The organism is Demequina subtropica (genome assembly GCF_000971235.1).
GTDB classification, from domain to species: domain Bacteria; phylum Actinomycetota; class Actinomycetes; order Actinomycetales; family Demequinaceae; genus Demequina; species Demequina subtropica.
In genome coordinates this window covers 123,009-180,679 of sequence record NZ_BBMB01000003.1, presented here as the reverse complement: position 1 = coordinate 180,679, position 57,671 = coordinate 123,009, and the positions used below count along the sequence as shown (strand labels likewise).

At 73.3% G+C, this 57,671-nt stretch carries 39 protein-coding genes and 1 tRNA gene (1 of these 40 only partly in view); 27 read left to right on the top strand and 13 right to left on the bottom strand.

Annotated elements, in window-relative coordinates; all coding sequences use genetic code 11:
* Positions 1 to 1,730, bottom strand: partial view of a multifunctional oxoglutarate decarboxylase/oxoglutarate dehydrogenase thiamine pyrophosphate-binding subunit/dihydrolipoyllysine-residue succinyltransferase subunit gene (locus tag AOM06_RS03255; RefSeq protein WP_082105262.1) — the 5' portion only. The gene continues 2,131 nt to the left of window position 1, outside the view; only the first 1,730 of its 3,861 coding nucleotides appear in the window; its start codon is at positions 1,728 to 1,730; the stop codon falls past the left edge of the window.
* 166 nt (positions 1,731 to 1,896) lie between these two features.
* On the opposite strand from AOM06_RS03255, the gene AOM06_RS03250 reads away from it, so the two are divergent.
* The 5 genes from AOM06_RS03250 (at position 1,897) to AOM06_RS03230 (ending at position 6,851) form a co-directional block, all read left to right on the top strand.
* The gene (locus tag AOM06_RS03250) at positions 1,897 to 3,189 is read left to right on the top strand and encodes a hemolysin family protein (RefSeq protein ID WP_062302686.1); all 1,293 of its coding nucleotides are present in this window, start codon (positions 1,897 to 1,899) and stop codon (positions 3,187 to 3,189) included.
* Positions 3,186 to 4,226: a hemolysin family protein gene (locus AOM06_RS03245; RefSeq protein WP_062302683.1), complete on the top strand. Its 1,041-nt coding sequence runs from the start codon at positions 3,186 to 3,188 to the stop codon at positions 4,224 to 4,226. Before AOM06_RS03250 ends, AOM06_RS03245 begins: the two co-directional genes overlap by 4 nt.
* Positions 4,227 to 4,405: 179 nt before the next feature.
* Positions 4,406 to 5,200, top strand: a complete 795-nt coding sequence (locus AOM06_RS03240; RefSeq protein ID WP_062302680.1) for a M15 family metallopeptidase — start codon at positions 4,406 to 4,408, stop codon at positions 5,198 to 5,200.
* Positions 5,201 to 5,270: 70 nt separating this feature from the next.
* Positions 5,271 to 6,359: an alanine dehydrogenase gene (ald, locus tag AOM06_RS03235; protein WP_062302676.1), complete on the top strand. Its 1,089-nt coding sequence runs from the start codon at positions 5,271 to 5,273 to the stop codon at positions 6,357 to 6,359.
* A gap of 9 nt (positions 6,360 to 6,368) precedes the next feature.
* A complete protein-coding gene (locus tag AOM06_RS03230; RefSeq protein WP_062302672.1) occupies positions 6,369 to 6,851 on the top strand; it encodes a hypothetical protein in 483 nt (160 codons plus the stop codon).
* A gap of 11 nt (positions 6,852 to 6,862) precedes the next feature.
* On the opposite strand, the gene AOM06_RS03225 is transcribed toward AOM06_RS03230, so the two are convergent.
* The 5 genes from AOM06_RS03225 to AOM06_RS03205 form a co-directional block, all read right to left on the bottom strand.
* A complete protein-coding gene (locus AOM06_RS03225; protein ID WP_062302669.1) occupies positions 6,863 to 7,447 on the bottom strand; it encodes a tRNA 2-selenouridine(34) synthase MnmH in 585 nt (194 codons plus the stop codon).
* A gap of 250 nt (positions 7,448 to 7,697) precedes the next feature.
* Complete coding sequence (locus AOM06_RS03220; RefSeq protein ID WP_062302666.1) at positions 7,698 to 9,497, bottom strand: hypothetical protein; 1,800 nt, start codon at positions 9,495 to 9,497, stop codon at positions 7,698 to 7,700.
* A gap of 12 nt (positions 9,498 to 9,509) precedes the next feature.
* The gene (locus tag AOM06_RS03215) at positions 9,510 to 15,785 is read right to left on the bottom strand and encodes a hypothetical protein (protein ID WP_062302663.1); all 6,276 of its coding nucleotides are present in this window, start codon (positions 15,783 to 15,785) and stop codon (positions 9,510 to 9,512) included.
* Between the two features lie 21 nt (positions 15,786 to 15,806).
* Complete coding sequence (locus AOM06_RS03210; protein ID WP_156163558.1) at positions 15,807 to 18,950, bottom strand: hypothetical protein; 3,144 nt, start codon at positions 18,948 to 18,950, stop codon at positions 15,807 to 15,809.
* A complete protein-coding gene (locus tag AOM06_RS03205; protein WP_156163557.1) occupies positions 18,940 to 27,588 on the bottom strand; it encodes a DUF6603 domain-containing protein in 8,649 nt (2,882 codons plus the stop codon). Before AOM06_RS03205 ends, AOM06_RS03210 begins: the two co-directional genes overlap by 11 nt.
* Before the next feature lie 223 nt (positions 27,589 to 27,811).
* On the opposite strand from AOM06_RS03205, the gene AOM06_RS03200 reads away from it, so the two are divergent.
* Positions 27,812 to 29,941: a hypothetical protein gene (locus AOM06_RS03200; protein ID WP_062302651.1), complete on the top strand. Its 2,130-nt coding sequence runs from the start codon at positions 27,812 to 27,814 to the stop codon at positions 29,939 to 29,941.
* Between the two features lie 61 nt (positions 29,942 to 30,002).
* Here the strand turns inward: AOM06_RS03200 and AOM06_RS03195 are convergent.
* A tRNA-Arg gene (locus tag AOM06_RS03195) sits at positions 30,003 to 30,075 on the bottom strand.
* Between the two features lie 81 nt (positions 30,076 to 30,156).
* Between AOM06_RS03195 and AOM06_RS03190 the strand changes: the two genes are divergently transcribed.
* From AOM06_RS03190 to AOM06_RS03160, 8 genes are all read left to right on the top strand, one after another.
* Positions 30,157 to 30,510 (top strand): hypothetical protein, encoded by a 354-nt coding sequence (locus tag AOM06_RS03190; RefSeq protein WP_062302647.1) that lies wholly within the window; start codon positions 30,157 to 30,159, stop codon positions 30,508 to 30,510.
* Positions 30,511 to 30,547: 37 nt separating this feature from the next.
* Entirely contained in the window at positions 30,548 to 30,910 is a 363-nt protein-coding gene (locus AOM06_RS03185) for a YidH family protein (protein WP_062302643.1), read from the top strand.
* The gene (locus tag AOM06_RS03180) at positions 30,907 to 31,236 is read left to right on the top strand and encodes a DUF202 domain-containing protein (protein WP_062302640.1); all 330 of its coding nucleotides are present in this window, start codon (positions 30,907 to 30,909) and stop codon (positions 31,234 to 31,236) included. The genes AOM06_RS03185 and AOM06_RS03180 overlap by 4 nt, the downstream gene beginning before the upstream one ends.
* Positions 31,233 to 32,015 (top strand): MBL fold metallo-hydrolase, encoded by a 783-nt coding sequence (locus tag AOM06_RS03175; protein ID WP_228372832.1) that lies wholly within the window; start codon positions 31,233 to 31,235, stop codon positions 32,013 to 32,015. Before AOM06_RS03180 ends, AOM06_RS03175 begins: the two co-directional genes overlap by 4 nt.
* Positions 32,016 to 32,024: 9 nt before the next feature.
* A complete protein-coding gene (argS, locus tag AOM06_RS03170) occupies positions 32,025 to 33,698 on the top strand; it encodes an arginine--tRNA ligase (RefSeq protein ID WP_062302636.1) in 1,674 nt (557 codons plus the stop codon).
* A 2-nt stretch (positions 33,699 to 33,700) separates the two neighbouring features.
* On the top strand, positions 33,701 to 35,041 hold the full coding sequence (gene lysA / locus AOM06_RS03165; RefSeq protein WP_062302632.1) for a diaminopimelate decarboxylase: 1,341 nt from the start codon (positions 33,701 to 33,703) through the stop codon (positions 35,039 to 35,041).
* A gap of 105 nt (positions 35,042 to 35,146) precedes the next feature.
* Positions 35,147 to 35,302 carry a hypothetical protein gene (locus AOM06_RS14685; protein WP_156163556.1) on the top strand — a complete coding sequence of 52 codons (156 nt, stop codon included), beginning with the start codon at positions 35,147 to 35,149 and terminating at the stop codon, positions 35,300 to 35,302.
* 119 nt (positions 35,303 to 35,421) lie between these two features.
* On the top strand, positions 35,422 to 35,634 hold the full coding sequence (locus tag AOM06_RS03160) for a hypothetical protein (protein ID WP_062302629.1): 213 nt from the start codon (positions 35,422 to 35,424) through the stop codon (positions 35,632 to 35,634).
* Positions 35,635 to 35,696: 62 nt separating this feature from the next.
* On the opposite strand, the gene AOM06_RS03155 is transcribed toward AOM06_RS03160, so the two are convergent.
* The gene (locus tag AOM06_RS03155) at positions 35,697 to 36,548 is read right to left on the bottom strand and encodes an NmrA family NAD(P)-binding protein (protein ID WP_062302626.1); all 852 of its coding nucleotides are present in this window, start codon (positions 36,546 to 36,548) and stop codon (positions 35,697 to 35,699) included.
* A 113-nt stretch (positions 36,549 to 36,661) separates the two neighbouring features.
* On the opposite strand from AOM06_RS03155, the gene AOM06_RS03150 reads away from it, so the two are divergent.
* On the top strand, positions 36,662 to 37,051 hold the full coding sequence (locus AOM06_RS03150; protein WP_062302909.1) for a winged helix-turn-helix transcriptional regulator: 390 nt from the start codon (positions 36,662 to 36,664) through the stop codon (positions 37,049 to 37,051).
* On the opposite strand, the gene AOM06_RS03145 is transcribed toward AOM06_RS03150, so the two are convergent.
* A complete protein-coding gene (locus tag AOM06_RS03145; RefSeq protein ID WP_062302623.1) occupies positions 37,036 to 37,902 on the bottom strand; it encodes a DUF817 domain-containing protein in 867 nt (288 codons plus the stop codon). The two genes, AOM06_RS03150 and AOM06_RS03145, sit on opposite strands and share 16 nt — an antisense overlap.
* 22 nt (positions 37,903 to 37,924) lie before the next feature.
* Here AOM06_RS03145 and AOM06_RS03140 point away from each other — a divergent pair, with 22 nt between their 5' ends.
* Genes AOM06_RS03140 through thrB form a run of 3 tightly spaced genes read left to right on the top strand, consistent with a single transcriptional unit; the run spans position 37,925 to position 41,253 of the window.
* Positions 37,925 to 39,253, top strand: a complete 1,329-nt coding sequence (locus AOM06_RS03140; RefSeq protein ID WP_062302619.1) for a homoserine dehydrogenase — start codon at positions 37,925 to 37,927, stop codon at positions 39,251 to 39,253.
* Positions 39,253 to 40,311 (top strand): threonine synthase, encoded by a 1,059-nt coding sequence (thrC, locus tag AOM06_RS03135; protein ID WP_062302616.1) that lies wholly within the window; start codon positions 39,253 to 39,255, stop codon positions 40,309 to 40,311. Before AOM06_RS03140 ends, thrC begins: the two co-directional genes overlap by 1 nt.
* Positions 40,312 to 40,320: 9 nt before the next feature.
* On the top strand, positions 40,321 to 41,253 hold the full coding sequence (gene thrB, locus AOM06_RS03130; protein WP_062302613.1) for a homoserine kinase: 933 nt from the start codon (positions 40,321 to 40,323) through the stop codon (positions 41,251 to 41,253).
* A 16-nt stretch (positions 41,254 to 41,269) separates the two neighbouring features.
* Here the strand turns inward: thrB and AOM06_RS03125 are convergent, their stop codons facing one another.
* Positions 41,270 to 42,232 (bottom strand): trimeric intracellular cation channel family protein, encoded by a 963-nt coding sequence (locus AOM06_RS03125; RefSeq protein WP_062302610.1) that lies wholly within the window; start codon positions 42,230 to 42,232, stop codon positions 41,270 to 41,272.
* A 36-nt stretch (positions 42,233 to 42,268) separates the two neighbouring features.
* Between AOM06_RS03125 and AOM06_RS03120 the strand changes: the two genes are divergently transcribed.
* The 6 genes from AOM06_RS03120 (at position 42,269) to AOM06_RS03095 (ending at position 50,191) form a co-directional block, all read left to right on the top strand.
* Positions 42,269 to 43,222, top strand: coding sequence for an FUSC family protein (locus tag AOM06_RS03120; protein ID WP_062302607.1), 954 nt, complete (start codon positions 42,269 to 42,271; stop codon positions 43,220 to 43,222).
* The gene (locus AOM06_RS03115; RefSeq protein WP_062302604.1) at positions 43,219 to 43,818 is read left to right on the top strand and encodes a GNAT family N-acetyltransferase; all 600 of its coding nucleotides are present in this window, start codon (positions 43,219 to 43,221) and stop codon (positions 43,816 to 43,818) included. Before AOM06_RS03120 ends, AOM06_RS03115 begins: the two co-directional genes overlap by 4 nt.
* A 25-nt stretch (positions 43,819 to 43,843) precedes the next feature.
* Positions 43,844 to 44,443, top strand: a complete 600-nt coding sequence (locus AOM06_RS03110; protein ID WP_062302600.1) for a TetR/AcrR family transcriptional regulator — start codon at positions 43,844 to 43,846, stop codon at positions 44,441 to 44,443.
* A gap of 4 nt (positions 44,444 to 44,447) precedes the next feature.
* Positions 44,448 to 46,181 (top strand): ABC transporter ATP-binding protein, encoded by a 1,734-nt coding sequence (locus AOM06_RS03105; protein ID WP_062302597.1) that lies wholly within the window; start codon positions 44,448 to 44,450, stop codon positions 46,179 to 46,181.
* Entirely contained in the window at positions 46,178 to 48,175 is a 1,998-nt protein-coding gene (locus tag AOM06_RS03100) for an ABC transporter ATP-binding protein (protein ID WP_082105260.1), read from the top strand. Before AOM06_RS03105 ends, AOM06_RS03100 begins: the two co-directional genes overlap by 4 nt.
* 72 nt (positions 48,176 to 48,247) lie before the next feature.
* Positions 48,248 to 50,191, top strand: coding sequence for a beta-galactosidase (locus AOM06_RS03095; RefSeq protein ID WP_062302594.1), 1,944 nt, complete (start codon positions 48,248 to 48,250; stop codon positions 50,189 to 50,191).
* Between the two features lie 129 nt (positions 50,192 to 50,320).
* Here AOM06_RS03095 and AOM06_RS03090 read toward each other — a convergent pair whose 3' ends face one another.
* From AOM06_RS03090 to AOM06_RS03080, 3 genes are read right to left on the bottom strand one after another with little or no spacing between them, the layout of a single operon-like run.
* Positions 50,321 to 51,364, bottom strand: a complete 1,044-nt coding sequence (locus AOM06_RS03090; RefSeq protein ID WP_062302591.1) for a TIGR00341 family protein — start codon at positions 51,362 to 51,364, stop codon at positions 50,321 to 50,323.
* A complete protein-coding gene (locus tag AOM06_RS03085; protein WP_369401395.1) occupies positions 51,361 to 51,744 on the bottom strand; it encodes an SHOCT domain-containing protein in 384 nt (127 codons plus the stop codon). The genes AOM06_RS03090 and AOM06_RS03085 overlap by 4 nt, the downstream gene beginning before the upstream one ends.
* A gap of 33 nt (positions 51,745 to 51,777) precedes the next feature.
* A complete protein-coding gene (locus tag AOM06_RS03080) occupies positions 51,778 to 52,206 on the bottom strand; it encodes a DUF6325 family protein (protein WP_062302584.1) in 429 nt (142 codons plus the stop codon).
* 311 nt (positions 52,207 to 52,517) lie between these two features.
* Here AOM06_RS03080 and rho point away from each other — a divergent pair, with 311 nt between their 5' ends.
* The 3 genes from rho (at position 52,518) to AOM06_RS03065 (ending at position 57,633) form a co-directional block, all read left to right on the top strand.
* Positions 52,518 to 54,332, top strand: coding sequence for a transcription termination factor Rho (rho, locus tag AOM06_RS03075; protein WP_267127760.1), 1,815 nt, complete (start codon positions 52,518 to 52,520; stop codon positions 54,330 to 54,332).
* Positions 54,333 to 54,672: 340 nt separating this feature from the next.
* Positions 54,673 to 57,018, top strand: a complete 2,346-nt coding sequence (locus tag AOM06_RS03070; protein ID WP_228372831.1) for an immune inhibitor A domain-containing protein — start codon at positions 54,673 to 54,675, stop codon at positions 57,016 to 57,018.
* A 171-nt stretch (positions 57,019 to 57,189) separates the two neighbouring features.
* Positions 57,190 to 57,633, top strand: a complete 444-nt coding sequence (locus tag AOM06_RS03065; RefSeq protein WP_156163555.1) for a hypothetical protein — start codon at positions 57,190 to 57,192, stop codon at positions 57,631 to 57,633.
* Positions 57,634 to 57,671 lie beyond the last annotated feature (38 nt).

Here is a 57,671-nt window from a genome sequence, read left to right as displayed (position 1 = left end):
TCGAGCGAGAAGCGCTTCTGTCCGACGTACTTGGTCTGGAGGAACGCCTCGAACGCCTCCGCCGCGTTGAGGCGGTGGAGGATGCGCAGGTGCTCCTCGCGCGTGGGCTTGGTGTAGCCGTGCTCGAGCCTCTCCTGGAAGAACATGCGCTGCTCGCGGTCCGCGATGTGCATGTACTCGAGGCCGACGCTGCGGCAGTACGCGTCGCGCAGGCGGCCGAGCACGTCGCGCACCGTCCACGAGTCCTGACCCGCGAAGCCCGCCGTCTGGTAGGTGCGGTCGAGGTCCCACAGCGTGAGGCCGTGGGTCTGGACGTCGAGGTCGGGGTGCTTGCGGGGGCGCGAGCTGAGCGGGTCGACATCGGCCATGAGGTGGCCGCGCGAGCGGTACGCGTGGATGAGCTCGGCGATGCGCGCGGGCTTCGCGGCCTCGGTCGCGGGGTCGGTCGCGGCGTCCTGAAGCCAGCGCACGGGCTCGTACGGGACGCGGATCGAGGAGAACACGCGGTCGTAGAAGCCGTCGAGTCCCAGCAGCTTGCGGTGGACCAGGCCCAGGAACTCGCCCGACTGCGCGCCCTGGATCACGCGGTGGTCGTACGTCGAGGTGAGGGTCATCACCTTGGACACGCCCAGGCGTGCGACCGTCTCGTCGGACGCGCCCTGAAGCTCCGCGGGGTAGTCCATCGAGCCGACGCCGATGATCGCGCCCTGGCCGTCCATGAGGCGCGGCACGGAGTGGACGGTGCCGAGCGTGCCCGGGTTGGTGAGCGTGAGGGTGGTGCCCTGGAAGTCGGCGGCCTGCAGCGCGCCGTTGCGGGCGCGGCGGACCACATCCTCGTACGCGGCCCAGAACTCCGCGAAGTCCATGCGGTCCGCGCCCTTGATCGAGGGCACGAGCAGCTGCCGGGAGCCGTCGGGACGCGCGAGGTCGATCGCGAGGCCCAGGTTGACGCCCGCGGGGGTACGCAGCGCGGGACGCCCGTCCTCCTCCGTGTATGCGGCGTTCATCGCGGGGAACTCCGCGATCGCCTCGACGATCGCGAAGCCGATGAGGTGGGTGAAGCTCACCTTGCCGCCGCGCGTGCGGGCGAGATGGTTGTTGACCACCACGCGGTTGTCGATGAGGAGCTTGGCCGGGATGGTGCGGACCGAGGTCGCGGTGGGGACCGCGAGGCTCGCCTCCATGTTCTCGACCACCTTCGCGGCCGGGCCGCGCAGGCGCGTCACGCCCTGCTGCACGTCCTTGGCCGCGAGCGGCGAGTGCTCGGGGCGCTGGAGGTACGCGGCGGTCGGGGCCTGGGCGGTGGCGATCGGCTGCGTGTGCGGGGCCGGATCGGCCACCGCGGGCGCCTCGGGCGCGGCCGGGGACGATGCGTCGGTGGGCGCGGTCGCGGCGGGCGCCGGAGCGGGTGCGGGCGCGGCGGCGGGTGCGTCGGCGCGCTGCGAGGCGGCCGGCGGGGGCGGCGGCGGGACGGCACCGGTGGGGCGCGGGGACGTGCGGGTGAGGGGGGACTGCCCGGTGCCAGGGGTCTCCTGGGGCGCGGCGGCGTCGGCCTGCGGTGCAGCGGCCCCGTTGGAGTCGCCCAGGATGAGCGACGCCACGGACGGGGCACCTGCAGCGCGGGCGACGGAGACACGGTCGGTATCGGGCGCAGAGGTGTCTGGGGACACGGTGGTGGCCGCTCGCTTTCTTGGCGCATCAGCGTCGATGGTGATAGGTGCTCCTATCATCGTCGGAAATCCGGGGCGCCTGGAACCACCCGGCCGTCATTTGGCCAAACTTTTGCTACTCCGTCGGGAGGTCCTGAACCTTCCCTGAGGGAGAGCAGACTCTCGCCGCACGCCGCGCGCGCCTGTATCCTTGCGACACCATGGACCCCGACAGTTGCAGCCCCTCATGACCGACTGGATCCTCGTGGGAGCCGGGGTGATCCTCACGCTCGGCACGGCGGTGTTCGTCGCCGCGGAGTTCTCCCTCGTCGCGCTCGACCCCTCGCACATCGAGGACGGCCCGAGGAGCCGCCGTGTGCGCTCCGCGCTCCGCCACCTCTCGACCCAGCTCTCCGGCGCCCAGGTGGGCATCACGCTCACCACGATCCTGCTGGGCTACACCGCGCAGCCCGCGCTCGTGAACCTCCTGTCGGTGCCGCTGTCCACGAGCGCGCTGTCGCGCGCCGCCGTCGCCGGCCTCGCCGGCACGTTGTCGCTCGTGCTCGTCAACGCCTTCTCGATGATCGTCGGCGAGCTGGTGCCCAAGAACGTCGCGCTCGCGGACGCCATGCGCACCGCGCGCGTCGCGGCGCCGCTCAACATGGCCTTCACCGCCGCGCTGCGCCCCGTCATCGCGACCCTCAACACCGCTGCCAACGCCATCCTGCGCCTCATGGGGATCGAGCCCAAGGAGGAGCTCGCCGGCGGGCGCTCGCGCCAGGAGCTCGCGGCGCTCGTGAGCCGCAGCGCCGCGGCGGGCACGCTCGCCCCCGGCACCGCGCTGCTGCTGAAGAACTCGATCGAGCTCGACGACCTCGCGGCCATCGACGTCATGACGGACCGCACGCGCGTGCACACGCTCGGGCGGGACGCGTCCGCGGCGGACGTCATCGCCTCGTCCCGCGCGACCGGGCACTCGCGCTTCCCGATCATCGGGGAGGGCCCCGACGACGTGCTCGGGATCGTCCACCTGCGCGCGGCGATCGCGGTGCCCGCGCATCGTCGCGCCGACGTGCCGGTGGGCGCCCTCATGGCCGATGCCCCGCGCATCCCCGAGACGATGGAGATGGGCCCGCTGCTGGTCGAGCTGCGAGGTCTGGGCTACCAGTGCGCGATCGTGGTGGACGAGTACGGCGGCACCGCCGGGTTCGTGACGCTCGAGGACGTGGTCGAGGAGCTGGTGGGCGATGTCGCGGACGAGCACGACAGGCGCCGCGCCGCGATCCACCGTGCCCCGGGCGGCGCATGGATCGTCCCCGGCGACCTGCGCCCCGACGAGGTCGAGGAGCACACGGGGCTCGAGATCCCCGAGTCCCCGGCGTACGAGACGCTCGGCGGCTTCGTGATGGCGCGGCTCGGCCGCGTGGCGGAGGCCGGTGACGTGGTCGACGCGCCCGGCGTGCAGGCGCGCGTCGAGAGGATGGACGGGCGGCGCATCGATCGCGTGCGGCTCACCCCGACCGTGGAGGACGAGGCATGAACCCGGGCATGGCGTTCGCGATCGCGGGCCTGCTGCTCGCCAACGCGTTCTTCGTGGGAGCGGAGTTCGCGATCATCTCCGCGCGCCGCAGCTCGATCGAGCCGCTCGCCGCGGAGGGCTCGCGCGCCGCGCGGACCGTGCTGTGGGCGATGGAGAACGTGTCGCTCATGCTCGCGACCGCGCAGCTGGGCATCACCGTGTGCTCCGTCGCGCTCGGTGTGGTCGCGGAGCCCGCGCTCGCGCATGCGCTCGAGCCCGCCATCCACGCGATGGGCCTGCCCGAGGAGAGCGCGCACGTGGTCGCCGTGGTGATCGCGCTCGTGGTGATCGTGGGCCTGCACGTCGTGGTGGGCGAGATGGTGCCCAAGAACGCCGCCGTGTCGAGCCCCGACCGCGCCGCGATGGTGTTCGGGCCGCCGCTCGTCGCCGTGGCCAAGGTCGCGCGCCCCATCATCGGCGCGCTCAACTGGGTGGCGAACGGCATCGTGCGCCTGCTCGGCTTCGAGCCCAAGGACGAGGTCACGAGCGCGTTCACCGCCGACGAGGTGCAGAGCATCGTCGAGCTGTCCTCCGCGGAGGGGACCATCTCGGACCCCTCGGGGCTTCTCACCACCGCGATCGAGTTCTCCGAGCGGTCCGTGGGCGAGGTCATGGTGCAGGCGGAGGCCGTCACCTCGCTCGAGCTCGGCGTCACCGTCGACGAGCTCGAGCGCGTCGCGACGGAGACCGGGTTCTCGCGGTTCCCGGTGGCCGATGACGGCCGGTTCGTGGGCTACCTGCACGTCAAGGACGGCCTGTACGCGCGTCCGGGGGAGCGCGAGGAGCCCATCCAGGCGTGGCGTGTCCGAGACCTTCCTCCGGTCGCCTACGAGGCCGAGGTGGAGTCGGCGCTCGCGCTCATGCGTCGCTCGGGCGCGCACGTCGCGGCGGTGGTGCGCGACGGCGAGACGGTGGGCATGGTCTTCCTCGAGGACATCCTCGAGGAGCTGGTCGGCGAGGTGCGGGATTCTTTGGCCCGCCGCGAACGGCGAGCATAACGCTGTGATGCAATCGGCGATCTACCAGGGATGTCGCCGCCGTCCGTAACAGTGTGATGCACGCCGCACCGAAGGGGGTTGGCCTCGCCGTTACCGTTTGGTAATAATTGGAGCGGCCCCCCGGCTGAGAACGCTCTCCCGGGGTGCCGCCGTATCCGGTTCCGACCCCCCTGGAGGCCATGGTGAGCATGCGCGGCGCGCTTCACGCACCGCGGTCGACCCACCGTTCGCGCCGGGACCGTCGCATCGAGCACACCCAGGAGATCCAGGTCCGGACGTCCATGCGCCGGCGTCGGGTCGCCACGCGCGGCGGCGTGCTGGTGGGCTTCCTCGCGGCGATGGTGGTCTACCCGGTCATGGGCACCATCGCCCCGTACGCGAACGCGGCCGAGCAGCTCCCCGGCGTGGTCATCGGCGAGGCTCCCACCACGGCGACCGCGATCCTGGGAGCGGCCCCGCAGTTCGAGTCCTCGGACCTCCCGCTGCCCTCGGTCGACGACGGCTCGACCGCGATCCTCACCTCGGCGGACCTCCCCGTCGCCTCGAACCTGCTGCCCGACTGCGACCCGACCTTCGACCCGAACATGGCGAACGGCCGACTCTCGAGCGACCAGCTCTGTCAGCTGTGGGTCGCCGGCGAGGCGCTGCGTCCCGACGCGGCGCTCGCGTTCGCCGCGCTCAACGAGCAGTTCAAGACGGAGTTCGGCACGGACATCTGCGTCGCCGACACCTACCGCGACATCTACAGCCAGTATGCGACGAAGGCGTCGCGCGGCTACCTTGCGGCCACGCCGGGCACGTCCATGCACGGCCTGGGGCTCGCCGTCGACCTGTGCCGCTCCCACGCGAGCGGCGTCTACTACTCGTGGTTCGCGCGCAACGCCTCCACGTACGGCTTCTCGAACCCCGACTGGGCGAAGTCCACCAAGTACGAGCCGTGGCACTGGGAGTACCTGACCGACGGTCAGTACTGACGCCGCCGCCCGTCGCCGGGTGTAGGACTGGAGTCGAGGGCAAGGGGGCCCGCGTCGCCAGGAGGCGCCCGTGATCATCGGAGTTCCGGCCGAGACCAAGAGCGGCGAGACGCGCGTCGCGCTCACCCCCGCGGGCGCGCAGGAGCTCGTCGGCCGGGGGCATCGCGTGGTCGTCGAGGCCGGCGCCGGCCGCCGGGCCGGCATCCCGGACGATGCGATGGCGGCGGCGGGCGCGCGCATCGGCGCGGTGGGCGAGGCGTGGGCCTGTGAGCTGGTCCTCAAGGTCAAGGAGCCGCAGCCCGAGGAGCACCACCTGCTGCGCGACAACGTGCTGTTCACCTTCCTCCACCTGGCGGCGGGTCCGGCGCTTGCCGACGCGCTCCGCGCCGCGGGCACCACGGCGCTGTCTTATGACACCGTGCAGCTCGACGACGGCACGCTGCCGCTGCTGGCGCCGATGAGCGAGATCGCCGGCAGGCTCGCGGTGCTGGCCGGCGCCCACCACCTCCTGAGCCCTGCCGGCGGGCGAGGCGTCCTGCTCGGCGGGGTGCCGGGGGTCCCCGGCGCTCGCGTGGTCGTGCTCGGCGCGGGCGTCGCGGGCTCGCATGCGATCGCGCAGGCGGCGGGACTCGGTGCGGACGTGACCGCGCTCGACGTGTCGCTGAGCGCGCTGCGACGCCTCGACGCGCGCTTCGGGGGCCGCGTGCGCACCGTGAGCTCGACCGCGCATGCGGTCGCGGAGGAGGTGCGCGCGGCGGACCTCGTCATCGGCGCCGTCCTCGTGCCGGGGCGGCGCGCGCCGCGCGTGCTCACGCGCGCGATGATCGAGACGATGCCGGCGGGGAGCGTGCTGGTCGACATCGCCGTGGATCAGGGCGGCTGCATCGAGGGGACGGTGCCGACGACCCACGCGGACCCGGTGCGGCCGGTCGCGGGCTCGCTGCTCTACTCGGTCGCGAACATGCCTGCCGCCGTCGGGGTGACGGCGACGCGCGCGCTCACGAACGCCACGCTGCCGTACGTGCTGGCGCTCGCGGACGGTCCGGACGCCGCGCTCGACCGCGACCCGGCGCTCCGGCGCGGCGTCAACGTGCGCGGCGGACGCATCGTCCACCCGGAGGTCGCGCAGGCGCTCGGGGAGGTCGCCGGCTCCGCCTAGGCTGGGGCCATGCCCGACACCCCCGACGCCGAGCCCACGCCGCGCACCTGGATGCCGTTCGTCATCGCGCTGTGCGTGGCCGCCCTGGTGGTCGTGGGGGCGTTCGTGGCCGCGGGGCTGCGCTCGGGGATGAGCGCGGCGAAGGCCGCCGGCGTCGAGGCGTGCGAGGCGGCCTATGCCGCCTCGGGGGACGGGGCCACGCTCGCGAGCATCGCGGGCGGCGACGTCTACGACGCCTCGGAGTGGCGCGACCTGCGCGGCTTCCTGACGGCGCAGGACGTGATCGAGGACGCGGACGTGGCGCAGGAGGACGCCGAGGCGCGGGACGCCGCGGCGGAGAGGCTCGCGGCCCAGGGGAGCGATCGCATCACGGTGGTGTGGTGGCTCGCCTCGGAGCAGCACCTCGCGTGCACCGTCGAGGTCGTGGGCGAGGACGCGGTGGAGGACAGCGTGGTGCTGCGCTCGATCGACTCGCTCGCCGACGAGGGCTGAGAGGCGAGCGCTCAGCCGTCGAGCAGCACCTCGGGGACCTCGTCCCGGTCGAGCGGGCGGCGCGTCGCTCGGGAGGCCCGCAGCGCGTACCCGGCGTCGAAGTGCTCGAGCAGCACGCGGATCGCGGCGTCCGGACGGCCGGCGTGGAAGTGGCTGATCGCGCGGTCGGTGCGGGGGTTGCCGAGCCGCCGGCGGATGCGCTGGGTCGCGTCGATGAGGAGGCGCGGCTCGGCCGCCCCGTAGGTGGCGGTGAGGCGGGTGAGCCGTGTCTCGACCGGACGCACGAGCGCGAACGTCTTCGCGCCCGCGATCGCGGCGACGATCTCGGGCGGCAGCCGCAGCGAGCCGATGAACGGTCCCTCGTCCTCGAGCCACACGGGCCGATCGGGGTCATGCGCGTCGAGGGCCGCGCGCACGCGCGCGTCGAGCTCCGCCTGCGTGGGCATCGGGTCGACGAGGCCGATGCGCCCGTACGACGATCCCCGGTGACGGGCGAGACCCTCGAGGTCCACCACCTGCTCGCCTGCCGCGTGCAGGCGCGCGAGCGCGTCGGTCTTGCCGGCGCCGGCGAGGCCGGTCAGGACGTGGAAGCGCATCGTCCGGTCCCTCGTGGCTGTCGCGCGGCGTCAGGGCTCGGAGCCGCGCGGGGAAGGAGGCCTAGTGCCCCCTGAACGGAGAGCGAGAACACGACGCCGCGTCCGCGGAGAAGTCGAACAAGCTGCCGCCCAGGAGGACTCCATCGGCTCGGAAATTCTTCCGTATCCCTCGTGTCAAATGCGAGTGTGACTAGCACAGCGTCAGGTTCCTTCAGTGTCGGTCGGCCCGAGGGGTCCGTCAAGGGCGCCGTCAGCCGACGATGCGGTCGAACGCGAGCCCCGAGCGCGCCTCGCCCCGCCCGGTCGAGACGCGCCGCGCGTGCCAGACCACGGGCGTGCCGTCGTAGCGGCGGGCGCGCCGCAGCAGCCCCTGCACCCTCACGCCGGCGCGCGGCACCTCCTCCTCGTGCACGTAGTACGGGGCCACGCGGTCGTCCGCCTCGTCGATGCCCTCCCGCAGGATCGAGGTCGCCGGGCGGATCAGCGTGTCCTCGGGGCCGATGGTCCGCCTCATCACGCCGCGCTGCAGCTGGATCGCGCGCTGCTGGCCGGGCAGGTGCACCGGGACGAAGGGGATCCAGTTCTCGGCGACCTCCGTCTGCAGGATGTACCGCAGCGCCCCCTCCGCGGTCGCCGCGGGCGCGGCGTCCGCCTGGGGGTCGAGCTGCTGGCGCAGGCGGCGCGACGCCTCGGCGGCGTCCCTCGACCCGCCGAGAGCATCCGGGATGCGCTGCTCGACCGCCCACACCATGTCGGCCGTCTCGTCGCGCACGAACACGACCTGCTCGAGCGGCTCCCCGTCGCTGATGTGCGGAAGCGTCTTCGGCAGGTACAGATGCTGGGGCAGCGGGGCCCGCGAGGGTCCCGAGGACCGGGGCGCGAGGCTGAACGCGTCCCAGCCGGTCCAGTCCGAGCCTGCGGCCTCGACGGTCGGCTTGACGAGCGTCCGCCATCCGAACGTGTCGGTGACGATCACGCCCTGCAGCTCCGCGACGCTCCCGACGGGCTGGCGGCACACGATGGTGAACCAGTCGTTGCCGTAGAGCAGCGCGAACTCGCTCACCACGATGCGCGCGGCATCGGTCGCGTCCGCGCTGAGCGCGCCGAGGTCGACGGCCGCGTCCTCGAGCTGCCACCAGCGCGGCTTGGGCATGCCCGGGTACTCGGCGGGCACCGGGATGACCGTGCGCACGTCGACCGGCGATGCCGCGGACGCTCCTGCGCCGGAGGGGGAGGTGGCCCCCTGGTCGAACGAGTACCAGTCGAGGTGGCCGCCCTGATGCTCGGCCGCGTCGACCACCGTGGAGGACGCGCCGCGCGCGACGGAGCCGCTGACGGCGTACTCGAGCTGGTCGCCCTCCCACCGGCTCGCGGCAGGGCCTGTGCCGGGCTGCTGATAGGTCACCTCGAACCATGCCCGGTACGCGAGCAGCACCGAGCGCACGAGCTCGTGCTGCCCGGCGGGGATCGCCGCGGCGAGCTCGGAGGGCAGCGTCGCCACCGTGAGGTCGGGAGGGGTCTCGAGGTAGACCCGGACGCCGTCGACGGAGCGCCCCCGCAGCGCGTGCCGCGCTCGCGCCGCGCGGGGCGCGGTGCGGTCGCGTGCCGCGGCGACCGGATCGGTGGGCTCGGCGTCGAGCGGCCCGTAGACGCGTGCGAAGAGGGCGCGGTACACGGCGGGGTCGTAGTCCTCGAGGGCGACACCCGAGTCGAGCACCGCCGCGTCGATCCTGCTCAGCAGCGTGCGTCCCAGGCGCGCTCGCACGATCAGCGGGAAGTCGATCGGCAGCCGCTCGGTGACGGGGTCGAGGCCGTCGTCGACGCCCGCGCCGGGCATCTCGACCGGGTTCACCTGGCGGGCGAGGGTCGCGAAGATCGCCGAGCCCGCGTCGGCCCCGGCGAACTCCCCGAACTGCCATTGCCGGCCCAGCATGAACACCGGATCGGCGATCCGGGCCGCGAGCGTGCTCGCGAAGTCGCCCTCGCGGGCGCGCGGCTCGAGCCGCGACCAGATCCGGAGCGGTTCGCAGGTGGAAGAGATGAACGACATCGTTCTCCTCGGTCAGGCGGGGCCGTCGGCGGGCCCGGGATCGTTCTGATGGAAGTCGAGGATGACGCGGTCGCCCGCGACGGGGCCGTCCGCGGCGTGCGGCACCACCTCGCCGACCACGAGGGGCAGCAGCTGGCCGTAGCGGCTCGCGCCGATGTGCTCGAGCTCGACGGTGCGGTTGCGGGCGAGCTCGAGCGTGTCGTGAAGCGTCGCGGCGAGGGCCTCGAGCGTCCACGGCTGGTCGAGCACCGGCGGCACCGCGACGAGCACGGCCTGCGGCGCTGTCGCGTCGGGCTGGTCGTAGTGCAGGGCGACCCCGGTGATCTCCTCGCGGTAGGGCACCGACTCGCTCCATTCGTCGAGCAGCAGCGCGGAGCCCGTGGCGCCGGCGGCGGGAAGGTGGGCGGCCCCGAAGAGGACGATGCTGGCGGCGCCGGTGTGGGCGGTGGGATCCGCGAGCGCCCCGCCGAGCCAGGGCTCGCCGCCCTTGTGCGGCAGCTGGGCGACGGCCCCGGGCGTCGACGCGCCACCGGCGGCCTCGACGAGCAGCTGCAGCTCGGCGAGGTCCGCCGCGCCGGGGCGCACCGCCGCCGCGCCCTCGAGCCACGCATCCAGATCGTCCGGCGGCACCAGCTGTGCGTCGAGCGCGGTCTGGAGGTCCGCCCTGACGGGGTCGAGGCCGATGCGCGGGACCAGCAGCGCGGCCTCGCCGAGGAGGTCCTTCGCCACCTGGAGCCACGCGCTCGCGGGAGCCGGGACGGCGGCGGCGTCCAGGGTGGCCGATGCCGTGCGGCAGCGGGCCGCCAGGTCGAGGAACGCGGCCTCGGCGGACTGCAGCAGCTCGGTGCTCACCTGGGTGCGGGAGAGGAACCGACGTGGCAGGCCGATCCTGACCCCGTGCGCCTGCGCCGCCAGCGCCGCCTCCCGCCATGCGTCGCGCAGCGCCCAGAACGCGTCGAGCCGCGCGAGCCGGGCGGCCTGCTCGGCGGCCGTGCCCGTCGTCAGGTCGAGCCTCGGCAGCCATGAGCTCGGGTGCTCGGCGGAGGGATCGGCCGGCACCGGGACGCGCAGCGCGGCGAGCCACGCGGCCGGGTCCTCGTCGAGCACGGCATCGTCGAGCGCCTCGTCCTCGGCGAGCAGCCGCGCGAGCGCCACCGCGTCCGCGCGGGCCCCGTCGAGCAGCCGCTGCCCACGGGTCGCGAGGTCCTCCGCGTCGATCCCGTCGCCCGCGGTGTCGGTGAACTCGGGAGCGGCGAGGTCGGCCGCGACCGCCGGCTTGGAGGCGCCCAGCAGGTCGACCGCGGCCTCGAGCAGCGGCGCGACGTCGGTGATGCTGCGGATCGCGGGCCCCCACGCCGGGGCCCGCACCGTCTCGATGCGCCAGGCGTCGGTCGCGGTGGTCTGCGGGCCGTCGGCCGTCACCACGCCCGCCTGGTCCGGGGGGAGATCGGTCGGCCGTAGCTGGTCGAGCACGCGTGCCGCCAGCGTGCCGACGGCCGCGTCGAAGCCGTCGGCGAGCAGCGCGACCAGGTCCAGCGGCTGGAGCCCGAGCTGCGCGACGGACACCTCGGGCAGCGCCGCGCCGGGGGCGAGCGCGTCGGACGTGAGCCGCACGCGGATCGCGGCGGGGTCTCCGAGCAGCGCGGCGAGCCAGTGGTTGACGGCCGGCTCGAGCGCGGCGCGAGGGGTCACCGGCACCTCCTCCCAGCCTGCCGGCGGCGTCGCGGGCTCCGCGGGGACGGCGGGCAGCTGCAGCACGAGCCGGTGGCTGACGGGCAGCCCCGTGCGCGGCGTGTCGGCGACCTCGGGCCGCGGGATCGCGGTGCCCCCCGACAGCGCGGAGAGGACGGCCGCGGCGCGCGCGTGGTTGCCGCGGACCAGCTGGTGGACGGTCTCCGCGGTGGTGAGGTCGCCGAGCGCGTCGAGCGCGTCCGCGATCGCGTCGATGCCTCGCAGCACGCCTTCGAGCTTGTCGGTATCGGCGAGGTCGGGGAGCGCGTCGCCCCTGATGAACCACGGGTAGCCGGACCGGCGCGCCCACAGCGTCGCGAACAGCGTGCCCTCGGCCTCCGGTTCGTTGACCTCGATCCAGTCGAGGACGCTCCGCACGAGCGCGAGGCCGTCGACCACGTACCGCGTGGGCTCGGGCGCGGCATCGGCGCTGCCGTCGACCGCGGCGACCGTCGGGTAGGCGCGGCGCAGCGGGAAGATCGCGGCGTCGAGCTCGACCCCGTGGGGCGTGTCGGGCCGCGCGTAGTACTCGTGCAGGAAGCGCTCGAGCCGGTAGCCGAGCAGCGCGCCCAGGTCGTTGCCCGCGCGGACGCCATCGATGAGCGACAGCGCGACGCGCACCCGGTCGGACGAGAGGTTGACCGACATCTCGTTCCCGAACGCGCCCTCGTTGGCCTGCGAGCGGTAGGCCGCCCGCAGGATCGCGGCGGTGACCGCATGCGAGGGCGAGGGCGTCTGGATGAAGCCCTCCGCGCTCGGGTCCGCCGTGAGCGGTCGGCCAGGGAGGCCCTGGAGCGCCGCGGGCACGCCGGTCGCCGCGCGCGCGCCCGCCGCGGGGCGCACGTTCTCCACCCACCCGTACGTGCCGACCTGCGCGCCGCGCGGCCTGCCGGCGCGGAGGTGACCGAGCCGCCGCTGCGCGAGCCCGCCGACCCACGCGTCGAGCCGGTGGCTGCACAGATCGAGATGCTCGCGAGCGACCTGCGTCATCCGCTCCGGCGCCAGCGCCGCGAAGGCCGTCACGGCGGTGCGATGCTCGGTCATGACCGGCGGGCGCGGCGCTGCGACCACCTCGGCCATCGTCCTGCTGCCGAGGTCCGCAGGCACGGCGGCGGTGGGGTCGCCGAGCGCCGCGAGCGTGCTCACCGGCGTGAACAGCAGGCCCCAGGACGATGCCTGGGTGAGCGTGCCCGCGGACCACGTCTGGTAGATGCTCGAGCTGCCCAGCGCGGCCAGCGCGGTCTCCGACAGCACACCGCGGGCGACGAGGATCTCGGCCGCGGCGCGGCGGGCCTCCGCCAGCAGCGCGTGGCGCACGAGCATCTCGGCGAGCCCCACGTTCGACAGGTCGCTCTCGGTGCGCGCGCGCAGGTCGGGCAGGGACATCCCGAGGAGGTTCGTGATCCAGGTGCCCGTGCCCAGGCCGGAGGCGGACGCGGGCACCGACACCGCGCCCTGCAGCGGCCGCAGCCCGGTGAGCAGCCTCAGCCCGTACGCGCGTGACGTCTCGATCATCTCGAGCACCGGCTTCCAGGGCTCGGACGCGAGGCCGTCCTCGCGAGGCTTGTCCGCCGGGAGCCCGAACGCGATGCGCAACGCGTCCTCGAGGTGCTCCATGAGCGCGAAGGGCCCGAGCTCCTGCGCGGTGGTCGAGGAGCCGTCCGAGGACGGCACCCCGAAGCCGAGCCCGAGATCCGGCGCGCCGCGCACGCCGCCGCGGTCGGCGACGTTGAGGGCGAACCTGTACGAGGCGCCGACGGACGAGGCCTCGAGCCCGAGCATGCTGAGGAAGTGCTGCTGCGCGTCGAAGCCCGGGGTCCCGATCTCGGGGCTGTGCGCGTGCTTGACGGCCGGTCCGCCGTCGGCGCCGACCCGGATCGCGGACCAGTCCTCGTGCATCCGGCGCAGGAGGGCGACCAGCCCGTCGTCGAACCGCTGCTGCCGTGCCCGCTCCGCCGCCGCGGCGGCCCCGAGCCCGGCGTCGCGCGGGTCCGCCTCGAAGAGGCTCAACGCGACCGCGGGCAGCATCCCGTACGGCTGGTCGTCGACGCGGATCGCCGGCAGCAGCCCGCGGCCCGCGACGTTGCCGAGCGCGTAGGCGCGCAGCCGGTCGCGGGCGTCGCGGCTGACGAGGCCGGGCAGCAGCTCCTCGAGTGCATGGCCCACGGTGCCCGGGTACAGCACGCGGTTGGCGAGCACGGCATCGTTCGCGTCGGTGCCGTCCGCGCCGTCGACGTGCGCGAGCACCTCCGCGTCGACGCCGAGCGCCTCGGCGAGGCGGCCGCCGTCCGAGCCCGGTGCCGCGACGAGCGACGGGCCCCTCTCGAGGGGGTACGCCAGGTCCGGGTCGTCGGTGGTGGAGTGCCCGGCCTGATCGTCCTCGGTGTTGTTGGTCGGCGTGCCGATCGGCAGCAGGGACAGCCCCTGCGCGGTGTAGTGGTGGGCGTCGAGCATCGCCGTGAGGCGGTCCTCGCCGACGGCCGCATCGCCGTCCGACAGGCCGACCACGAACAGCTCGTCGAAGCCGCGCTGCGCCTCCTGAGCCGTGATCGGCACCCGCAGCGCCATCCCCTCCTCGACGGCCTTGTCGAAGTCCGTCATCCACCTGATGCCCGCGGGGACGTCGAGCCCGCCGTCCTCGTTGAGATCGAACCCCGCGACGTTCGGATCGAGACCGAGCTCCAGCGTGGCCCTGATGGGACGCCCCGCCGTCATGGTGCCTGCCTTGCCGTCGGCGACCAGGACGACGGCGAGGCGCGTGGGCAGGACGGTGGACGATGCGGCGCGCGTCCACGTGCCCTCCCGGCGGCCGACCTCCGGGGTCGAGGGTGCGGGCGGCGGCTCGACGTCGATGCGCCCCACCCTGCGGACCAGCGCGGCGAGGGACGTGGCCCACGTCGCGGGGACGTTGCCGAACACGGTCGCGAGGCTGTCGATCGCGGCCGCCTGGGCGCGGAGCCGGGCGACGAGCGCCGCGCCGGCGGCGGACGGCAGGGCCTCCGCGGCCTCCACCGGCCGTTGCAGGGACGCGAGCGCCTTCTCGACCGCCGCGAGCTGGCGGGCGGTGAGCGTGCGCGCCGCCGGACGTGCGATCGGGAGCTCGCGCCGCACGCTCGGGTCGCGCCGGCCCGTCGGGGCGTCCACGAGCGCGGCGAGGCGCCTCTCGAGCACGGTGATGGCGCCGGCGATGCGGTCGGCGGCGACCGCGCCCGGGGTCGGTCCGCTCTCCGCGGGGTCCACCGGCTCGGTGACGCGCGCGATCCACGCCGCACGGCGGGTGCTGCGACCGATGCACAGGGCGCGCCACGCGCCCTTGCGGAGCTCCTCGTCGCCGCCCGCGGCGGCGGTCTCGGACCAGAAGGCGGCGCCCTCGTCGCGCTCGGTGTCGGTGAGCTCCTCCTCGTGGGTGTCGACCGCGAGGGGCTCGGGGTATATCCGCACGAGCAGCTGGTGCGCCGTCCTGGTCGGGCCCGGGAGCTCGAAGACGGTGCCGGCGACGTGGCCCGGGACGAGCGTGTCGAGATCCGCCCGGTCGCTCGGGGTCGCCTCGATCTCCGCCCGGATCTCCGCGGCTCCGGGGCGGTTGGCGGCGACGGCGAGGCGCTCGAGAAGCTCGGCCTTGAGGTCGCCGGGCAGCAGCGTGATGGCGGCCGCGTCGGCCTGGAGCCCCGCGCCGAGCGCGGCGGTCGGGTCGGACAGCCCCGCGAGGACGCGCTCCGCGGCCACGGCGGACTCGACCAGCTGCTCGCGGTCGACACCCCTCACGCGCGTGGCGTCGAGCGCCGTCGCGGGGGTCCCGTCGGCGATGACGATGCGGCGCGTGGGCCGGCCGGTGGGGCGCGAGGCCGCCCCGGCGATGCCCCTCGCGGCCGTGAGCCCGGGCCGCAGCGGCCGCCCCGCGGCGTCGCGACCGAGCTCACGCGCCGCCTGGGCGCCCGTGCGCAGGCCCAGCGCGCCGCTGAACCCGAGCGCCGGCTGGACGCGCTTCGCGATGCGATCGATCATCGTCGTGACGGTCGCGGCGCGGTCGGCGAAGTCGGCGGTGTACTGCGCGCGCTGATAGTCGGAGCGGAGCCGGGCGATCGCCGCCCCGGCCGCCACGAGGCCCTTGCGCAGCGCCGCCACGGCCGTGGTCAGCCGGGCCTGCTGCTGTTCCGTGCCCGAGGTGATCGCGGGTTCGAGCGCGGTGCGAAGCGCGGCGAGCCCGGCGTCGAGCGCCGTCAGGCCGTCGTCGATGGCCTGGTACAGCCGCTGCTCGGTGCTCTCCTTGAACTCCTTCTTCTGCGCGACGGTACCGACGAGCGTGGTGGAGTAGTCGCGCGCGGCCAGGCCGCGCACGATGCCGTCGATCCGCGCGAGCGCGTCGAGGAGATCGCCGAGGTGGTCGGCGGTGTCCGGCACCTGCACGGTGGCGAACCGCGTCTCCACGCGCACGGGGATGAGGACGGCGGGGACATCCGTGTCGAGCCCGGCGGCAAGCGCATCGAGCGCGGCCACGGCCGCCGCGGCGCCGGGGTCGCGGGTCAGCGTCGACCAGTCGACCGAGCTCGTCGTCATCGTCTTCCCCCCCCTGACCGCTCAGTCCGTCGGCAGCATGTCGGTGGCGTGGCGGGCGAGCCAGACCGGGTTCTGGCACAGGATCGACGCGAGGTGCGCGGACGTCAGACCCCACTGCGGAAGCCCCGCCGTGGCCGGCGTCAGGCCCGCGTTGGCGTCGATCATGACCTCCTCGGGCGGCCCGCCGTCGACGGGGGCCAGATGCTTCCAGTTGAGGTCGTTCCAGGTGGTGAGCGTCGGTGCGGGCGCCGCGGGGTCCTCGTCGAGGTCCAGCCCGAACCGCAGCTGGCCCGGACGTTCCATGAAGCAGAAGAAGAACCCGGCGTCGGTCTCCGTGCCCGCCGCCTCGGCGGGCGTCATCTCGAAGCCGAACAGCGAGATGTCGGGATCGAGCCTCCCGCGCACCACGGGGTTGCGCACCTCGCCGGCCTCGTCGAGGGTGCGGTGGCGGCCGGGCCCGGTCCCGGCGTAACGCCCGTGCTGGGCGAAGACGAGCGTGTCGGGGAACTTCACGAGCAGCTCGGCGCGCACGACCAGCACGAGCAGCCCGGCCAGCTGCGGCGAGTTCGTGCCGAGCGCGCGATCCCAGCGGTGCACCTCGGGGATGTCCGGCGGACGGTCCTCGCCCGCATCGGCGGCGTCGAAGAAGCGCGCGAAGTAGGTGCCGCGCTGGTCGGTCGGGTACTCGTGCCACAGCAGCTCGCGAGCGAGCTCGGTGTTGACGCCCGCGAGGAGCGACTCGATGAAGCGCACGTTCGGCACCATGAGCGCGATCGACTCGGGCGGCAGGTTCGCGATGTTGGGGATGACGTAGTCCTGACCCAGATCCGAGAGCGGCCCGAACATCGGGTCGTCGAACGTCGGGTACGCCATGACGGGCGCGAGACGACGTGTGTTGGCGAGGCCCTCGGCGAGGCCGTCGACGCCGCCGAGGATGGTCGTGAGGCGCGCGGGCATCGCCACGAGCGGCCGGACCTGCAGCGCGACCTGCGCCGCGAGCGTCGCGGGCGCGGTGAGCGCCGCGGCCGGCGCCGGGGCCGGGCGGGTCGCGGCGAGCAGGGAGAAGTCGGCGAGCGCGGCAGCGAAGTTCGCGGCGTTGTCGAGGCTCGGGGTGGACGCGAGGGTGGTGAGCGTCGCGGCGGTCTGCGGGGCGATCACCACGCCGAGGAAGTTCTTGCCGTCGACCGTCGGGCCGTACATGTCCCGGAAGGTCGCGTCGCTCATCCGCAGCACCGTCGGGAGGTCGCCGGCCGCGTGCTCGAGCGACGTCAGGGCCGCGCTCAACGCGACGGCCTCGGCGCGCAGCTCGGCGTTGGCCGTGTCGGTCGCGGGGAACCCGGCATCGAGACGCGTGCGGATGCCGTCGCGGATGTCGTCGAGCTGCGCGGCCGCCAGGGTGCCCGCCGCGCGTCGCGCCTCCACCTCGTCCCCCGCGAGCACCGGCAGCACGTCCCGGCCCCGAGGGCGTTGCGCGGCGACCGCGGCGACGGCCGTCTCGACCGTGGCGGTCGCGACGCCGAGGAGCGGCTCGGGGGCCGGCGGCGCCGTCGACACCGCGGTGGCCGGGTCCTCGTTCAGCCGGTCCAGCAGGCCCGCCTGGAGCGCGAGCCGCGGTCCCGTCCCCGCGGTCGTGAGGGTCCGCACCAGCGGGCGCGCGGGCCGTGCGATGCGTCGGAAGGCCGGGGCCTGGGCCGCGGCCGGCACACGGCTCGCATCCACCGCACCGCGGATCGTGGCGCTGCCCGCCGTCCCGATGCGCAGCGCCGCCTGCGCGCCGGCGGTCAGGCCCATGAGTCGGTCGGGCCCCGAGTGCGCGATGTGCTTGGCGAACACGCGATCGCTCGCCGTCATCGCGAGGTCCGCCTCGCGCAGCCGCTGGTTGACGGCGTCGATCTGCTCGACCTGGTTCCAGGCCCGCTCCATGTACTCCTCGTCGCGTTGGCGCACGATCTCCGCCCCGAGCCCGGCGGCCGCCCGGTTGCGGGGGTCGAGGTTGAGCTCGCGCACCCACCGCGTGGGGCCCGCGGCGTCGTCGACGCGCTCCAGGTCTGCATGCTTGCGCGCGTAGGCGGGCGGGGCGACGATCGGGTCCTCGCCGGCATCGGCTCCGTCCTCGCGGAGGTCGACCGCGAGGTCGACCACGTCGCGCAGCTGGCTCACCACCGCGGCCCCCGGCGAGGCGGGGAAGGCGATGCGGGTGTCGAAGTCGATCGGGGCGAGGGCGCCCTCGACGGCGACGATCGCGCCCGGGGCCTCGACCCCGGCTCCTGGGTCCGAGATGTCGAGGTCGCGGGTGCCGAAGCCCTCGGCCTCGATGCGGAAGGCCCGCGGCCGGCGGGCGAGCACCTCGAAGTCGGCCAGCTCGCCGGTCCGGAACGTCCAGTCGTGCAGCACGGGGAAGACCCGGGGCTGGCCCTGGCCCCACGACGGCTGCTGCGCCGGCACCGTGCCGGGCGCGGGCGGGCTGCCGAGCCCGGCCTGCCGGCCCCCCTCGAAGGTGGGCACGAGGAAGGCGTGGTAGCCCGTGTGGAGCTCGAGGCGGCGCGGGCTCACCAGCCGGGACAGCGCGAGATCGGGCGCGGCGGCCACCTCGGCGTCCAGCAGCGCGCCGATGTCGCCGGCGCCGAGGTCGCCCTGCGTCTGCACGTGCGCCCACGCCCATGTCTCCGTCGCGGGCGGCAGCGGGGCGTCGTCGTCGACGACGAGCATGCCGAGCGCCCCCGGGACCGCCGTGAACGTGTACTCGCCCTCGGCGAGCACGAGCAGCGTGACCCAGGGCCGCAGCCGGTGGCCGGCCGTGGCGCGAGCGGGGGTGTAGCGCCACGGAAGGTCCTCGTCGTAGAACTCGACGTAGGCGAGCTCGCCCGGGCTCGCGTTGACGCTTCCGGGCACGGGCATCGCGCGCAGCACCGCGTCGGGGGCGAGGTTCTTCACGTCGCGGGGGCCGACGAGGGACACGGGCTGCACGATGGGCGGGATCGGGCCGGTCGACGCTCCCGGGACAGGCTCCGCGCCGAGCGTGAGGGTGGCGTTCAGGCGGGCCCGGTCCTTCTCGCCCGCGGCCGGGGTCGCACCGAGGTGGTCCGTCTGGTCCGCGCCCAGCAGCGTTGCCACGCCCCGCCGCGACCACGGCAGGAACGTGTACTCGGGCAGCTCACTGGGCAATCTGCGCCTCCGGGACGATCTGGAACCGCCGGCCGTCGGCCGGCAGCGCGGCGAGCAGGTGCTCGGCATCGGAACGCGAGAGGAGAGGGGCGGCGCCCGCCGCCGGCAACCCGTCGGCCCCGAGCGGCACCAGCGCGTCCTTGGCGGTGACGGCGAACCGCGGCTCCGCCGTCCTCGCCTGCACGACCGAGCCTCGCTCCGCGAGCCGCGCCCGCACGCGCGCGCCGTGCGATGCCCCGATCGCGCCGCCGGCGGAGGCCCGTGCGAAGTTCACGCGCGGCAGCCCGGGCACCTTGGGCGGCGTGGGCGCGTCGGGGTCCGGGTCGTCGATGATGATCATCTCCCACGCCTGCGGGTGGTGGAGCGCCGCGTCCGCCTGGAGCGCCTGGCCCGCGCGCGCCTGGACGCCGTTCGGGCGCTCCTCGAAGGCCGGGGCCTTGAGCAGGTCCGTGCCGGTGGAGGAGGCGCCGGCGAAGGTGGAGGGGGAGAACGGTGCGGTCACGTCCTCGACCTGCGCGTCGTCGGCGCCGAGGGCGAGGTCCTCGATGCTGACCCGCCGCACATCGCTCGGCGGCGTCTTGCCGACCAGCCCGATGTCGGTCTCGAGCGGGATGAGGTTCTCGCGCACGGAGAGCAGGCCGCCGGCGTCGACCACCAGCTCGCCGGTGGGCAGCGGGAACAGCGCCGCGCCGGCCGATGCGGCCGGGGACAGCTCGGACGACCAGTTGCGGGGGTCGCGGAACTGGTCGAGCACCTTCGGCAGCACGGGCTCGGCCGGGATGCTCGTCTCGTGCGCACGCCCGAACGTGGCCTCGACATCCACGCTGATCGAGAAGAAGAGGATGCTGATGCGCGCCGTGCCGTGCGCGTACCACGGGGTCGGGCCGCGCAGCTGGAGGTCGAGGCCGATCGAGCAGATGTCGGCACCGCCCGCGGTGACGGCGAGCCTGCCCCACATGTGGGCGTCGATGAGGAAGGGCACGAACTGCACGAGCACGTCGAAGCCCAGGTCGCCGCTGATGGAGAACCCTGAGACCCCGGCGAAGAACTCGAGCTGGGCGCCGAACTGGATGGTGTTGCTCGTCACCGCGAAGTACAGGCGGAGCGTCAGGCGCGGGTTGTCCTTGAGCAGCGACAGGGTGAGTCGCCGCATGGCCGGCAGGCGCAGGTTCGCGGCGGGCGTGTAGCTCGGGTGGAAGCCGCCGACCGAGACGACCAGGTCCGGCTGGGCGCCCCAGCACAGGCGGATCGCGATGTCGCCTTCGATGCTGAGCTTGAAGTCGGAGAAGCCGATGTACGAGTCGTAGATCGCCGCGTCGAAGTACAGCAGGCTCGCGGCGACGTCGATGCCGCCGATGAAGGCGACCTTGATGTCCACGACCGCCTCGTCGGGCGTCGGCAGGGCGAGCCGCATCACCCCGAGCAGCGCGACGTTCGGCTGCGGCGCGATCTCGAGGACGATCCCGATCTTGAGGGTCACGAGCGCCGGGTTCATCCACTGGATCATCGCCATCGGCGCGATGAGGAAGTGCCCCTCCTGCGTCGGGAACGACTCCTCGAGGTCGCGGATGATCACGTCGATGCGGCTGATGATGTCGGTCGGGAACAGGATCGAGTCGGCGGTGCCGGTGCGGAGGCCGTCGCGGATGCGGTCGACGTCCATGCCGCGGTTGAGGCCCAGCAGACCGCCCGCGCCGGAGAAGAAGAACCCGTAGCCGAGGGGGATGGGCACGGGGAGGGAGACCGTGACGAGCATCAGCACCGAGAAGCCGGGCGAGCCGTCGGGGTTCTTGGTGGTGATGATGCCGATCGCCGTGAGCGAGAACTTCTCCAGCAGCGCGATCTCGAGCGCGCCGACGTAGCGGCCTCGCGCCTCGTCGACGAGCAGGAACCCGCCGAGGCGGATCGCGGAGGCGTCCAGCGAGAAGCCGAAGCCGTCCGGGGGCTTGAAGCTGAGCGCCGCGCCGGAGCCGGAGATGACCACCCGCAGCCCGACGCGGTCGACCGTCACCGCGATGGGGCCCAGCTCGGCGTTCCCGGACAGGGCCGCGACGATGTCGGTCCGGTCGCCGAACATCGCCGCGAGGTAGAGCTCCCGCAGGAAGACGATGTCGGCGATGTTGAGGTTGAGCGGGAAGGTGAGCGCGATGCCGTTGTCGACGTCGCCCGGTCCGCCGTGCACCTCGAGCCGCCCGTCGCGGTACGCGATCGCGGTGGTGAAGCCCGCGCCGAGCTCCTGAGGGATGAGCTTCGCGACGAACGAGTCCCCGTCGGATCCGTCGACGCGGATGGCGGAGTCGACGAGCTCGACAGCGGCGCCGAGGCTGTCGACGAGGAACCTCGGCCGGCTGGTCGCGGGGTCCCAGAACGAGAAGCTGCCGAAGAACATCGCGCCGATGCCTCCGAGCCTCACCACGCCGCCGTCGCCGCCGAGCAGCGGATGCGCCTCGTCCGCCCCGGAGATCTGCAGGCCCAGCCCCTCGATGTCGAGGCCGGGCGCGGGCGCGGCCGGCAGCGCAGGGTCGCCGGACGGCCCGATGGCCCACGCCGTGACCCCGGCGCCGTCGCCGATCCAGTCGTGCCGACCGAACAGGACCGTCACCGAGACGTCGCCCGGGATCGTCACCGCGCCCCGCAGCCGGATGCCGAGCCGTCCGGCATCCTCGGCGAAGCCCAGCGTGAGGCCCTCGGCGAGCTCGATCGACAGCCCCGACAGGGCGGTCGTGAGGGCGCCCATCGCGATGACGGGCGGCTCGGGGAACCGGGCCACGATGCGCAGCGCGCCGCTCTCGCTCGTCACCAGGCCGGCGCCGAACAGGATCGCGCGCGACGACGGACCGCCGGTCCACAGGGGCTCATCGAGGAGCTCCTCGACCTGCGGCACCACGAACCGCGTCACCAAGGGCAGCAGCCACGAGCCCGCCAGCTCGATCCCGCCCTCGGGGGTGAGCGTGACGGACGGCGTGGGCAGCAGGACGATCTCGACGTCCGCGGCCGCATCGTCGCCCAACGGGAGCAGCCGCAGCCCGAGCCTGTCGCCCGCCAGGCTGAACTCGATCTCCGGCGTGAACCAGTCGAGCGGGTCGCCGATCTCGACCCGGGCCCTCACGAGGCCCTCGAAGGCGTCGAGGAAGCCGAGCCGCACCTCGGTGAGGTTCACCGGGCCCGTGTCGAGGCCCGTCAGGGTGACGAGCACCTGCGGATGGCCGTCGGCGGCCCAGCCCAGCTCGGCGCCGAGCACGCAGCCGGGCATCACGTCCATCTCCCAGCGCAGCCGGTCCGCGACCCGGGCGATGCGATGCCCCGCGGGGAGCGGGATGACGCCGGGCGAGGCGCCGTCGGGGAACAGGCTGCGGATGTGGCCGATGATGAGCGCGGGGTCGGTCACCTGGTCCTCGAGCCAGCCGGGGTCGAGCATCCTGCGCAGCTGCTCGACCTGGGCCGCGCCCATGAAGCCCTCGGCGGCGGGGTCGTAGATGCCCAGGGCGTCGGCGATCTGGAGCGCGACATCGAGCACCGGGTGCGACGGCTGCGGGAGCAGCGCGTCGGCGATCTCCTGGAGGACGTGCGGCACCAGGGCGGTGACCGTCGATCCGAGCATCTCGCCGAGCCCGGACACGGTCGGCAGCAGCTGGAGGGGAGCGACGCCGTCCGGAGCGATGCGCAGCTGCACCCCGGCGGCGTCGACGCCGAAGGTGATCGCGACATCGCCCCAGTCGCCGGGCAGGCTCAGATGGAGGGTGACGGTGCCGGCCGGCGTGACCTGCACGTCGGTCGGCAGGGGGCCCGTGGTGCGCAGGTCGAGGCCGAGCGCCACGGTGGCGCTCGCGACGTCGGCCTCGTCGCCGAGCGTGCCCTGAAGCTCCACGTGAAGCGGGTCGCTGCCGGCCGTCCTGAGCAGGAAGCCTCCCGGCAGCCCGAGCCCCGCATCCGCGCCGAGGCCGAGCCCTCCGGCGATCGTCCGGAGCAGATCGTTGATCTTGTCGCCGTCGAGCAGCCCCGCGTCCGTGCCGAGCGCCGCGGGTCCGCGCAGCCACGCGACCGGGTCGCGGATGAGGGCGCTGATCGGCGGGACGGTGACCGCGCCCCCGGACAGCCCGCTCAGTACCGCGCTCGCGACGGCCGAGACGCCGAGATCCGGGATGAGCTCCTCGAGGCGCGCCTCCAGCGCGGCGGCGTCGAAGGGCCTCAGCACCACGGGCGTCGCGAGCCACGGGCTCGCCGTCACGCTGATGGTGCCGTCGACGGCGCGCCGCAGCACCACCGGGCCGGCCATCAGCGAGACGTCGAGCGTGGAGGCGAGCGTGCGCAGGTCGAGGTCGAGGCGGCCGCCGATGCGGAAGGGCTCGGCGAGCACGACGTCCTCGGTGGTGTCGAGCCTCACCAGCATCGTCGCCGTGTCGACGCTCAGGCGCAGCGGCAGCTCCGGGAGCGAGACGGACAGCGCGCCCGGGTCGAGCCCGCCCAGGTCGATGCCCGCGGTGTCGGGGTCGCCGACCATGTCGCGCAGCACCGCCAGCAGCGCATCCCGCCGCTCGCCCAGCGTCCGGGTCGGCACGGTCGCGAGCGCCGCGATGCCCTGGATCGACGCGCGCGGCCCCTCCGTGGTCTCGACCACCGCGCCCGCCGCCGTGAGCAGGTCGAGCGCGATCTGCGCGGCGGGGTTCGCGGCGGCCGCCGTCGCCGCCGCGCCGAGCTCCGCCAGCACGGCGTCGAGCGCGTCGCGCAGCGCATCGTCGGCGAGCGTGAGCGCGTCGTGCACGGGGGTCGCGTCGACCGACGCGTCGAGCAGCCGCAGCCAGGGCCGCACGCCGAGCCCTCCGGCGACCGCATCGGCATCGGCCGAGGCGCCCGCGGGCGTGATCGTGACGCCGGCCTCGACCTCGCGCACGCGCGGACGGATCGGCGCGTCCGCGAGGACGCCGTCGCCGACCAGCCAGCCGTCCGGTCGATAGGTCCTGGTGCTCACGCTGAGCGCGGTGGCGGGGCGCGGAGGCTCCGCGGCACCGTCGACGAGCGGGATCCGGGCGAGGTCGACCCGCGCGTCGGCGGCGAGGGCGATGCCCTGAGGCTCCCCCTCCTCGGGATCGGTGCGCGGGGTGGCCAGGCCCAGGCGGAGCCCGAAGGCCACGTGGGTCGGAGGCTCGGCCGCGGTCAGGCCCGTGATGGTCGAGCCGGTGAGCATCCCGACCAGGTCTCCGCTGAGCTGGGAGGCGATCGCGAAGCCCGGCACCGTGTCGACGAGCCCCGCCGCGACCCCCTCGAACCAGCCGGGCCTCACCGCGCCGCCCAGGGGTCCCGCGGCGCCGTCGAGCAGCCCGCTGAGCCATTGCACGCTGCCGCCGAGCACGGAGTCCGCGATCGATCCCGCCACGGACGAGGCGATGCGGACGGCGTCCGCCGCGAGCGGGTCGACCAGGGGCACGAGGTCCGAGCCGGCGTGCGGGGTGCCGAGCGTGATGAGCTCCGCGACCAGCTCCGGGTGAGCGGCCGCGAGCGTGCGGGCCACCACGCCGGCCGTCGAGTGGCCGATGACGCGCACGGGCTGACCGGTGAGCGCCCGGATGCGCTCGAGGACGAGGCGCAGCTGCTCGATCTCGCTCACCGCGTGGTCGGGAAGCAGGTCGGCCGTGTACGGCCCCGCGGTCGCGGCGACCTGGCTGAGGTCGACCTCGGAGGGGTTGGGGAGCGCGCGCAGGTCGAAGTGGCGGCCGGCGGCGGGCGCGGCGCCGGTGACGGCGGCGATGAGGTCGTCGAAGATCGTGTGGTCCGCGAACGGCGGCGCCACCATGAGCACGGGCGCGCTCGCGGAGGCCAGCCGGGCGACCACCTGGCCGATCACGGCAGGATCCCTCGGCAGCAGCCCGTGGGCGGCCGCGACGGTCGTGCCGTGCTCCCAGCCGTCCGGCAGCTGGGAGCCCAACGGCACCAGGCCGTCGCCGTCGACCAGCCACGCGGCGAGGCTGTCGAAGCCGAACGCGAGCGCATCGTGGTCCCTGCCGCGCAGCAGCGTCGCCAGCTGCGGCCGGAACGCGGAGGCGTCCCCGAGGAAGGAGGTGAGGAGGTCGCCGTCGGCGACCGCGTCCGCCGCCGCGGCGAGCGCGGCGATCCACGCGGCGGGGGGCCCCGCGGGCTCGAGCCAGACGAGCCCGTCGACGCTTGCGACGCCCTCGGCCGCGTCGGCGTTCTCGTCGACGATGGGGATCGCCCACGGGTCCTCGTAGCGGCCGCCGCCCGTGATCGAGCGCAGCGCGGGCGCCGTGAGCTCGCCGAGCGCGAGGTCGCCGATGCCGAGCCCGCCGAGGTCGATACCGGCCGGAAGCAGCCGTCCCAGCAGCTGCAGCACGGTGGTGACGCGTGCGCTGCCGTCGGCAGCGATCCCCGTCACCAGCTCGCTCAGGTACGCGCGCAGCGCCGCGGCAGGGTCGTCGAGGAGCTGTCGCAGCGAGTCGGCGCCGTCGAAGAGGTCGGCGAGGAGGGGCCAGTCCGCCGGGAGGTCCGCCGCATCGCGGTGGAGACCGAGCAGGGCCGTGAGGAGGTGCGCGGGCTCGCCGCCCCACTCATGCAGCGCCGAGCCGATCAGCTGCCCGAGCAGCCGGACCGCATCGGCCCCGAGCCCCAGGTCCGGCTCCAGCCCGGGCAGCGCGAGGTCGTAGGGGCCGAAGTCCTCGCCGTCGAGCGTGAGGGTGACGCCGTCGATCCCGACGCGCCAGACCGGCTCCTCCCCGGGGCGCCAGCCCGCGGTCGCCGTGGCGCTGCCCGCGGCGATCTGCAGCCCGGCGAGGTCGAGCGGCCCGTCGGGCGTGAGGCGGATCTCCAGCTGCGAGCGGCCGATCAGGCTGACCGCGCCCGCGCCGGACGCGGGCAGGTCGATGCCGAGCAGCTCGACCAGCAGCGATCCGTCGAAGACGCCTTGCGTCGCGCCGGCGGCGAGGCCGAGGCGCAGGCGGTGAAGCCCCGGCACATCGGTGTCGACGCGCGCGTCCCACGCCGCGAGGGAGAGGGTGACCGGGCCGTCCGCGGCGATCGGCGTGAGCCAGGGATCGGCCGGCGTGCCGGTGCCCGTGACGGTGGGGGTCAGCCCGACGAGGATCGCGACCTGCTCGAGCATGGACGACCACGAGCGGGTGTCGTCGTCGAGGATCGCGTGGTGGAGACGGCCGAGCGCGAGGGTGGGCCCGCGGCCCAGCGCCGCGAGGTCGAGCGGCGGTGCCGTCGGGTCGGCGGCCGGCGCGCGCAGGCCGATGAGCGTGAGCAGCGCCTCCGCGACGGGGGAGTCGCCGAACAGGTCCTCGAGCGCGCCGAGCGCCGCGTCCGCCGCGACCCCGATCACGGCATCGGCGTCCGTGAGGTCGATGACGGGGTGCTCGTCGCCCGCGATCACCACGTCCCTCACCTCGAGCCACGGCTGCACCGCGCCGTCGGCGAGCCGGAAGCCTGCCGAGACGCGGCCGATGCGGAGGTCGGGCGCGTTCGAGACGAGGTCTCCGCTCGTCGGCGCGACGAGCCCCACGCGCGCCTCGGGCACGAAGCGCGTGAGGCGCAGCGGGGCGGACGGGTCGACGGGGATCCCCGACGCGCTCGGCAGGGGGATGCTCAGCACGGTGATCACGCCCGACAGCGCGACCGCGTCGGCGTCGACGCGCACCTCGAGGCCGATCTCGAGCTCGCGGGCGGCGGTGACGTGGAGCAGCAGCCACACGTCGATGACGTCCGTGTCGATGAGGCCCGCGCGGAGCGGATCGTCCGGCGTGCCCGCGCCGCTCACCGGGAGGTCGTCCCCGATGAGGCCGGCGAGGTGCGTCGCCCACGCGGTGAGCGTGTCGCTCGAGTCGACGATGTCGACGAGCCAGTCGAGCACCGCCTCGGGATGCGAGAGCAGCTGCTCGAGCGGCAGCGGCGGGATGCCATCGGCGGCGTCCGCATCGATCCCGAGCAGGGCGAAGAGGTGGTCCGCGAGCCTGTCGAGCTGCGCGTTGCCGCCGGCCTCCGCGACCAGCAGGTCGACGACCTCCTGCAGCAGCAGGCGCAGCACGTCGATGAGGTCCGCGCCGACGCTCGCCGAGTCGATCGTCAGGTCGACCGGGTCCCCGTCGCCCAGGTTGAAGTCCTCGACCGTCACCCGCAGGCCCGCCTCCACGCCGAGCGGCGCCGCGTCGTCCAGGTGGATGCTGATGGCCGCACCGATCCCGGTCATCGGGATGGCCGGGTCGGTGAAGCCGACATCGACGCCGATGAGCACGGGGCCCTCGGCGGTGGCGGCGACGGCCTCGAGGTCGCCCGCGACGCTCACGAGCGGGATCCTGACCGTGCCCTGCACCCGACCCACGCCGGAGCCGAGGACGTCGCTGCGCAGGGCCGCGGCCACCCCGATGACGTCGTCCTCCACGGTCAGGAAGAGGTTCCCCGCCTCGGTGTCGAGCAGCGGGTGCCACCCGGGCCGCGCGGGATCGGGGGGCAGGAGGTCGTCGAGCAGACGCAGCAGGGCGGCGCGCTGGGTCGGATTGGACAGGATCCGCCGGATCGCCGTGAGGGGGTCGTCGAACCAGCTGCCGACCAGCTGGCCATCGTCGTCGGTGACGCCGATGGCCGTCAGCAACGACGTCATCTGCGGGTCGACTCCGATGTCGAGACTCATCCACGTGCCCCCGGGGTGGTGAGTGGAGCTGGAGTTCGCGGGGATCGGCGGCGCGCTACTCGGCGCCGTGATCGGTCGTGGCGAGAACCACGTCGGCATCTCGACGGATGCGGGTCACCCGATCGAGCATGCCACGCGGTGCCGATGCGGACAAGCCCGACAAATGGGGTGGTGAACGCCCTCGGCCTGAGCGACAATCGACGGGACACGACGGGGGTGGGCCGTGACCGTCATCGACGACATCCTGGCCGCGCTGGGTCTCGCGACGGTGCCGGCGACCGCTCGCACGATGCTGCGCTGGCCTGTGCCTCCTGCGCCGCCGGCCGCGCGGCCGCCGCTCGTGGAGGGCGTGCTGGCGCACGTGCGGGGCGACCTCACCACGGACGCGAGCCTGCGCCCCCGCGTGAGCCTCATCCTCGGCCCGGGCGCCACGCTGGGGGGCGTCGCGGCCGAGCTCGCCGACCTCGTCGCCACCATCACCACGCGGACCACCGCGGCGGCGGTGCCCGATCGGGCGACCGTGGCGGCGGCGCTGCAGACGTACAGCGCGACCCACCTCACGGCGACGCCCACCGATGTGCTCCGGGTCGGGTTCCGCATGCCCCTCCCCATCGAGATCGACGTCGACACGGGGGAGTGGGTGACGAACCTCGAGACGCTCCACACGTGGGCCCAGGTGCCGCCAGCGATCACGCTCCCGGCCACGCGGGTGACGCCGCTGCTCATCCCTGACCCGGATGCGCTGAGGACCGAGGTGACGGCGGAGCTCGCTGCGGTCGCCGACGCCGCGACGCTCGGCATCGCGCTGACGGCCAGGATGCTCCGCAACCCCTACGAGCCGGTGTTCTTCATCCACGAGCTGCTCGCTCAGGTGCACCGCGCCCGGCCGGCGCAGGAGGTGCCGCTCGTGCTCGCGATGACGGACTCGCTCGTCAACCACCAGGCGGAGCTCGCCGCGAGCACGACCGCGGGCAACGCGGTGCTGCGCCGGCTCTGGTTCGCGCTGGCGCCCGTCGATCCTGCGACCCTGTCCGCCGACCGGCGCACCGCGCTCCTGCGGGGGAGGCGCCTGCTGGCGAACGCGCTCGGGCTCGCGGCGACCGTGCCGCCCGTCGCGGACACGTGGCAAGGGCCGTGGGAGGCCGGGCCCTCGGTGCGCGCCCGTGAGATCCCCCTGCCTCCGGCCTGCGTACCCTTCGCGGCGGCGGGGGCGCCCGCGGGGAGCGAGACCGCCATCGAGGCGGGCGGGGCCAACCAGCAGATGGTCCTGGGGCGGCAGCTGAGCGCCGGAGCGAACGGCGTGTACGACGGATACACCGGTCCCGCCCACATCGGGCGCGTGCTGCCGGGACCGTTCGTCGCCGCGCACCAGGCGGAGATCAACCCGGCGGCGGACCCTCGCATCGATGCCCGCTCGCACATCGTGGTGGTGATCGCCCCGAACGAGGGCCGTCTGGACGCCGCGCGCCTGCGCGATCGGGGGATCCTCTCCACGGGGCTGCAGCAGTGGACCGAGCACGTCAACACCGAGGCGACCGTGCTGTGGGAGCACTTCCGCGGGCTCTCCCCGGACCAGTACGACCTGCACTTCGGCCTCTACCGGATGCTGCCGCGGATGTGGATCGCGGCGGAGGCCGCCGCCACCCCCGTCCCGACCGCCGCCGCGGTCGCCGCAGCCAATCCCTGGGCCGATGCGGCGGTGGTGGCCGACCCGCTCGCCGTGCCGGCCGCGCCCGGCGACCACTTCCCGCGCTACGCCACGCTGTACCGGCTCGATCCCGGCGCCAAGGTCCGCATGCAGCAGTCCACCGCCGCCGCCATCGGCCCGCGGTTCGCGTTCTTCGGGGGCAGCGGCGCCGCGGGCGCGCGCGTCTTCACCCCGGAGTGGAACGCCCGGGTGCGGCTCGCCGCCCGCGCGTCGATCGAGTACTGCGTCGCCGAGATGCAGACGGCGAACAAGCGGTTCGACCGGATCCTCCGGGACGTCGGCGACTACCTCATCCCCGGCACGCCGGCGCCCGGAGGCGGCGCGCCGACGCCGCGCTTCACGCCCCGCGACCTGTTCACCACGCAGTACGGCGCCGCGCTCGTCCTCGACCACCACATCAACGCGCCGGGCTTCACGCCGACGGACATCGGGACCGCCGTGAACACCACGACCGCCACCTCGGGCGTCGCCGCGTTCGACGCCGCGGGCAGCCTCCGCGACGAGTGGATCGTCGCGCTCGCGGCGCGCTACCAGGTGGTGCGGCGGTTCCCCGGGCCCGGCGCGAAGGCGCAGCGCGACGGCTTCATCAACGGCAGGCCCGCGGCGGAGCTGTCGCGCGCGGCCGGGTCCTTCACGGGGTGGTGACGGAACGACGAAGGCCCCTCCGCGGAGGGGCCTCGAGGGTCCGACGCCGCGCGTCGGAAAGCGCCCCCGACAGGAATCGAACCTGCGACCTACGGTACCGGAAACCGGCGCTCTATCCGCTGAGCTACGGGGGCCCGCCCGGACTGGCCGGGCCGAATGAGGATATCAGCAGGGAGCACGGGTCAGGACATGGCTCGTCCGTGGGATGCTGAGGCGTGCGCATCCTCACGAGCGTCGCGGCGGCGGTCCTGGTCCTCGGTCTCGTCGCGTGCGAGTCCCGCGGCGACGACGTGCGCGACGCGCGGGACGCCGATGCGGTGGGCACGGTCACGAGCGTCGACGGCGCCGGCGACGTGATCGCCGTCGGCTTCGCCCCTGAGCCCGGCTACGAGTACTTCGAGGGCACCACCTTCCAGTTCGAGCGCGAGGGCGCCCTCGAGACCGCGAGCGGCGAGGCGGCGACCCTCGAGGACGTCGCGGTCGGCGACCGCATCGAGGTGTGGGTCGAGGCGTGCGCCGAGTCCTTCCCCGTGCAATGCGGGGACCCGATCGGGCGCATCGTCGGCTAGCCCGCATCGTCCGGCGGCTGACGCCTAGGCTGGGCGCATGGCTGACGGCACCGGCTTCCCGCGGCGCCTCTACGCGCTCGGGGACGATCCCGACGCACGGTTCTCGATGGCCAACGAGCGCACGTTCCTCGCGTGGACCCGGACGGCCCTCGCGCTGTTCGCCGCGGGCGTGGGGCTCGAGGCGCTCGACGCCCCCATGAGCCCGGGCCTAAGGCTCGTCACCGCGCTGCTGTTCTGCCTGCTCGGGGCGGTCGCGGCGGTGTCGGGCCTGGTCGCGTGGTACCGCGCCGAGCGGTCCCTGAGGCTCGGCACGCCGCTTCCCGGACCCCGCATCGGCGTGGTGCTCACGGTCGGCGTGGTGCTGGGCATGGCGATGGTCGCGTGGGGGCTGGTGGCATGACCGCGGCGCCGGTCGACGACGGGCTCGCCGCCGAGCGCACGCGGCTCGCGTGGGAGCGCACGGCGCTGTCGCTCGCGGTGGCCGGGCTGGTCGGGCTCCAGGTGCTCTCCTCCGCGGGGCCGCTCGCCGTCGCGCTCGCCCTGCTGGGGCTGGTGGCCGCGCTCGGGACCGCTGTCGTCGCGGCCGTGCGCTACCGGCACGCCACGGCGCACGGGGTGCTACGCCACGCGCCCGCCGCGGTGCCGGTGCTCGTGCTCGGCGGGGGCGTGCTCGCGCTCGGGGCGGCGTGCGTCGCGTTCGTGCTGATCGAGGCGGCGGCCCGGTGACCGCCGTCGAGATCGCGCTGGTCGGAGGCCCGACGGCCGTGATCGGCTACGCGGGCCTCACGGTCCTCACCGACCCGACGTTCGACCCGCCGGGGGTGCACGGCAACCTCACCAAGCTCGCGGGCCCGGCCTTCGGACCCGAGGCGATCGGGCACGTCCACCTGGTGCTCCTCTCCCACGACGAGCATCCGGACAACCTCGACGTGGCGGGCCGGGCCGCGCTCGCGACGGCCGGCCACGTGATCTCCACGCCCGGGGCGGCCGCGCGCATCCCGGGGATCGTGGGCCTCAAGCCGTGGCACAGCGTCACCGTGTACGGCGCGCATGCGCCGGTGTGCATCACGGCGGTGCCCGCGCAGCACGGCCCCGACGCGCTCCGTGACCGGCTCGCCGAGGTCACCGGCTTCGTGCTCGAGGCGGCCGGCTGGCCGACGCTCTACTTCTCGGGCGACAACGCGGAGCTCCATGTCGCGGCGGAGGTCGCACGGCACTTCCCGGAGGTCGGGATCGCGGTGGTGTGCGCGGGCGCCGCGCGCGTCGCCCGCCTGGAAGATGCGCGGCTCACCGCGGACGCCGCGGTCACGCTGGGGATCGCGGACCTGTGGCCCGCTGCCTCGGTGGTCCCCGTGCACATCGACGACTGGGCGCACTTCTCGCAGCCGCGTGCGGCGTTCCGCGCCGCCATCGAGGGCGATCCGGCACGCGAGCGCATCGTGCTCGTCGACAAGGGGGCCGCCGTGCGGCTCTCGCGCGCGAAAGCGGCCCCTCGCCCCGCCTAAGATGGCCTGGTGACCCCCGAAGAGCTCTCCGCGACCATCCGCGCCGCCATCCTCGCCGGCATCGACGACTCCGACTTCCAGCTGTCGCCGTTCGACGTCCCGGAGGCGAGGGTCGAGCGACCCCGCCAGCGCGAGCACGGCGACTGGGCGACCAACGTCGCGATGCAGCTCGCGAAGAAGGCGGGCACCAACCCGCGCGAGTTCGCGCAGACCCTGGTGGAGCGCCTGGGCGACATCGACGGCATCGCGTCCGCCGAGGTCGCCGGCCCGGGGTTCATCAACATCCGCCTCGACGCGGACGCCGCGGGCCTGCTCGCGAAGGGCATCGTCGACTTCGGCGAGGGCTACGGCAGCGGCGAGTCCCTCACCGGCCACACCGTCAACCTCGAGTTCGTGTCGGCGAACCCCACCGGCCCCGTGCATCTCGGCGGCGCCCGCTGGGCCGCCGTGGGCGACTCGCTCGCGCGCCTGCTCGAGTTCCACGGCGCGACGGTGATCCGCGAGTACTACTTCAACGACCACGGCGTGCAGATCGACAACTTCGCCAAGTCCCTGGTCGCGGCCATCCTGGGTGAGGACACCCCCGAGAACGGGTACGGCGGCGACTACATCCAGGAGACCGCCAACCGCGTCCTCATCGAGGCGATGGAGGCGGGCGACAAGGACCCGCTCGAGCTCCCGCGCGAGGAGATGCAGGAGTTCTTCCGGGCCCGCGGCGTGCACCTCATGTTCGACGAGGTCAAGCGTTCGCTCCACGAGTTCGGCGTCGACTTCGACGTCTACTTCCACGAGGACTCGCTCCACAAGTCGGGCAAGGTCGAGAAGGCCGTCACCGAGCTCAAGGACTCGGGCGTCCTGTACGAGGCGGACGGCGCCTGGTGGCTGCGCTCCACCGAGTACGGCGACGACAAGGACCGCGTGGTCATCAAGTCCGACGGCAACCCCGCGTACATCGCGGGCGACATCGCCTACATCCGCGACAAGCACGAGCGCGGCGCGGACCGCTTCATCTACCTGCTCGGTGCCGACCACCACGGCTACATCGCGCGCCTCAAGGCCGCCGCCGCCGCGCTCGGCTACGACGCCGACTCCGTCGAGGTCATCATCGGCCAGCTGGTCAACCTGGTGAAGGACGGCCAGCCGGTGCGCATGTCCAAGCGCGCGGGCACCGTGGTCACCATGGCGGACCTGGTCGACGCGACGTCGGTCGACGCGGCTCGCTACGCCCTCGCGCGCTCGAGCGCCGACTCGACCATCGACATCGACCTCGACCTGCTCGCGTCTGCGTCGAACGCGAACCCCGTCTTCTACGTGCAGTACGCGCACGCCCGCACCGCCGGCGTCGCGCGCAACGCCGCGGAGTACGGCATCCGTCGCGAGGACGGCTTCGAGCCGTCGCTGCTCACGCACGAGTCGGAGGCCGCGCTCCTGGGCGTCCTCGGCGAGTTCCCGCGTGTGGTGGCGCAGGCCGTCGAGTTCCGCGAGCAGCACCGCATCGCGCGGTACCTCGAGGACGTGGCCGCGGCCTTCAACCAGTGGTACGACCGCACGCGCGTGACGCCGCAGGGCGACGAGGAGGTCACGGACCTCCATCGCACCCGCCTGTGGGTCAACGACGCGACCGGCCAGGTGCTGCGCAACGGGCTGCGCCTGCTGGGCGTCTCCGCTCCCGAGAGGATGTGACCATGAGCGCGCCCGTCTTCTCCCGCACCGTCACGCGCGGCGACGACGGCGCGCTCAGCGTCGGCGGCGCCGATGTCCGCGAGCTCGCCGGCCAGTACGGCACGCCGCTGTACGTCATCGACGAGGCGGACATGCGGGCACGCGCGTGCGCGTTCCGCGACGAGTTCACCGCGGCCTTCGGCCGTCACGGCGCGAAGGTCGACGTCTACTACGCCTCCAAGGCGTTCCTGTCCTCCAAGGTCGCGCGCTGGATGCGGGCCGACGACCTCTGCATGGACGTCGCGAGCGGCGGCGAGCTCGAGCTCGCGCTGCGCGGCGGGATGCCCCCGCAGCACATCGGCCTGCACGGGAACAACAAGTCCGACGCGGAGCTGCGCCGCGCCCTCGAGGTGGGCGTGGGCCGGATCATCGTCGACTCGTTCACGGAGATCGAGACGCTCGACGCGATCGCGCGGGAGATGGGAGCCACGGCTCCCGTGCTGGTGCGCGTCACCACGGGCGTCCACGCGGGCGGGCACGAGTACATCGCGACGTCCCACGAGGACCAGAAGTTCGGGCTGTCGCTCGCCTCGGGCGCGGCCTTCGAGGCCCTTGTCGCGTGCCACGACGCCGAGGGCCTGGACCTGCGCGGCATCCACACGCACATCGGCAGCCAGATCCTGTCGCTCGAGGCGTTCCAGGAGAGCGCCGAGCGCATGCTCGGGCTCCGCGCGGCGTTCTTCGCCGAGCTCGGCGTCGACCTTCCCGAGGTGGACCTCGGCGGCGGCTACGCGATCCGGTACACGCCTCATGGCGAGGAGCTGTCCCCGCACGATGCGGCGTACGGCATGGCGGAGGCCGTCGCTGCGGCCATCGCGAAGGTCGGAGGCACCTGGCCGCACCTCAGCATCGAGCCGGGACGGGCGATCGCGGGCCCGGCGGGCCTCACGCTCTATCGCGTGGGCGTGGTCAAGCACGTGAGCCTCGACGAGGGCGGCGAGCGCCAGTACGTCGCGGTCGACGGGGGCATGAGCGACAACATGCGCACCGTCACCTACGGCGCGGAGTACACCGCGACCGTCGCGTCCCGGCTGTCGGAGGCCGAGCCCGCGCTCAGCCGCGTGGTGGGCAAGCACTGCGAGAGCGGCGACATCGTGGTCCGCGACGTGGACCTCCCGCACGACGTCGCCCGCGGCGACCTGCTCGCGGTCCCCGCCACGGGGGCGTACGGGCGCTCGATGGCGAACAACTACAACGCGGCGCTGCGCCCGGCGGTGGTCTCGGTCCGTGACGGCGAGTCGACGGTGCACATCCGCCGGGACACGCTCGAGGACCTCTTCTCCTGGGACGTCGCGCCCGACTGAGGTGCCGTGCGCGGCCCGCGCCGCGCCTCGTCCTGTCTCGCCGCGCGCGCGGCGCGTGACCGGGGTTGACTGGTGGGGAGCCCCCGGTCAGCGAAGGGAGTCATGATGACCGACGGCACCGAGGAGACCGCGAAGCGGAGCATCTTCGACCCGATCCCCGAGGAGGAGTGGGACGAGCCCGACGACGATGCGGGGGACGTGATCCCGCCTGTCGCCGTCGACATGGAGATCCTCCACCCGATCGAGCACCACTCGGGCTGAGCCGTGATCCCCGTGGTGCCGCGCCGGGTCGGCGGGCGACGGGACGCCGTGGAGGGCCCGCGGCGTTGACGGAGGAGGACGGCCCGCCCGGCCGTCGAGGGAGACGAGGAGGTCCCATCATGAGCGACACGTACGACGACGGCACCGAGATGCTCAAGAAGCTCGCCGAGGAGGTCGAGCACGAGCGCGACGAGGGCCGGTCGGAGTTCGACATCGTCGAGGAGGACGAGGACGAGGTCGTCGACGACGAGGCGCCCGCGGACGGACCGCTCGAGCCGCTCGAGCCGGACCCCGCCGACGGGGGCGCGGCCGCCGAGACGCGCTACCTCTGACGCCGACGAAGGGGGCCCCGGCCGTGTGGCCGGGGCCCCCTTCGTGCGCGGACGGCCGGTGCTCAGACGGCGGCGGCGACGGCGTCCGCGAGCGACGTCGCGGGCCGCCCGATGAGGTCCTCGAGCGCGGTGCTGGCGGTGTCGAGCTCGCCCTTGGCGATCGAGCCGTCGATCGAGGCCCAGAAGCCCGCGGTGCCCGCGTCCATGCCGACCTCCTGGAACGTCGCCGCGAGCTGGTCGACGGTGACGTCCGACGCCGTGACCTCGGCACCCGTGGTGCTCGCGACGGCGGCGGCGAGGTCCTCGAGCGTGAAGCGCGTGCCGCCGAGCTCGTAGGTCTGACCTTCGGCGTCCTGCAGCGCGGCCACCGCGGCGGCCTCCGCGTAGTCGGCTCGCGCCGCTGCGGCGATCGTCGCGCCGCCCGTGGCGCCGAGCACCGTGCCGGTCGCGGTGTAGGTGCCGATCTGGCCCGTGTAGTTCTCGAGGTACCAGGAGTTGCGCAGGACGGTCGCCGGGATGGGGGAGTCCGCGAGGGCCCGCTCCGTCGCGACGTGCTCGGGCGCGAGGGGGTTCGAGGTGGTCGCGGCGCCGAGCAGCGACGTGTAGACGATGCGGGAGACGCCGGCGCGCTCGGCGGCGCCGATCACCGCCTCGTGCTGGGCGACGCGCCTGCCGACCTCGGACGCGGAGACGAGCACGAGCCGGTCGACGCCCGCGAGGGCGGCGTCGAGCGAGGCCGCGTCGTCGTAGTCGCCGAAGCGCAGCTCGACGCCGCGGTCGGCGAGGTCCTGGGCCTTCGAGGTGGTGCGCGCGATCGCGACGATGTCCGCGGCGGCGACGCCGCGCGCGAGCAGGCTCTCGACGACGAGGCGGCCGAGGTGGCCGCTGGCTCCGGTGACGGCGTAGGTGGTCATGGCAGTTCCTCTCGCTGGTGCCCGTCCGATCGCGGGCGCTCGCTCGACACTAACTATTGGTAAGTGCCATCTATTCCGTACGCGTCACGAGCGGTCGCCGTAGAGTGGCGGGCATGGATCCCCTGGAGGCCGTCGGGCCCGCCCCCGACCTGGTGAGCGACGTGTTCGCGCGCGCCTGCACGTCGCGAGCGGCCTTCGAGGACGTCACCTCGCGGTGGTCGTCCCTGGCCCTGCTCGCGCTCGGCGAGGGCCCGCACCGCTTCGGCGAGCTGCGCCGACGTGTCGAGGGCGTGAGCGAGCGCATGCTCGCGCAGACGCTGCGCGCGCTCGAGCGCGACGGCCTGATCACCCGCAGCGACGCCGGCACCATCCCGCCGCGGGTCGACTACGCGCTCACGCCCCTGGGCGCGCAGGTCGCGGCAGGCCTCCGCGGCCTCGCGGACGTGCTCGAGTCCGCGGTCCCCGAGATCGACCGCGCGCGGCTGGACTACGACGCCCGCTGAGCCCGGCGCTCCGCGCGCCGCCGTGCGACGGCGCTCGGCGCATCGTCCGGAAGCCCGTCGAGCACGCCCTCGAGGTGCTTGAGCGCCGCGACGATCACGAAGCTGAGCGAGACCAGCAGCGCCCACGAGCCGACCTTGCCGACGTGCACCATGGTCCACCGCAGCAGCTGGTCCGGGTAGGCCCACGCCCCGAGCAGCGTGGCGGCGTTCTCCGCGCACCACAGCGCGAGCCCGATCGCGACGAAGGAGAGCGCGAGCGGCATGCGGTAGCGGTGCTCCCGCACCGTGAGGTGGACCAGCGTGCCGCGGAGCTCGAGCAGGAAGCCCGCTGCGATCACCCAGCGCAGGTCGGGGATCCAGTGGTGCGTGAAGAAGTTGGCGTACGCCGCGACCGCGAGGAGGGTCATGGGCCAGAGGCGGAAGCCGGTGACGCGCAGGTCGAAGCGACGCCACGCCTGCACGATGTACGAGCCGACCGCGGCGTACATGAAGCCCGCGTACAAGGGGACACCGCCCACCTTGGACCAGGCCTCGTCCGGGTACACCCACGAGCCCACGTGCACCTTGAAGAGCTCGAGCCCGAGCCCGACCAGGTGGAACAGGAGGATCACGCCGACCTCGCGGGTGGTCTCCCACCCGGTCGCCCATAGCACCGCGGTCAGCACGAGCGCGAACAGCAGCAGCGCGTCGTAGCGCGCGATCGGGAGCTCGACCACCGACGTCACGGCGAGCGCCGCGAAGATCGCGAGGGCGAACGCCAGGGACTGGAGCTCGAGCCACGCGAAGCCCACCCCGAAGCGCCAGAGACGCCCCCACCGCCAGCGCTCCGGATCGAGGACGTCCCGTTCCATCACGCGGACCATCCTGCCCGACATGTGGGACGCGGTGCGTGAGCGCTCGGCTAGGCTGGGGGCCGTGTCCAGCCCTCTCGCCTCCGTGAAAGTCGCCATCCTCGGCCCCGGCACCGTCGGCTCGGAGGTGGTCCGGCTCCTCACGCAGGAGGCCGGCGATCTCGCGGCCCGCGTCGGTGCGCCGCTGGAGATCATCGGCGTCTACGTCCGCGACACCTCGAAGGACCGCGGCCCCCACCTGCCGCAGTCGCTGCTGACCTCGGACGCCTCGGCGCTCGTCGCGCAGGCCGACGTGGTGGTCGAGCTCATGGGCGGCATCGAGCCCGCCCGGACGCTCATCCTCGAGGCGATCGCGGGCGGCGCGTCCGTGGTGACGGCGAACAAGGCGCTCGTCGCCGCGCACGGCCCCGAGCTGTACGAGGCCGCCGACGCCGCGAACGTCGACCTCTACTTCGAGGCGGCCGTGGCCGGCGCCATCCCCCTGGTGCGTCCCGTTCGCGAGTCGCTCGCGGGCGACCACATCACCCGCATCCTGGGCATCGTCAACGGCACCACCAACTACATCCTCGACGAGATGACGCGCCGCGGCCTCGACTACGACGTCGCGCTCAAGCAGGCGCAGGAGCTCGGCTACGCCGAGGCGGACCCGACGGCCGACGTCGAGGGTCACGATGCGGCGGCCAAGGCCGCGATCCTCGCGTCGCTCGCGTTCCACCAGCGGGTCGCGCTCGACGACGTCTACTGCGAGGGGATCTCCGCCATCACGTCGGAGGACGTCATCGCGGCGCGCGAGACCCGTCAGGTCATCAAGCTGCTCGCGATCGCCGAGCGCACGGAGGGCGGCGTCACGGTGCGCGTCCACCCCGCGCTCGTGGGCGAGGACCACCCGCTCGCGGGCGTGCACGGCGCCTTCAACGCGGTGTTCATCGAGGCCGAGTCCGCCGGCGGGCTCATGTTCTACGGCCAGGGTGCCGGCGGCACGCCGACGGCCTCGGCCGTGCTGGGGGACATCGTCTCCGTGGCGCGCCACAAGGCGACCGGGGGCAAGGGCCCGCTCGAGTCCAACTACGCGGTGCACGAGGTCCTGCCGATCGACGCCGCGCTCACGCGCTACTGCATCCGCATGGCGGTCGAGGACCGTCCCGGGGTGCTCGCCTCCGTCGCCGCGGTCTTCGAGCAGCACGGCGTGGGCATCGAGATCGTGCGCCAGGTGCCGGGGCAGACCCACGCGGGCCTGATCCTGTCGACCTACGCGGCGCCCGAGCGCGACCTGCGCGCGACCGTCGAGGGCCTCCGCGCATCGGACGCGGTGGCCGAGGTCAAGTCCGTCCTGAGGATCGAGGGGGAGTAGTGGCGCACGTCTGGCGCGGGATCATCCGCGAGTACCTGGACCGCCTGCCGTTCGAGGAGGGGGACCGCATCGTCTCCCTGGGCGAGGGCGGCACGCCGCTGGTCCACGCCCCCTCGATCTCGTCGGAGGTGGGCGCCGAGGTCTTCGTCAAGGTCGAGGGCATGAACCCGACCGGCTCGTTCAAGGACCGCGGCATGACGTCCGCGGTCACGCAGGTGGTGAAGGAGGGCGCCCACACCATCGTGTGCGCGTCCACCGGCAACACCTCCGCGTCCGCGGCCGCGTACGCGGCGCACGCGGGTCTGCGCTGCGTCGTCATGATCCCGCAGGGCAAGATCGCGGCGGGCAAGATGGCGCAGGCGATCGTCCACGGTGCGGACCTGGTGCAGGTCGACGGCAACTTCGACGAGTGCCTCGACATCGTGCGGGACCTGTCCGAGCAGTACCCGATCGCGCTGGTGAACTCGGTCAACCCGTACCGCCTCCAGGGGCAGAAGACCGCGGCCTTCGAGATCGTCGACCAGCTCGGCGATGCCCCGGACATCCACATGCTGCCCGTCGGCAACGCGGGCAACATCTCCGCCTACTGGATGGGCTTCAAGGAGTCCGTGGAGTCCGGCGCCGCGACCCGCACGCCTCGCGTCTGGGGCGTCCAGGCAGCCGGTGCCGCGCCGTTCGTGGCCGGGCACCCGATCAAGGACCCCGAGACCATCGCCACCGCGATCCGCATCGGCAAGCCCGCGTCGTGGGACCTCGCGGTCGCCGCGCGCGACGAGTCCGGCGGCTGGATCCGCGCCGTCTCCGACGCGCAGATCCTCAACGCCCAGGCGCGGCTGGCCGCGGACGTCGGCGTGTTCGTCGAGCCCGCCTCCGCCGCACCGATCGCCGGCCTGCTCGCCGCCGCCGCGCTGGGCGAGGTGCCCAAGGGCGCGACCATCACGTGCACCGTCACCGGCAACGGGCTCAAGGACACCGCGACCGCGCTCGGCGACCGCACCGTCGAGCCCACCGTGATCCCCGTCGACGTCGAGGCCGCCGCCGCGGCGCTCGGGCTGTAGGGCCCGGCCATGGCGATGCGCCTCGCCGCCGACCACGTCCGCGTCTCGGTGCCCGCGACCGCGGGCAACCTCGGGCCGGGCTTCGACGCGCTCGGCATGGCGCTCGGCGTCATCGACGACCTCGAGGTGCGCGCCGTCGCGTCCGCCTCGGTGACCGTCGAGATCGAGGGCGAGGGTGCATCGTCCCTGCCGCGCGACGAGTCGCACCTGGTCGTGCAGGCGCTGCGTGCGGCGCTCGACCACGTCGGCGCCTCGCAGACCGGTCTCGAGATCCGCGCCGTCAACCGCATCCCGCACGGCCGTGGCCTGGGATCCTCGGCCGCCGCGGTGGTCGCGGGGATCGTCGCCGCGCGTGCCCTCATCGCCGAGCCCGAGGCGCTCGACGCGGCGGAGGCGCTCTACCTCGCGAACGCGTTCGAGGGGCACCCCGACAACGCGGCGCCCGCGATCTACGGCGGCGCCACCGTCGCGTGGAAGGATGCCGACGGCGCCCACGCGCGGCCGCTGGTGGTCGCGTCGGAGATCGAGACCGCGGTGCTGGTGCCCTCCTCGACGCTGCCCACCAAGGAGGCGCGCGCGGTGCTGCCCGCGAAGGTGCCCCACGTGGACGCCGCGTTCAACGTCGGGCGGGCCGCGCTGCTGGTCAACGCCCTCGCCGGCCGGCCCGAGGACCTCTTCGCCGCCACCGAGGACAGGCTCCACCAGGGCTACCGCGCCGACGTCCTCGGTCCCGCGACGTCCATGGTGCGCGAGCTGCGCGGTCGCGGCCTCGCCGCGGTCGTCTCGGGCGCCGGGCCGTCGGTCCTGGTGATCGGCACGGGGCTCGCGGAGGCGGGCCTCGGCACGGGACGCCTCGCGTGGGCCGAGGGGATCGGCGGCGACTCATGGGCGTGCGTGCACACGGTCGAGCGCGTTCCCGGCGCGACCGGCGTCCGGCTGTAGCGCCGCCGCTGCTGCGCTACGCGGGCTCGGTCTCCTCGGACTCCTGGGGCTCGCCGGAATCCTCCTGCTCGAGCGAGGCGATCCACTCCTCGGCCGCCGAGCTCGAGCCCAGGCCGGGGGAGTACTCGTCGATGTAGATCGTCTCGGCCTCGGGCTCGGCCGCGACCGGCTCCTCGTGCGGCGCGGCCGCGGAGATCGTCTCGGGGTCCTCGGCGAGCGCCGGCACGGCGCCCAGGCCGGAGACCGCGGCGAGCGCGCCGGTGCCCGGGGCGAGCTCGCCGAGGCCCTCGGGCAGCGTGCCCTCCTTGCGGGCGCGCTTGAACGCGGTGCGCACCTTGAGCTCGTAGGCGTGCTTCCGAGGCTGGGGGACCCGCGTGTGGAACAGCGGCCCCGTGAGGCGCACGCCGATGGTCGCGACGGTCGCGATCACCGTGGTGACGATCGGGTCGACGAACGAGATGAGCGTGCCGTAGGTGATCGCTCCGGCGAGGCCCGAGACCGCGTTCGGCGGTCCCAGGTACATGATCGACGAGGGCCGCCCCTGCAGGATGTCGGTGAGCATGAGCCCGCCCACGGACGCGATCATGCCGATCACCACGGCCGGCAGGATCTTCACCCCCGCGAGCAGCGCGGTGTTGACGCCCACGCACGCGAACAGGCCGATGATGATCGAGTCGAGCCACCACAGGAAGCGGCCCAGCTTGTGGAGGTAGTAGAGGAAGCCCATGCCGATCGCCGCCGCGACGAAGGCGGCCACGAAGTACAGGGGGTCGCGGATCGCGGCCGGCGGGAGGTTGCCGAGCAGCACGTCACGGATGATGCCGCCGCCGAAGCCCATCGCGGCCGCGAGCGTGAACACGCCGACGATGTCCGTGTGCTCGTCCTCGCCCGCGCGGATGGTGCCGCCGAGCGCCCCGAAGAACACCGCGAGCAGGTTGATGGCGAGGGGGAGCTCGAGGAGCTCGGGCAGGACCGTCACTACACGAGGGTACGTCCGTCGCCCTAGGCTCAGCGCATGACAGCGTCATCGTCCCGCCTGCTCCCGCCCGGTCAGGCGCTGCGGCTCGCGGCCATGCTCATCGCGGTCGTCCTGGGCATCGCGGTGGTCGTCGGGCTCGTCATGGGAGCCGGCGCCGGCGTCGGGGCCGCCCTCGGCGGCCTCATGGTGCTCGTGATGGCGCTCCAGCGCGGGCCGGTGTGGCATCCCGTGGTGCTCGGCATCGTCGTCGCCGCGCTCGCGGCGGCGGCGACCACGCAGGACGATGCCCCGGTGGCGGTGGGACTCCTGACCGCGGCCGCCGCGCTCGTCTCGGCGCCGGCGGTGCTGCGCTACGGCCCGGTGGTCGGGATCGCGCCCGTGGTGGTCGCCGCGGCCGGGACGGACGTCGCGACCATCGGTCCCGGCGCCGCGTTCGTGGGTGTCGCGCTCGGGGCCGCCGCGCTTCCGGCGATCGCCGCCGCGATGGGGCTCGCGAAGCTCGATCCGACGCCCCTCCCTGCGCGGATCGCGTGGCCGTACGTCGCCGCCCTGGCGGCGGGCAGCGGCGTCGCGATCGGGGTGGCGCGCGAGCTCGGCGTCGCGCATTCCATGTGGGTCGTGATCGCGCTCAGCGCGGTGCTCATCCCCGTGCGAGGCGAGACGGCGCCGCGTGCCCGCCGCCGCGTGCTGGGCACGGTGGCGGGCACGCTCGCCGGAGCGGTGCTCGCCTCGCTGATCCCGGGGTGGCTCGGAGCCGCGTGCGCGGTCCTCGCGGCCGTGATCGGCACGGGGTGGTCGCTCGCGCGGGACGAGGTCCGTGGGGCCGCGTTCACCGCTGCGGCGCTGGTGCTCGTCGCGGGTGTGGCCTCCGCCGCCGGCGCGTGGGATGCGGCGCTCCAGCGCATCGGCCTCACCGTGATCGGGGTCGTGCTCGCGATGCTGCTCGCGCTCGTGCTCGCGCGGCTCGAGCGGAGGGGCGAGCGTACGTGATCCGCGCCGCGACCCTGGAGGACCGCGACGCGATCGCGCGCATCTGCCTCCTCACCGGCGCGCAGGGAGGCGACGCGACGGGACGCTTCGGGGACGACACGGTGCTCGCGGACGTCTACGCGACGCCGTACCTCGACGGTCCGGGCGGCTTCTGCCTCGTGTGGGACGAGGGCGAGGGCGCCGTGGGCTATGTGCTCGGCACGTCGGACACCCGCGCGTTCCAGGAGTGGTTCGTGCATGAGTGGTGGCCGACGGTCGCGGCGGGCCATCCGCCGCGCACCGCCGCCGATGCGTGGCTCGTGCCCTCGGCAGCCGACCCCGCGAGGATGCTCATCCCGGAGCTCGACGCGTATCCCGCGCACCTCCACATCGACCTCCTGCCGGAGGCCCAGGGTCGGGGCGCGGGGCGCGCGCTCATCGAGGCGGCGTGCGCGCTGCTCGCCACGCGGGGAGCGCCGGGCGTCCACCTGGTCGCGGAACGCGCCAACGGGGGAGCGCAGGCGTTCTACCCGCGCGTCGGCTTCGAGGCGATCGCGTCGGACGATGCGGCGGTGACCTTCGCCCGTCGCCTCGCACGTCCCCGACTTGCGGAGTGAGTGCTCACTCACTTAGTGTGAGCCGGTGACCACCAAGGCGCGACGCGCGGCCCCCATGCCTGTCGAGGAGCGGCGCGCGCACATCGTCGACGCCGTGATCCCGCTCGTCCTCGAGCGGGGGACAGAGGTCACCACCCGCGAGATCGCGGAGGCGGCCGGCATCGCCGAGGGCACCGTGTTCCGCGCGTTCGCGGACAAGGAGGCGCTCCTCGACGCCGCGATCGCGAAGGTCATGGACCCGAGCGAGATCCTGGGATTCCTCGAGGAGGTCGACCCCACGCTCAGCCTCGAGACCAAGATCGAGCTCATCGTGAGCGTGCTCCACAGCCGCGTCTCGGGCGTGGTGCGCTTCATGACGGCGCTCGGCCCGCGCGACCATGCCCGACATGCGGGACCCGAGGGGCACGGCCATCGCAGGCCGCCGCTCGGCGAGGTCACCGGCGTGGTCGAGCGCCTGCTCGAGCCGGACAAGGACCGGATCCGGGTCCCCGTCGCGACAGCCGTCGATTATCTGCGCATCCTGGTGTTCGGCACCACGATGCCGTTCCTCACCACCGGTGGTGCCTCGGATCCTTCCGAGCTCGCCGACTTCATCCTGCGCGGTATCGCCAAGGAAGGGGACTGATCCCATGCTCTGGAGGCTGCTCGTCGCCTCGGTCAGGCCGTACTGGAGGCTCCTCGTCGGAGTAGTCGTGTTCCAGTGCGCGCAGGCCATCGTCAACCTGTACCTGCCGACCCTCAACGCCGACATCATCGACAAGGGCGTCGCCACCGGGGACACCGACTACATCTGGCGCATGGGCGGATGGATGCTGCTGCTGTCGCTCGTCGGCATCGTCTGCACCATCACGGCCGTGTACTTCGGCGCCAAGATCGCGATGCGCGTGGGCGCGGACCTGCGCCGCGACATCTTCGGCAAGGTCGCCTCGTTCTCCGAGGCGGAGGTCCAGCGCTTCGGCGCCCCCTCGCTCATCACCCGCACCAGCAACGACGTCCAGCAGGTCCAGATGCTCGTGCTGATGACCTGCACGCTGCTCATGACCACGCCCTTCACGCTCATCGGCGGCGTCATCCTCGCGATCGAGCAGGATCCGGCCCTCAGCTGGATCATGGCCGTCGCCATCCCGCTGCTGCTCGTCATCGTGCTGCTCATCGTGTGGCGGATGGTGCCGCACTTCCGCCGGATGCAGGTGCGCATCGACGGGATCAACCGCGTGCTGCGCGAGCAGCTCACCGGCATCCGCGTGGTCCGCGCGTTCGTGCGCGAGCCCATCGAGGAGCAGCGCTTCGGCGACGCGAACGCGCTCGTGACGGAGTCCGCGCTCAAGGCGGGCCGCCTCATGGCCGCGATGTTCCCGCTGGTCCTGCTCGTGGTGAACACCGGATCGGCCGCCGTCATCTGGTTCGGCGGCTACCGCATCGACGCGGGCGACATGCAGGTCGGCGCGCTCACCGCGTTCCTCAGCTACCTCATCCAGATCCTCTTCTCGGTCCTCATGGCGACGTTCCTCTTCGTGCTCGTGCCGCGCGCCGCCGTCTCCGCGGACCGCATCGGCGCCGTGCTCGACACCGACAGCTCGGTGCGCGAGGACGATGCCGCGGTCGAGGTCCCCCGGACCGGCGAGGTGGTCTTCGACAAGGTCACCTTCACCTACCCCGGCGCCGAGCAGCCGGTGCTCGCGGACATCTCCTTCACGGCCCGCCGCGGCACCACGACCGCGATCATCGGCTCGACCGGCGCCGGCAAGACCACGCTCATCAGCCTCATCCCGCGCCTCCACGACGCGACGTCGGGCACCGTGAGCGTCGGCGGCGTCGACGTGCGCGACGCGCAGCTCGAGTCCCTGTGGGCGCGCATCGGCCTGGTGCCCCAGCGTCCGTACCTGTTCGCCGGCACCGTCGGGTCCAACCTCCGCTACGGGCGCGAGGAGGCGACGGACGACGAGCTGTGGGAGGCGCTCGCGATCGCGCAGGGCGAGGACTTCGTGCGCGCGATGCCCGAGACCCTCGACAGCCCGATCGCGCAGGGCGGCACCACCGTGTCGGGCGGCCAGCGCCAGCGGCTCAGCATCGCCCGCGCGCTCGTGCGTCAGCCCGACGTGCTCATCTTCGACGACTCGTTCTCGGCCCTCGACACCGCGACGGACGCGCGGCTGCGCGCCGCGCTCGACCGCGAGGTCACCGACGCCACGGTGATCGTCGTCGCGCAGCGCGTCTCGAGCATCGTCGACGCGGACCAGATCCTCGTGATGGAGGACGGGCGCATCGTCGACCGCGGCACGCACAGCGAGCTGCTGCAGACCTCGCCCACCTACCAGGAGATCGTCAGTACCCAGCTGCGAGCCGAGGAGGTGGCCGGATGAGCGAGAACGCCACCGAGGAGAAGCAGGACGCCCCCCGTCCCCCGCAGCAGCGGCAGCACGGTCCCGGCGGGCCCGGCATGGGCGCGCCGACCGAGAAGGCCGGCAACTTCAAGGAGTCGGGCAAGCGCCTCGTGGGGCTGCTCCGGCCCGAGCTCGTGCTCGTGGCCGTCGTCGTCGTGCTCGGCATCGGCTCGGTCACCCTGTCGGTCGTCGGCCCGAAGATCCTGGGCAACGCCACCACCGTGATCTTCGAGGGCTTCCTCGCGGGCGGGGTCGACTTCCCCAAGCTCCACGGCATCCTGCTGTGGGTCGTGCTCATCTACATCGGCTCCGCCATCTTGGGGCTGCTGCAAGGCTTCATCCTCAACGGCGTCACGCAGCGCACCGTGTACCGGCTGCGCCAGAGCGTCGAGGACAAGATCCACCGCCTGCCGCTCAGCTACTTCGACCGCCACCAGCGCGGCGACCTGCTCAGCCGTGTCACCAACGACATCGACAACATCTCGCAGACGCTCCAGCAGACCCTGAGCCAGATCTTCACGTCCGTGCTCACCGTGATCGGCATCCTCGTGATGATGTTCTCGATCTCGTGGGAGCTCGCGCTGGTCGCGCTCGTGTCGATCCCGCTCACCGCGATCGTGGTGGCGCAGATCGCGAAGCGCTCGCAGCCCAAGTTCGTGGCCCAGTGGAAGCACACGGGCGACCTCAACTCGCAGATCGAGGAGGGCTACACCGGCCACGCGCTGGTCAAGGTCTTCGGGCGCGGGAAGCAGTCGCGCGAGGAGTTCGGCCGCAAGAACGAGGAGCTCTACGAGGCGAGCTTCGGCGCGCAGTTCATCTCGGGCATCATCATGCCGTCCGCGATGTTCATCGGGAACCTCGTGTACGTCGCGATCGCTGTGGTCGGCGGCCTGCGGGTCGCGAGCGGGACGATGACGCTCGGCGACGTGCAGGCGTTCATCCAGTACTCGCGCCAGTTCCAGCAGCCCGTGAGCCAGCTCGGCTCGATGGCCAACCTGCTGCAGTCGGGCGTCGCCTCGGCCGAGCGCGTGTTCGAGCTGCTCGACGCCGAGGAGCAGGGCGCGGACCCCGAGCCCGCGGAGAGCCCCAGGGACGACCACGGCCGCCTCGTGTTCGAGGACGTGTCCTTCCGCTACGTCGAGGACAAGCCGCTCATCGACAACCTCGACCTCGTGGTCGAGCCGGGCCGCACGGTCGCGATCGTGGGACCCACGGGAGCGGGCAAGACCACGCTGGTCAACCTGGTGATGCGCTTCTACGAGCTCACGAGCGGCCGCATCACGCTCGACGGCACCGACACCGCGGCGATGACCCGTGCGGACCTCCGTGCGCGGACCGGCATGGTGCTGCAGGACACGTGGCTCTTCGGGGGCACCATCCGCGACAACATCGCGTACGGCCGCACCGATGCGACGGAGGAGGAGATCCTCGCCGCCGCGAAGGCCGCCTACGTGGACAGGTTCGTGCACTCGCTGCCCGACGGCTACGACACCGTGCTGGACGACGACGCGACCAACCTCTCCGCAGGCGAGCGCCAGCTCGTCACCATCGCCCGCGCCTTCGTGGCGCAGCCGCAGGTGCTCATCCTCGACGAGGCGACCTCGTCCGTCGACACCCGCACCGAGCTGCTGGTCCAGCGCGCGATGGCCGACCTGCGCAAGGATCGCACCGCGTTCGTGATCGCGCACCGGCTGTCGACCATCCGCGACGCGGACCTCATCCTCGTGATGGAGCACGGCTCCATCGTGGAGCAGGGCAACCACGAGCAGCTGCTCAAGGCCAAGGGCGCGTACGCGCGGCTGTACGAGGCGCAGTTCGCCGCCCCCATCGAGGACGTCGAGCCGCCGATCGATCCCATCGACCCGACCACGGGCGAGCTCGCGACGGTCTTCGACGACCCGTCGGTGCCGCACCCGGGCGCCCCGCCGCACCGCGGCGAGGAGCTCGACGACGCCGCCGTCGACCGGACCTGAACCCGTCCGCATCGTCCCTCGCAGGGACGATGCGGACGGGGGTCCCGGGCGGGACGCGCCTACGATGCGGGCATGACCGACGACGCTCTGCGCACCCCCTCCGGCATGACCTCGCTCTGGTACGGAGGCGACTACAACCCCGAGCAGTGGCCTCGCGACGTGTGGGACGACGACATGCGCCTCATGCGCCGTGCGGGGGTCACCGTCGCCACCATCGGGGTGTTCTCGTGGGCGCGGCTCGAGCCGCGCGACGGCGAGTACGACTTCGCGTGGCTCGACGACCTCATGGACCTGCTGCATGCGAACGGCGTGCGCGCGGACCTCGCGACGGCGACCGCGTCGCCGCCCAAGTGGCTCGTCGACAAGCACCCCGAGATCCTGCCGGTCACGGCGGACGGCACGGTGCTCAGCTTCGGTGGGCGCCAGCACTACCGGCCGTCGTCCGCGGCGTACCGCGCGCATGCGACGCGCCTGGTCCGCGCGCTCGCGGAGCGCTACGGCACGCACCCCGCGCTCGAGGCCTGGCACGTCGGCAACGAGTACGGCTGCCACGTGTCGCGCGACTACTCCGACGAGTCCGCGGTGGGCTTCCGCGTCTGGCTCCGCGAGCGCTACGGCGACATCGAGAGCCTCAACGCCGCATGGGGCACGGCCTTCTGGTCGCAGCGGTACACGGAGTTCGCCCAGGTCGACCCGCCGCGCGTCACGCCTGCCGGGACCAACCCGACGCAGACCCTCGACTTCGACCGCTACAGCTCGGACGAGCTCCGCGCGTGCCTGCGCGCCGAGATCGCGGTGCTCCGCGAGGTGACGCCCGGCATCCCCATCACCACGAACTTCATGGGGTTCTTCAAGAACATCGACTACTGGACCTGGGCCGACGATCTCGACTTCATCTCGGACGACCTCTACCCGGACCCCGAGGACCCGGAGTCACCCATGCTCGCCGCGATGGCGCGCGACCTCATGCGCTCGCTCGGCGGCGGCCGTCCCTGGATCCTCATGGAGCAGGCGACCAGCGCGGTCAACTGGCGCGAGTTCAACGCGCCCAAGCCCGCGGGCATGCATCGTCTCCTGTCGCTCCAGTCGATCGCGCGCGGCGCGGACGGGATCATGCAGTTCCAGTGGCGCGCGTCCCAGGCGGGCTCGGAGAAGTTCCACGCCGCGATGGTGCCTCACGCGGGCGAGGACTCGCGGATCTTCCGCGAGACCGAGGCGCTCGGCGCCGAGCTCGCGTCGCTCGCGGACATCCGCGGGGAACGATGCGAGGCCCGGGTCGCGATGGTCGTCGACTGGCCGTCGTGGTGGGCGCTCGAGCAGGCGTCGATGCCGTCGCGGCTGTCCTACCTCGAGCAGCTCATCCGCTGGTACCGCGCGCTGTGGCGCCGCGGCGTGCTGGTCGACATGGTGGCCGCGACGGGGGACCTCGGCGGCTACGACGTGGTGATCGCCGCGGGGGCCATCTCCCTGGAGGACGCCGCGGTCGAGAACCTCGCGGGTGTCCCCGCGCGCGGCGGGCAGCTCGTGGTCGGCTACCAGACGGCGGTGCTCGACGAGCAGGCGCACGCGCGCCTCGGCGGCTACCTGGGCTCGCTTCAGGAGCCGCTCGGCGTGCGGGTCGAGGAGCTGTGGCCGCTGCGCACCGGGAGCATCGCGGGCCTCGCCGAGGGTCCGGTGTCCGAGTGGGGCGAGCTGGTGCGCGTCCGCGACGCCCAGGTGCTCGCGACCTTCGTGGGCTCCGACGACCTCGACGGGCAGCCGGCGATCACGCGCAAGGCGCACGGGGACGGCGCGGCGTTCTACGTCGCGACCGCACCCGAGCGCATCGGCGCGGTGGTCGAGCGCGTGCTCGCGGACGCGGGCGTGCCGTGGACGGCCCTTCCCGAGGGCGTCGAGGTGGTGACGCGAGGCGACCGGACGTTCGTGCTCAACCACGCCCCCGCATCGTGCACGGTGACGGTGGGCGACCGGGACGTGCACGTGGGGCCGCGGGACGTGATGGTCCTGCGCGGCTGACCTCCCGCGGCTCCGCCACACGAGAGAGGCAGAACCACGGCGATTCACGGGCTGTAGATCGCGACATGCCGACGACACGCCGGTGAGTGTGTGGCGGAGCCGCGAATCGGTGTGGCGGAGCCGCCGCGGTCAGGAGGTCGGCGCCTCGAGGTGGTCCGCATCGAACGTATAGGTGGGGACCAGCTCGATCTCGATGAGCGAGATGTCGAGGCCGTCCTCCTCCATGGCGTCGTACACCTTGGCCATGTCCGGCAGGGGAGGCTCGCCCTTGACGATCACGTGGACCTTGCCGCCCTCGCGCGGCGTGATCGACACGAGGTCCCAGCGGGTGCCCTCGGTCGCCTCGTTGACGAAGTTGGTGACGCGGCCCATGCGCGAGCGCGACTCGATCGTCTGCGCGGTGGAGTAGGCGAGCGGCACCGTCACGAGCACGAGCAGGACGATCGTCGTGAGGTACGCGCGGGCGCGGCGGCGGCGCTCCGCCTCCTTGTCCTCGGCCATCTCGATGCGCACGTTCGCGAAGCCGTAGATGGCCATCACCACGGAGCCCGTCGCGAGGATCGCGGCGACGTTGGTGAGGAACAGCAGGAGCGCGCCCGCCGCCTGCGCCCACGCGCCGGACTCCGCCGTGAGACCCACCACGGTCAGCGGAGGGACCAGCGAGATCGCGATCGCGACGCCGGGAAGCGTGTCGGAGATGTCCGAGCGCAGCAGCGCGATCGAGCCCACCACGCCGGTCGCGAGCGCCGCGAGGAGGTCGACCACGCCGGGGGACACGCGCCCCGCGACCTGCGCGTTGGTCGCCGCCGTGATCGGCTGGATCACGATCAGCCCGATGACGAAGCCCACGCCGATCGCCGCGGTCGCGCCCGCGATCATGATGGTGACGGAGCGCACCAGGTTCCGGTGATCGCCCAGGACGGTCGAGAGCATCGTCCCCTGGATGGGCCGCATGAGCGGCGCGACGATCATCGCGCCGATCACGGTCGCGGTGGAGTCCGCGACCACGCCCGCGGTCGCGATCACCGAGGCGAGGATGAGGAGCAGCCAGAAGCGGGTGTGCTGCGAGCGCGCGGTCCGGCCCTCGAAGAGCACCGCGTCGCGCATGTAGTCGACGGAGTTGAGCTTCGCGCCCCAGCGAGTCGCGCGGGGCGTGGACGCCGGGGTCGTCACCCCAGGAGCTTCGCCTTGGCCGCCGCGAACTCCGCGTCGGACAGGATGCCCGCCTCCTTCATCTGCGCGAGCTTCTGGAGCTCCGCCATGAGGTCGCCGCCGCCGCCGGCGGCCGGCGCCGCCTCGACCTGAGCCGGGGCCGGTGCGGCCTTGAGCGCGGCGAGCTCCGCCTGCATCGCGGCCATCTGCGCCTGCGACTGCTGCTGCTGGTACACCTGCTGCTCGGCCGCGTACTGCTCCGCCTGGGCCTGCTGCTCCTTGGCGGACCAGCGCTGGTTCTGGCGGCGCGACACGTTGCCGCCCACCGCCTGCGCGGTCCCGGCGATGACCGCCGTCCGCGCCATGGTCCCGATCAGACCCGGTCGTCCCATCCTGCGCATCGTCGCTCTCCTTGCTCTCGTGCCCGTGAACCCCTACGCCTCGGCGCTCACCGCGTCGAGGACCTCCTGCACCACCGGCCCCGGGATGCGCACCGTGTCGAGCAGCTCGCCGCCGTTCGCGATGATCGCATCGCGCAGCGGCACCACCCACGAGTGCTCGAAGCACAGGATCGCCGCGGTGCCGCCGGGCGGGAGCGCCTCGACCACGATCTCGGCGTCCTCGTCGTTGAGCAGCCCGTCCATGCGCGCGAGGAGGTCGCTGAGCGCGGCCACGTCCTCGTCGTCGGTGACCTCGGCGAGCTCGAGGATCTCGACCGCGCCCTCGGCGTCCTTGCGCACGATCACGGCATCGACGAGCGAGATGACGCCCGTCTCCACGAGCCGACGCAGCTCGGGGAGGATCGAACCGTCGAAGCGGTCCTCCGGGAAGGCGATGGTGACGATCTCTACCGGTCCGATCACGGCGCAGCTCCTCGGATGTCGATGCCGTTCGGGGCGCCTCGGTTGCGCCCTCCATTTCGCAGGCTAGGCCCGTGGACGATGCGCGGCAACAGGAGCGGCGGTCGCGTCGACACCCCGGAACACGAGGGGTGATTGTGTCACGGGGGGCCGCGGTGGTAACCTGGGTGCGCTTCCACCGGAAGGCGCACGTCGCCCCGGGGAGCGCAATCCACGTTGCAGGCGTCTGACGATGATGTCTTGGTCAGCCGTACCCACGTGGATGATCTCGCACTTCTGGAGCCACAGGGGCTCGTGCGATGAAGGGAAATTACGTGACTGACACGACCGTGGCGCCCGACCAGACCGCCACCCTGTCCGCGATGAAGCTTGCCCAGCTCCAGGCGCTCGCCGCCGAGCTCGGTGTCTCCGGAACCGCGCGCATGCGCAAGGCCGACCTGGTCGAGGCGATCAAGAACGGCGGCGTGGTGCCGGCCAAGCAGAAGGCCGACGCTCCCGCCGCGAAGCCGGCCAAGGAGGCCGCGAAGCAGGACTCGAAGCAGGACGCCGCCGAGGCGCCGCAGGGCGAGCGCCGTGCGCGCGGCTCGCGCCGCGCATCGTCCCCCCAGTCCGCGCCCCAGGCCCCGGCCGAGGGCGACAAGGCCGAGGACCGCGCGCGCCGCGCCAAGGAGGCCGTGAACCTCGACCTGCCGCGCGGCGACCGCCAGCCCGAGCCCGCCTCCGAGGACGCCGAGGACCGCGCGCGCCGCGCCAAGGAGGCCGTGAGCCTCGACCTGCCGCGCGGCGACCGCGAGGAGGGCGACGACGAGCAGGGCCAGCGCCAGCAGGGCCAGCGCCCGCAGCAGGGCCAGCAGGCCGACGACGACGAGCGCGGCGGTCGACGCCGCCGGGGTCGCGGCCGTGGCCGCGGCCGTGGCCGCGAGCGCGATGTGGTCGAGGTCGCCGGCCCGCCGCAGCACGACGAGGACGACGCTCGCGACGACGAGGAGCTGACGCCCGTCGGCGGCATCGTCGACATCCTCGACAACTACGCGTTCATCCGCACCACCGGCTACCTGCCCGGCAAGTCGGACGTCTACGTGTCGATGAACCAGATCAAGAAGTACGGCCTGCGCAAGGGTGACGCGATCACCGGCACCGTCCGCCCGCCCCGCCCGGGCGAGCGCGGCCAGCGTCAGAAGTTCAACGCGCTCGCGGGCGTCGACAAGGTCAACGGCATGCCGACCGAGGAGGCGCGCAACCGCCCCGCGTTCGGCGACCTCACGCCGCTGTACCCGCAGCACCGCCTCCACCTCGAGACCGAGCCGCGCAACATGACCAACCGCGTGATCGACCTCGTGGCGCCGATCGGCAAGGGCCAGCGCGGCCTCATCGTGTCGCCGCCCAAGGCCGGCAAGACCCTGGTGCTGCAGTCGATCGCCAACGCGATCACCACCAACAACCCCGAGGTCCACCTCATGGTCGTGCTCGTCGACGAGCGCCCCGAGGAGGTCACGGACATGCAGCGCACGGTCAAGGGCGAGGTCATCGCCTCGACCTTCGACCGTCCCGCCGACGACCACACCACGGTCGCCGAGCTTGCGATCGAGCGTGCGAAGCGCCTGGTCGAGATGGGCCACGACGTCGTCGTGCTGCTCGACTCGATCACCCGCCTGGGCCGCGCCTACAACATCTCCGCGCCGGCCTCCGGCCGCATCCTCTCGGGTGGCGTCGACTCGTCGGCGCTGTACCCGCCCAAGCGCTTCTTCGGCGCCGCGCGCAACATCGAGAACGGCGGCTCGCTCACCATCCTCGCGACCGCGCTCGTGGAGACCGGCTCGAAGGCCGACGAGGTGATCTTCGAGGAGTTCAAGGGCACCGGAAACATGGAGCTCAAGCTCTCGCGCACCCTCGCCGACCGCCGCATCTTCCCGGCTGTCGACGTCAACGCGTCGGGCACGCGCCGCGAGGAGATCCTCATGAGCGCCGAGGAGCTCAAGATCATGTGGAAGCTGCGCCGCGTCCTTACCGGGCTCGAGCAGCAGCAGGCCATCGAGGTGCTCCTGGGCAAGCTCAAGGAGAACAAGACCAACGCCGAGTTCCTCATGCAGGTCGCCAAGACCACGCCGGGGATGGACGAGGAGAAGTAGCCCTCGCTCGGAGCGTGAAGGCCGGGTCCGCCGCATGGCGGGCCCGGCCTTTTCGTGCTCCTGCGGGGCGCTCGCGCGCGATTCGTGCGTGATGCGAGGGACGATGCGTGGTTCGTCTTGCGCGCGGCGGAGAACATTGCCATATGGTGACCTTGTGCTCAAAGCGTAGTAATTCATGCGTTTCGGGCATGGCGCCGATGCCGTGGGCCCCATCAGAGCCGCAGGGCGGAGGCGTGCAGCACGGCGGTCGCAAGCGCGCGGCCGCCTTGTATCGCGTCGCATCCGTCATCAGCGGGTGCGGCGTCCCTCAACCCGGGAGGCATACGTGCGCAAGAAACTGTTGGCAACCACCACCCTGATGATCCTCGGAGCGGGCATGGCGGCGGCACCCGCCGCGACCGCGTCGAGCATCGTCCCGCCGGACGATGCGGGCACCGCCGAGGCGATCCCCTCCGACAACATGCCCAACCCGCTCGACGAGAAGCGCTCGGCGCTGCGCGAGGCGGCGATCACGGGCGTGCTCGACGGCGATCTCACGGTGGAGAAGCGCGGCGACAGCACCGTCGTCAAGGTCGGCGAGGAGGTCGAGACCACCCAGGCGAGCGGGGGGCGCGGCTCCACCAAGGGCTCGAAGGGTTCGAAGGGCCACGAGCCCAAGACCAAGGACCAGTACGTCGAGCTGTCGCGCGAGGCGACCGACCGCATCTTCGTGGTGCTCGCCGAGTTCGGCGACACGCCGAACCCGTACGGCGCGGCCGAGGATGCGCAGCGCACGGAGGGCCCGCTCCACAACGAGATCCCCGAGCCCGACCGGTCGGTGGACAACAGCACGGTCTGGCAGGCCGACTACTCGTCGGACTACTTCCAGAACCTCTACTTCGGCGACGACGAGTCGCTCAAGGACTACTACGAGACCCAGTCGTCGGGCCGCTACAGCGTCGACGGCGAGGTCACGGACTGGGTCAAGGTCGACTACACGCAGGGCCGCTACGGCACCGACCTGTGCGGATCGATCGTGTGCTCGAGCGTCTGGGCGCTCGTGCGCGACGCCGCGAACGTCTGGTACGAGGACCAGCTCGCGCAGGGACGGTCGGTCGAGGAGGTGAACGCGGACCTGCAGTCGTTCGACCAGTGGGACCGCTACGACTTCGACGGCGACGGCGACTTCAACGAGCCCGACGGCTACATCGACCACTTCCAGATCGTGCACGCGGGCGGCGACCAGGCCGACGGCGACCCGATCTACGGCTCCGACGCCATCTGGTCGCACCGCTGGTACGCCTACTACAACTACGCGGGGCAGACCGGTCCTCAGGGCAACCTGCTGGGCGGCACCCAGATCGGCTCGTCCGGGATCTGGATCGGCGACTACACGATGCAGCCGGAGAACGGCGGGCGCAGCGTGTTCTACCACGAGTACGGTCACGACCTCGGTCTGCCCGACGACTACAACGTGCAGTCCGGCGGCGACAACAACAACGAGTACTGGACGCTCATGGCGCAGAGCAGGCTCGGCGCCAAGACGGACGGCGGCATCGGCGAGCGCGGCGGCGACCTGGGGGCGTGGAACAAGCTCCAGCTCGGCTGGCTCGACTACGAGTACGTCGAGGCGGGGGACAGGGCGACGGTGGACCTCGGTCCGTCGGAGTACAACACCAAGAAGCCGCAGGCCCTCATCGTGGGCCTTCCCGAGAAGACCGTGACCACGGATCTCGGCGCCCCGGCGAGCGGCGACTACCAGTGGTACTCCGGGTCCGCCGACGACCTCACGAGCACCCTCACCCGTGAGGTGACGCTGCCCGAGGGCTCCCCGGAGCTCACGTTCCAGACCCGCTACGACATCGAGGAGGGCTACGACTACCTCTACGTGGAGGTCGACAGCGGTGGCGGCTTCGTGCCGATCCCGGGCTCGATCACCACGGTGGACGAGCCGGCGTCGACGGACGGCACCCAGGCCACCTGGACCGCCGCATCGTACGACCTCAGCGCCTTCGCGGGGCAGACCGTCTCGCTGCGGCTGCGGTACACCACGGACGGCGGCGTCGCGGGCAACGACCCTGACGTCGTGGACGGGGTGTTCCTCGACGACCTCGCGATCGACGGCGTCTTCAGCGACGGCGCCGAGGATGGTGACGGCGGCTGGACGGTCGACGGCTTCACCGCGGTCGGGACCTCGAGCACGCAGGACTACCCGAACTACTACATCGCGGCGAACCGCTCGTACACCTCGTACGACCGCTACCTCGAGACCGGGCCGTACTTCTTCGGCTACGGGAGCGCCAAGCCGGACTGGGTCGACCACTTCTCCTACCAGGAGGGGCTGCTCATCTCGTATTGGGACCTGTCCTACTCGGACAACGACACGTTCGCCCACCCGGGCAACGGCCGCAACCTCTACATCGACTCGCACCCGAAGCCGATGAAGGACGTCAACGGCAACTACTGGCGCGCACGCGTCCAGGTCTACGACGCGCCGTTCAGCAAGCGCAGGGCGGACTCGTTCACCCTGCACATCGCCGGGGTCCCGAGCTTCATCAAGGGCTCGGCCGGCAACGCGGTGTTCGACGACACCGACACCTACTGGTACCCCGAGCTGCCGAACCACGGCGTCAAGCTCCCCGCCGCAGGCGTGGAGATCCGCGTGGTCAAGCAGCAGGGCACGTCGATGACGGTCCGCGTGAGCTGATCGTCGGATGACCGCGCGGCGGCGCCCGGGGCCTCGGCTTCCGGGCGCCGTCCCGCGTCTCCCGCGTCGCGCCTTCCGTCTCCCGCGTCCCGCCTTCCGTCTCCCGCGTCCCGCCTTCCGTCGCCCGCATCGCGCCTTCCGTCGCCCGCCCGCAAGGCGGAGGATGGAAGGGTGCGCAGTCTCCTCGCTCCGGTGGGCGTCGCCCTGGTGGCGGCGATGATGGCCGCGTGCGGCCCGGCGTCCCCCGGCGACGATGCGACGGGCGGGTCTACGCCTTCGGCGCCCTCCGCGCCCGCCAGCACGCCGAGCTCGACCACGGCGACGCCCATGTCGCCGTCGGAGCTGCCGACCCTGCCGACGCCGACCGCGCCTCCGAGCGCGCCGACCGACGTGGTCCCGTCCGGGGTCCTCGCCGGACACGTGACGGCGCTCACGGACGGGTGCACCGAGGTCACCACGGATGACGGCGTCGCCTGGTCGCTGGTCGGCGCGGTGCCCGATGTCTTGGCCGTGGGGGACACGGTGACCGCCAAGGTCGAGGAGCTCGGCACGGACGACGTGCCCTGTGGCGACGGGATGCCCGCGAGGTTGGTCTCGCTCCTCATCGTCCAGTAGCTGCAGCGCCCGCCCCGCTCCGCTGCCGGCCCCGCCCC

Excerpts from the sequence above, each read along its gene's own strand:
- thrB (WP_062302613.1), top strand. The coding sequence starts at position 40,321 with ATGGCGATGCGCCTCGCCGCCGACCACGTCCGCGTCTCGGTGCCCGCG.
- AOM06_RS03230 (WP_062302672.1), top strand. The coding sequence starts at position 6,369 with ATGCCCGACACCCCCGACGCCGAGCCCACGCCGCGCACCTGGATGCCG.
- AOM06_RS03145 (WP_062302623.1), bottom strand. The coding sequence starts at position 37,902 with ATGGAACGGGACGTCCTCGATCCGGAGCGCTGGCGGTGGGGGCGTCTC.
- AOM06_RS03105 (WP_062302597.1), top strand. The coding sequence starts at position 44,448 with ATGCTCTGGAGGCTGCTCGTCGCCTCGGTCAGGCCGTACTGGAGGCTC.
- AOM06_RS03185 (WP_062302643.1), top strand. The coding sequence starts at position 30,548 with ATGGCTGACGGCACCGGCTTCCCGCGGCGCCTCTACGCGCTCGGGGAC.
- AOM06_RS14685 (WP_156163556.1), top strand. The coding sequence starts at position 35,147 with ATGACCGACGGCACCGAGGAGACCGCGAAGCGGAGCATCTTCGACCCG.
- AOM06_RS03140 (WP_062302619.1), top strand. The coding sequence starts at position 37,925 with ATGTGGGACGCGGTGCGTGAGCGCTCGGCTAGGCTGGGGGCCGTGTCC.
- AOM06_RS03095 (WP_062302594.1), top strand. The coding sequence starts at position 48,248 with ATGACCGACGACGCTCTGCGCACCCCCTCCGGCATGACCTCGCTCTGG.
- AOM06_RS03205 (WP_156163557.1), bottom strand. The coding sequence starts at position 27,588 with ATGAGTCTCGACATCGGAGTCGACCCGCAGATGACGTCGTTGCTGACG.
- AOM06_RS03250 (WP_062302686.1), top strand. The coding sequence starts at position 1,897 with ATGACCGACTGGATCCTCGTGGGAGCCGGGGTGATCCTCACGCTCGGC.
- AOM06_RS03215 (WP_062302663.1), bottom strand. The coding sequence starts at position 15,785 with ATGACGACGAGCTCGGTCGACTGGTCGACGCTGACCCGCGACCCCGGC.
- AOM06_RS03240 (WP_062302680.1), top strand. The coding sequence starts at position 4,406 with ATGGTGAGCATGCGCGGCGCGCTTCACGCACCGCGGTCGACCCACCGT.
- AOM06_RS03225 (WP_062302669.1), bottom strand. The coding sequence starts at position 7,447 with ATGCGCTTCCACGTCCTGACCGGCCTCGCCGGCGCCGGCAAGACCGAC.
- AOM06_RS03150 (WP_062302909.1), top strand. The coding sequence starts at position 36,662 with ATGGATCCCCTGGAGGCCGTCGGGCCCGCCCCCGACCTGGTGAGCGAC.
- AOM06_RS03155 (WP_062302626.1), bottom strand. The coding sequence starts at position 36,548 with ATGACCACCTACGCCGTCACCGGAGCCAGCGGCCACCTCGGCCGCCTC.
- lysA (WP_062302632.1), top strand. The coding sequence starts at position 33,701 with ATGAGCGCGCCCGTCTTCTCCCGCACCGTCACGCGCGGCGACGACGGC.
- AOM06_RS03100 (WP_082105260.1), top strand. The coding sequence starts at position 46,178 with ATGAGCGAGAACGCCACCGAGGAGAAGCAGGACGCCCCCCGTCCCCCG.
- AOM06_RS03120 (WP_062302607.1), top strand. The coding sequence starts at position 42,269 with ATGACAGCGTCATCGTCCCGCCTGCTCCCGCCCGGTCAGGCGCTGCGG.
- AOM06_RS03220 (WP_062302666.1), bottom strand. The coding sequence starts at position 9,497 with ATGTCGTTCATCTCTTCCACCTGCGAACCGCTCCGGATCTGGTCGCGG.
- AOM06_RS03085 (WP_369401395.1), bottom strand. The coding sequence starts at position 51,744 with ATGCGCAGGATGGGACGACCGGGTCTGATCGGGACCATGGCGCGGACG.
- AOM06_RS03160 (WP_062302629.1), top strand. The coding sequence starts at position 35,422 with ATGAGCGACACGTACGACGACGGCACCGAGATGCTCAAGAAGCTCGCC.
- AOM06_RS03245 (WP_062302683.1), top strand. The coding sequence starts at position 3,186 with ATGAACCCGGGCATGGCGTTCGCGATCGCGGGCCTGCTGCTCGCCAAC.
- AOM06_RS03180 (WP_062302640.1), top strand. The coding sequence starts at position 30,907 with ATGACCGCGGCGCCGGTCGACGACGGGCTCGCCGCCGAGCGCACGCGG.